Source organism: Paenibacillus sp. DMB5, from assembly GCF_001517085.1.
GTDB lineage: Bacteria > Bacillota > Bacilli > Paenibacillales > Paenibacillaceae > Paenibacillus_AQ.
In genome coordinates this window covers 1-57,671 of record NZ_LRAC01000085.1, presented here as the reverse complement: position 1 = coordinate 57,671, position 57,671 = coordinate 1, and the positions used below count along the sequence as shown (strand labels likewise).

The following is a 57,671-nucleotide window of genomic DNA, read 5'->3' as shown; positions in this document are numbered from 1 at the left end:
CCCGCTCATGCCCTGGGATTATTATAAGGGGATCGGGTCGCCCAAGCTGAATAATCTGACTGACCTTTTGGATGCGCTGCAGCTTATGCACGAGAAATATCCGGCTACGGCTGACGGAAAACCTATCTCTCCTATTACACTATGGAAGGATTGGGATAACGGGAGCATGGAAAACGTCCGCTGGCTGAGCAACTGGTACGGCTATGAGCAGCCGGACGGAACCTCAACCATACAGCTGAATGCCAAGGGCGACATCGTTCCGCTCATTGATGATAACAGCATGTATAAGAAAATCCTCCAGTTTTATTTTGATGCCAACCAGAGAGGGCTTGTCGATCCGGATTCACCAACCCAGGACTGGAACAAGGTGTCCGAAAAATTGACCAATAAACAGGTGCTCCTGTTATGGTATTCATGGCAGAGAGGGTTCTATAACACGCCGCAAAGAGGCGCGCAGGGTGACGGAAATGTGGCTATTCCGATCGGCGACACCCATATTATTCAGAACAGTGATGCTTATTTCGGCAACGGACGCGTCTTTGCCATCGGCTCCAAAGCCAAAGATCCGGACCGTATTATGGAATTCATGGACTGGATGTCTTCCCCGGAAGGGCTGCGCTACTACACCAATGGTATGGAAGGCTTCAATTATGAAAAAACCGCGGACGGTAAATTTAAGCTGACTGAAGTCGGCCAGACCGCCTTCCAGGATAATACCCCTGTTCCCGACGAGTATGGCGGCGGCGGCTATCAGGATGGACAAAGCAAAATCAACAGCATGATTATCGGTGATTTTGCAGTGGATCCCGATACCGGCGAATTCTACAACAAGGACTACTGGAACGCAACAATAGAGGCTAATAAAACTACACTTACAACCGAATGGCAGAGTATGTTCAATGCCGTCAACCCGACTGATTATTATCAGAAAAATAATATGATTGATATTGTCCCTAATATCAATACGAGCCTCGGTACCGACTCTTCCGACATCAAGAATAAACGGAGCCAGATTTCCGATTATGTAAAGGATACCTCCTGGAAAATGATTTTCGCCAAAAATCAGACGGAATTCGACCAGCTGTGGACCAAGCTGAAATCGGATGTGAACGGTCTCGGCTGGACGGATGTGTTTGCTGCAGATACAGTGAAGGCCGAAAAAATCGTGAAATTGCGCGCAGAGGCAATGGCCAATAAATAAGCAGTAAACAAAGCAGGGCAGTGACTCTCCCGTTAACGGGAAATCACTGCCCTGTCTTCTTGCTTCATTAAAAGAGACGTTTAGCCAGCTGGTACAATCCGCTTTTCCAGACAGGCCAATCGTGATCGCCCTGCTCCTCCACCCAGATATGCGGTACAGCATGCTGCGACAGGTATTCGTGTGTCCTGTTGCTGACATGCTTCAGCGAATCCAGGTTCCCGCACGATATCCATAGCAGGTGCAGCAGCTCCGCAGTCCGCTTAGGCTCCGGAACCAGTATTTCAGGCTGTCTGGTGTTCGGCGCAGGAGAGAATGCCCCGATCCAGGCGAACTTGTCCAGATTGCCAAGCCCGATATTCAGGGCCTGCCCGCCGCCCATGGATAATCCGGCAATGGCCCGGTGCTGACGGTCCGTCAGGACCGGATAATTTGCTTCTATAAAAGGGATAAGATCCCCGAACAATTCCGCCTCAAACGTTTCGAACGCCCGGATCTTCTCTTCATCAAAAATATCCCCCTCCGCCCGGTCATCCCACATTGCTCTTCCATTGGGAAAAACGACGATCATCGGCCTAAGCATCCCGTCAGCATACAGATTATCAAGAATGATCTGAGGCATGCCATACGTGTACCACTCATTCTGATCTCCGCCGATTCCGTGCAGCAGATAAAGCACACTGTATTCCTGATCAGCTGAGTATCCGGGCGGTGTATATATCCTGGCTTGCCGGTTACGGCCTACCGTTCCAGAAGGGTATTCAATCACCTGAATCATTCCCCGGGCAATAGCTTCCCGTTCAGTGTCAAATCCAGCCGGAGCCTCTGACACTTCAAAATCCTGGATATTTCTGTTCATTGCTGCTCTCTCCTTCATTCAGCATAAGTTAATCCAGGGCAATTGAGGCAAGGCTGGCGCTTCCATTACCGGAAAAGGTGAAATACAGGGCCTGCTGCCCGTCAGGAATGCTGATTTCCGAGGCATATTCTGTCCAGACGTTGGTGAAGCCTACGGCAATATGCCCAAGGGCCGGTCCATCCCACGCTGTTTTCACTTCAAACACGCCCTGGCAATAGCCCCGCACCTTGATCCGCACCTTTTGAACGCCCTGGCAATCAAAATATTTAAACCCGGCGGTAGCCGAATCCGTCATGTTGGCAATATAACCGGTTTCCTCATCGCCGTCCCGCCCATCCTGCGTGATTTTCGGGAAGCGGCTGTCCATCCATGCCCCGGAACGGCCAAAGCCGCCGGTATACATTTCTTCTGCATTACAGAACAAGTGGCATGCCAAATATGCCGGATATTCCCCTCTACCTTCAAGCGGCCCCCGGTTAGGACCACAGGATGTCATTTCAACCTGGGGAATTGTTCCGTCTTCGAGGAAATGGATGGGCTCAAGACAGCCCTGCCGGGAAAACGCAGTTCCATTGGTGTGCCGGTGGTAAAAAATATACCAGGCTCCATCGACCTCTACGATGCTGCCGTGGTTATTACCTCCGTAATACATCGGTTTGGCAGCCGGCTTGTATGTACCAATATGAAGATCGCAGTTGCTTACGATGACTCCCTGGTACTCGAAGTTCTTCGTAGGATGTTTGCTGGTCGCATAACACAGCTCATGCATGGCAACCGAGGAATAGATGAGGTAATAGGTGTCTCCTCTCTTACGGATGGAAGGCGCTTCAAAGAACGCATGTCCTTCAAAAGCGGTTCCGGCAGCGTAGGGCTCACTCGGCGCGACAAATACAGGCTCCTCCCGGATGGTAAGCATATCGGGGCCTAATACCGTAGCCATGGCGCCGCTTCTCGACTTATCTCCCGGTGCGCAAAACCCGGTATATAAATAGGTAAGTTCACCTTCTGTAAGGACACCGGGATCGAACTGGGGCTCATCGCCTTCCCGTTCTCCGAGCCGTGTCCCGTCGGCATATTTCACATGGCCGTAGAAGCTGAATGCGCCGCAGGGCGTATCGCATACAGCCACCGATACGATGGGAAGCTTATCAAGCACGTAGTACAGATAATACCGCCCGTCTGGCCCGACAGTAACATCAGGGGCATACAGGCACATGCTTCCTTCCGGATTGAGGGGATCATCCGTGGAATGGTAAATGACCCCCTCATACCTCCAGTCAGCCAGGTTCTCCGCCGGGGCAGACCAGCTGACATAATCATTCAAGCAAAACACGTGTCCGTTAAACCGGTCATGCGAGCCGTAAATATACACCCGGCCTTCAAATACATAAGGCTCACCGTCAGGGATGTATTCCCATGAAGGAAGGTATGGATTTATTCCTTGCTTTTTTGCCACGTCATCCCGCCCTTTTTAATAGAAGATATCAATAGTCAATTCGATTATAGGTACACGGGAGGATTGAAGTCCATGACCTAAACTAACCGATCGTTGACCTATCCTCATATTCTTATAGTCTAAAAAAACAAAGAAAAAGCTGCCGAAAATTCCGGCAGCTTGAACAGTAAAGATAACGTGGCTTCCCTATCGTCAGCCCTTTACACCGCCGACCATCATGCCTTTGACGAAATATTTCTGCAGGAACGGATAGACCATAATGATAGGCACCGAAGCGACGATCGTCATCGTCGCCCGGACCGATAACGGCGTAACTGCACCCTGCTGCGATCCGTTCGCTCCGTTGATCATGCCGTCCATGCTTGAGGTACCTGCGCTGGCTGTGGAATTTTGCAGGATCTTCTGCAGCTCGTATTGCAGGGTGCTAAGGTTAATCTTCGAAGAATTGTACAGGAATACGTCAAACCATGAGTTCCACTGATAAACCCCTGAGAATAAGGCTACGGTAGCCAATACAGGCAGGGTTAGCGGAAGCACGATACTGATAAAGGTTTTGAAATCGCCGGCTCCGTCGATTTTCCCGGATTCGAGAATGCTCTCCGGCAAATTTTCTATAAAGGACCGGATAATGATCAGATTAAATACACCGATAAGGCCCGGCAGGATGTAGACCCAGAAGCTGCCGACGAGATTCATATCGCGCATCAGAAGGTAGTTTGGAATCAATCCTCCGTTAAAGTACATTGTCAGAATAAAGGCAATTGTAATGAATTTGCGCAGCACATAATCCTCCCGGCTGATTGTGTACGCCACCATGGCTGAACCCAGTACCGTAACAACTGTACCAATCACCGTGCGCAGAATGGAAATGAGAGTCGCATGGAAAATGGTTGCTTCTTTAAATACATACTGATAATTATCCAGGGTTAAAGCACGCGGGAACAGGTATATCCCGCCCTTGATCGAATCCTGCGCATCATTTAAAGAAACAGCAAGTATATTAATGAACGGATAGAGTGTAACGATCATCAGCAGAATCATAAAGATAAAGTTGCAAATCTCGAATACTCTATCGCCCCTGGATGTCCGGATCCGGTTTCTTTTCTCCACTTCAAATCCCTCCTTCTTCGTCTAGAACAGCCTGGACTCGCCAGCGCGTTTGGCAACGGAATTCGCCACGAACAGCAGAATAAAGCTGACGATCGTCTTAAACATGCCGGCTGCGATGGAAAGAGAGAAATTGCTCTGGGCAATCCCGTATTTCAGCACGAAAATATCGATATTCTCCGAATAGTCTACATTCATGCCGTTCCCCAGCAAATATTGCGGTTCGAATCCCGATTCCAGCAGATAGCCGATGTTCATTATAAGCAGTACGACAACAACACTTTTAATGCCCGGCAGCGTGATGTAGAACATCCGCTTGAACCGTCCTGCACCATCCATTTCTGCGGCTTCATACTGCGACGGATCGATGGTTGTCATAGCCGCCAGATACACAATCGTATTCCAGCCGATATCCTTCCAGACCGAGCTTGCCCCGAAGATTCCCCAGAAAAAATGCGGAATTCCGAGAAACAGGAACTCCTGCCCCTTGTCAATGAACCCTGCCCAGATCAGCAGCTGATTAATAATACCGTCCGGGGACAAGGTGGTTTGAATAATGCTTGCCGCCACCACCCAGGAAATAAAGTGGGGTAAATAGCTGACCGTCTGTACGATGCGCTTAAAGGCAACCTGACGGATTTCATTGAGTAGCAAGGCCAGTACGATGGCGGTTAAAAAACCCAGTATAAGATTAATCGAACTCATAGCAAGCGTATTGCGAAGCACCCGGAGGAACCGTTCGTCACCGAACAAAAATTTGAAGTGCGAAAAGCCGATCCATTTCTGATCCCAGAAGCCAAGCGCCGGGCGGTAATCCTGGAAAGCGATTGTCCAGCCCCATAGCGGCAGGTATTTAAATATAAACAGCCAGATCAAAAACGGAACCGACATAAACACGAGCACCCGCTGCTTCACCAGCTTGCTCAGAAACAGCCGAAGGCCTGCAGGCTTCTGGTCAGTCTTTGTTTGAGGCGTTGCCAGTATTGTTTTTGTATTCATCTCATTATCTCCTCCAGCCCCTGTACGGATTACCGAGGAAAAAGGGCAGCCGGCAGCCATAGCCGCGCCAATGCTCCGGCCGCCCTTCATCTCCTTTACTTGCTTGCTTTGCCCATATCTACTTTCTTCTTCACTTGCTCAGTAGTCCATTTTTCATAGCCGGCTGTATCCAGCTTGCCCCATTCCTTCTGGAAATCGCTCCAGATGGAATCAAATTTGTCCGGGGAGGAGAGAACCAGCTTCGGATAATATTTTTTGGTCAGCTCATCTTTATTAGTCTCCCACATCAATTCCGGTGAATTCTGCTCCTTTACGAAGCCCCATGCCGGATACCACGGACGGTCGATCGGTTTGGCGAACATTTGGGTATAGGTCTGGGCGTCATATTTGGCCAGGATTTCTTTATCCTTTTCGGTGAGGCTCATCTGGAATACTTCCGGCTGATAACCTACGCCTTTGGCATTGCCGTCAGACAGCGTTGAGTTGCCGCCATAGCTTGGCCAGTTCCAGCTGTAATACTTAAAGCCGAATTTCTCGTTAAAGGCCTCGTCGATTTTGTTGATCTGTTCCTGGGTCCGGTAATAGCGGCCTTCTTCATTGACTTCATAGGTTTCGCCTTTGATGCCCCAGGAGATAAGAATCTGATTTTCTTCCTTCAGCATATTGTCAAAATACTGGATGATCCGCTCCGGATTCTTAGCGCTGACAGTAATTCCGACCCCGCGGTTGGTAACCAGGCCGCCAGGACCATCAACATAAGCATCGGATATACTTTCGTCAAAGGTAACCGGCAGAGGGAAGTAATTGTAGCCGTCGAGCGACGGGTCCTTCCGGGCTGCATCCTTCAGCACATTCAGCGCGGTCTGTACCTGCCAGCGGTAATCGAAGAACCCGAGCACCTTATGGGAAGTCAGCTTGGCAATGTATTGATCGTAGTTATCGACGAAGGAGGCTTTGTCAAACATCCCCTTCGAATTGAGCGTATTCAGAGCCTGCAGCCATTGTTTGGCTCCGTCTGATCCGGAATAGGTTGTGGCCTCGAGTGTAGCCGGGTCGACCATCACGTTACCGTCATTCGGATATCCCAGCAGATGCATCGGCGGGTTGGCGGTGGCAAAAAATCTCCAGTCATGGGTAAGCGACACCATGCCGGTCAGTCCTTCATCCTTATGCTTCGCCGCATAATTCTCAATCAGTTCCATATATTGATCCAGCGTCTTGATCTTTGGATATCCTGCTTCATCCAGCACCCGGCGCTGTACCCAGAAGGCTGCTGTCGGTTCGGGGTCCGGCACAAACTCGCCGACCTGGGCGGACAATGGCAGGAAATACAATTTGCCGTCTGCGGAACGCATCTGGTCAAGGTCGTCGCCGTAAACGCGCTTGATGTTCGGTCCGTACTTCTCGATCAGATCGTCGAGCGGAATAAACGCGCCGGCGTTCAATACCTCTTCTATAGCCGCGTCGGGAATCAGCACATCCGGATATTCGTTAGCGGCAATCATGGTTCCTATCTTGGTGTTCAGGTCGCCGACGAGAAACTCCAGCTTGAAGTTGGTGCCTGTCTGATCCTCCAGCATTTTGCCGATCGTCGTCTCATTGGTATTTCCATCCTTAGAGCCGGCAACACCGTTAAAGATCGTATACGTAACCTTGTCCTTTTTGACTTCCTCAGTGCCGGTATTGGCACTGTTCGTTGAATCGGGCTTGCTGGTTGTTTCTGCACCGGCGTTGTTCCCGTTATTCCCGGAACAGGCTGTTGCCAAAGATGACAATAGAAGCATTGCAAGACTTAGACGAAGCATTTTTGTTGTTTTCAAAGCCTTTCCCCCTCGTTATCAATTCCTTGCTTCTCCATTATAAAAGCGATTACATTTCCTGATTACCCTCAAGAATATAGGCCGTACTGTAGAAATTATTGTTCCTTTTCACCTGAATCGGGTAATCTTGGAATCCGCAGCTCGATCTCTGTTCCCTGCCCGGGAGCACTGTTCACCGAAAAATGGAATCCTGCACCGTATATCAATTTGGCGCGGTAGATTACATTTTGAATGCCGATCCGTTCGCCCATAATTTCATTGGTTTCAAGGTAGCTGTACAGCTTGCCGATTTGCCTCTCGTTCATCCCTGTCCCGTTATCCCTGATTGTAAAAATCAGATTCCGGTCCTTCATTGTAATGGTAATTTGAATTCGTCCGCCCTGTTTTAACGGCTCGATGCCGTGAATGCTGGCATTCTCCACAAAAGGCAGAAACAGCATCTTGGGCAGCTTGCAGGCATAGGCCTCCGGCTGCACATCAAGCGAATAGTCAATGCGGTCCTCGAAGCGGTATTTCTGGATATCGAGGAAGCAGATGATAAATTCCAGCTCTTCCCGGACTGTAATCATATCTTTATTCCAGGTGAGCGAGCTGCGGAAAATCTTCGCCATGCTGTGAATCATGACCGCTGTTTCGTTCTCGTCCTTCAGAAGACTGCGCATCCGGATCGTCTCCAGGGCATTGAACAGAAAATGGGGATTGATCTGGCTTTGCAGCGCATTAAGCTGCGCTTTGCTGCGCTCCAGCTCCAGGGATTTCTTTTGGATCTCGGCTATGTACACATCATCGATCAAGGATTTGATCTGCAGAATCATCCGGTTGAAGCCCAGACTGAGTTGGCCGATCTCATCCCGGAAGTCGGTAACCGGAATCACTTCGAAATTTTGGCTGCGCACCTTCTTCATATGTTTCAGGATTTTAACAATGCGGACATTGAAGGACCGGGTGATGATGACAATAACGAGGGTAGGGAGAATCATCATGAGACAGGCCGATATCAGAATGAAGTCTCGGGATTTCCTTACCTCCCGGATTACTTCGTTCTCGTCCACCGTTCCAATGATACTCCAGCCTTCCAGGTAACTGACCCCGCTGTACCGGCTTGAGAATTTGATCCGGTCGCTCGACCGGATCGTACTGAAGGCTGTCTCATCCGAGGTCTTCCAGTCGATGGAGGAATCGGTGGTATACTCGATGTCGCCCGAGGGATTCAGCAGATAGACCGCGCCCTGCATGTTCAGATTATTAAAGATTTCGCCGATGTCGATAGTCTTGAAATCGATCTTGACGACCTTCTCCTTGTTTAGCCTTCCAGAGTAATAATCCATTTTCCGGATGAGCGAAAATCCTTGGAACCGGCCGTTTTCGCTTACGGTCCTGGTAAAGATCGGATGGGAGGTGTCGTTGGCCAATGCCTGCCTGTACCATGCTTCCTCTCTTAATTCATCTGACAGGTAGCCGATATTTCCCGAGTGTAACAAGGTATCGTTATCGACATAAATCGTCACGTTCTGTAATGAGAAGGATAGCGGGGTATAGTTGTTGAGCATACGCCGTAAGTACGAGTCGTAAACCTCCAGATAATCAGCCGCATTCGCAAAATTCCGGTCCAGAATTTCATTCGTGCTTAAATCGGCATAAAAAAAGGAAGACAGCCCAACCGCATTATCAACCTGCTCGCGGAAATCGTTGCTGATCTGCTCGATGGTCCGGTCGATGTCACGGATCCGCTGATTTCGCACATTCTCTGTTATGGCATTGTAGAACAGAAGATTCGTAAGCACGATTGGAATAAACACGCACAGAAAATAGATCAACAGCATTTTGTTGCGCATCCTTATATGATTGAGCAGCCTGTCCACTTTCTTCCTCTCCTCCTTATGCAGCTTACCGGCTAATGATGCGGTTGCGGTACTCGGTCGGTGTCATTTGCTCCAGCTTTTCAAACTGGGTAACAAAATAATCAGCATTGCTGAATCCAACCTTCTGGGCTATTTCATAGATCCGCATATCGCTTTGCCGGAGCAGGCGTTTGGCTTCCGTAATACGGAGCTGCTGCAGATATTCATTGAAATAGCTTCCGTAGGTTTTCTTGAATAATTGGCCCAGATAGGCAGAATTCATATAAAACCGGGCAGCTATCTCCTTTAGCGTAATGGATTCATGATAATGCTCGTCGACGTAGCATTTGATCTTCTGGATACCGCCCTTGCACTGGTTCTGACTCAGCTGTCCCAGGAGTCCGGCCGCTTCACGGGCAAACAGCGTAAAAATCCGCGTGATTTCCCCCAGTGTGATATTCCGGTCGTACCAGCCGACCGCAGCCTCCAGATAAGCCAGTTCCTTTTCATCGCCTTCCAGAGTCTGGATCGATTTCAGTATGCCCAGCACACATTGGGTGACTGCCGCCTTCATCGCCTCCGGGGAGAAGCTTTTTTCCTGCATAAAATGAAACAGATGGTTTATTTGTTCAACCAGCATCTTCTCATCGTTCTCTTCTACCGCATCAATCAGCTTACGGTACAGTTCATCCTCCAAATGCCGGTAGTTCAGCACCCGGCCCGAAATATCCTCATATGCAATGACGGACTGCGCCGGTATGAGGTATTTGTGCTGCTGGACTTCCTTGGCTCCGAGATAGGAATGTTTGATATCCTTTAATGAAGGAACACCGGGCCCGGCATAGATACGGAACGGACAGGAAAAGGCGGTGCCGATCCGTCCGGCAAGCTCCGCCAGGAACGCGCCGGTATCCCCGCCGAAGGAGCGGGCATACAGATCAGGTACAACCAGTCCATATGTCTGGTGATGCTCATACAGTACAGGCTCGAACACCGTTCCCGAGGCTGCGTGGACAGCTTCACGGATCCCCTTGCGCAGCATATCCTTGGCCGGCAGTATATACCCGTTCCAGGGAAGGATATCATTCCACTCAAGCAGGGCGTAGGTAAACGTCTGCACGGCTTCACCTTCCCATGGAGCCTTCCAGGCAGCATCGCTCAAGACGTTCTCCTCTCCCCGGATCAACGCTTCTATCCAGCTCTGGTCCAGACCAACCTGGGTACGGGCCTTGTGCCGTTCCTTTTCCTCCAGCCGCTCCTTTAGCTTGCCTAGCGTTTTTTCGAAGTCCTCCTGATCAATCGGCTTGAGTACATAATCGAAGGCACCGTAGCGCACAGCCTGCCGGGCATACTCGAACTCATTGTATCCGCTGACAATGATAAATTCCGTATCCAGCTTTTCAAGCACAGCGGCACGAATCAGGCCAATCCCGTCGATAACCGGCATCCGGATATCCGTAACCACCAGATCAGGTTTGTGCTCGCGGATCATAGCCAGCGCATCCTCTCCGTTATCGGCCTCTCCGCTCACCACATATCCGCTGCGCTCCCAGTCAATCATTTTGATCAATCCTTTGCGCACAAACAATTCATCGTCAACAATAAGCGCAGTAAACATCGCCAGCACCTCTCTTTCGGGTATAGTGGGTTGCCTTTCTTTTATGCTAACCTCCAGAATGCTTCTATGACCAGAGTCATTATCAAAAAAAGGGCAACATCTATACTTTTCAGGGAAAGCACTATAATTTGTATGGGTTGACTAAATGCCCTGAACAATATGTCAAACGATTGACATGTCAAACCTTTAACATATACAATTAGGCTAATCTTTAATCTTGCTTCAGGGAGGAGCTATATGCTCAATTTAGATGAAAAAGTCAATTTCCAGCCGAAAAGCTATGACCTGTTAGCCGTCGGAGAAATCCTTGTTGATCTGATATCAACTACGTATGATGAGGATTCTTCAGGCGGCACTTATCAACGATTTTTTGGGGGGTCCCCCTCTAACATCGCAATGAATGCAACAAAACTCGGAATCCGTTCGGCAGTAGCATCAACGGTCGGAGAAGACAGCCTGGGAGCTTTTCTTAAGTCGCAGCTGCAAAAGGCAGGAATGAATACAGACTCCATTCAAACCGTACAAGAGGCTACAAGTGTGGTAATGCTGACAAAAAGCAAATCGACACCCGTACCCATTTTTTACAGGGGGGCGGATTATAAGCTGGCCTATACCACAGAACTCGAACAGCGGCTTGTAAATTCCAAGATCCTGCATTTTTCCTGCTGGCCAATCTCCAGAGCTCCTGCCCGCCAGACCCTTGAAAAAGCAATAAGCATTGCACAGGACAATGGGATGCTTATTTGCTTTGACCCTAATTATCATGAAAAGCTATGGGAAGCAGGAGAAGACGGGATCCGCCATGTAAAATCATTTATAGCAAAAAGCGATATTATTAAACCCTCTGAAGATGATGCTGAGCGCCTGTTCGGCAAAGGTTCACCCGAAAAGTATATTGAGCAATTTCTTGAGCTGGGAGCCAAACTGGTGATTTTGACCTTGGGCAAGGACGGTGCGGTGGTGTCCGACGGCAAAACCAGCGAAGCTTTCCCTTCCTTGGCAACAGAAGTGGTGGATACCACCGGAGCTGGGGATGCTTTTTGGTCAGGATTATATGCAGGCATTATAAAGGGATTAACCATTCGTGAATCTGTTCGCACAGGACTCGGTGTAAGTGCTTTTAAATTACAATTCGCAGGAGCTGTAGTAGATTTGCCCAAGCTTGAGGTCATCGGCTCTTTATACGGAATTTAGGAGGAGTAATCATGTCATTAAAAAACCAGGTTCAACTGATAACTTATCCCGACTCGCTGGGCGGAGATTTAAAGGCTCTGAAGGAGGTACTCTATTCCCGGTTCGCTGAACTTTTTAAAGGCGGCGTGCATATTCTCCCTCCGTTCCCTTCTTCAGGCGACAGAGGTTTTGCCCCGCTTACTTACCTTGAAATTGACCAGAGGTTCGGAACATGGGAGGATATCCGTGAAATCGGAGAGCAATTTGATGTCCTCGTTGATCTAATGGTCAATCATATTTCGCAGAAATCGGAATATTTCCAGGACTTCCTGAAGTCTGGCCGCAGCTCACAATATTCCGACCTGTTCCTCACCCTGGATAAGCTCTGGGAAGACGGGCAGCCCGTGCAGGAGGATATTGACAAGATGTTTTTGCGCAGACCCCTGCCCTACTCCACCTTCCAGATTGGGGATAACGATACACAGGAAAGCGTATGGACTACTTTTGGAAAAACAGACCCTTCAGAACAGATTGACCTGGACATCCGATCGGAAATGACAAAGCAGCTTTTGGCCTCATTCTTCCGGAATTTCAAAAAATATAATATCAAGATTGTCCGGCTGGATGCGGTCGGCTACGTTATCAAGAAGCTGGGAACAAGCTGCTTCTTTGTTGAACCGGATATTTATGATTTTCTTGATTGGATCATGGAGCTTGCCGAATCCTTAGATATTGAGCTGCTTCCAGAAGTGCACTCCCATCACTCTATCCAGTATAAATTGGCAGAGCACGGTTATTGGATTTATGATTTTATATTACCGTACCGCATTCTCGAAGCGATAACTAACCAGTCCAGCACAGCACTGTGCGATTATTTGCAGACCCGGCCTGCCAAACAGTTCACAATGCTCGATTGTCATGACGGTATACCTGTCAAACCGGATTTGGATGGTCTGCTTGATACGAAGGAGGCAAAAAAGCTCGTAGATACCTGTATAGAGAGAGGCTCTAATCTGAGCCTGATTCTGTCGGAGGAGCATAAGGGTGAAGATGGCTTCGATGTCCATCAGATCCGCTGTACCTATTATTCCGTTCTTGATCGCGATGATGATGCTTACCTTGCTGCAAGAGCCATTCAATTTTTCGCTCCAGGTATTCCGCAGGTATATTATGTCGGACTGCTTGCCGGTGAAAATGATTATGAACGGGCAAAAGCAACCGGAGACGGCCGTGAGATAAACCGTCACAACTATACCCTTGAAGAAATCGACCAATCCTTGCAAAAACCTGTCGTACAGCGGCTTCTAAAGCTTATCCGGTTCCGTAACAGCTATGCGGCATTTGACGGTAAGTTTGAAGTTAAGGTATCATCAACGGAAGAAGTCAGGCTGCGCTGGGATTATAATGACCAATACTGCGAACTGCTCGTTGACCTTAATACCAAGCGAACTACTATTCAATACATTGATGATACTAACAGCGTGATTGAATATACTGTCTGATTAACAATAGAAATGTAGAGGACAATATATGGCAACCATACACGATGTGGCGAAGAGAGCGGGAGTGTCCGTCACTACCGTCTCCCGGGTACTGAACAACCGGGGATACATCAGTCAGAAAACCCGGCAGATTGTTTATGATACGATGGAAGAGCTTAACTATCAGCCCAACGATCTTGCCCGCTCCCTGCTGAGCAAGCAATCAAACGTCATCGGCTTAATCATTCCCAATGTTTCTCATCCTTTTTTTGGAGAGTTTGCCTATGCGGTAGAGCAATATGCATACGAACAAGGCTGCAAGCTGCTATTGTGCAACTCACAGCTGGATCCGGTCAAGGAGCGGGAATACCTGAAAATGATGAAGGGCAACCAGGTAAACGGGATCATAATGGGAAGCCATACATTGGATACTGAAAGCTACCTTAATCTTAATTATCCGATTGTGACCGTTGACCGCCTGATCACAGGATTTCCGTATGTTGCATCGGATAATGAGCTGGGAGGCCGCCTGGCAGCTGAATTGCTGATCAGCAAAGGCTGCCGGAAGCTTGTCCATATTTGCGGGAACCAGTCTCTGGATATGCTATCCAATCTCAGAACGAAAGGATTCATGTCGGTTGTAAAAAAGGCAGGAATCGAAACAGTCATTCTTGAAACGAAAATGAATGTATTTGACCGTGAGGAGTACGAATATCTAATAACTAATATGTTTGCGGACCACCCTGATCTGGATGGTGTATTCGCCACCAGTGACATTATTGCCGGACATGTAATCAGAAAATGCAGACAGCTGGGCAAAACCGTTCCCGGCCAAATAAAAATTGTCGGCTACGACGACGTCAGCCTTGCGTCCTGGTCCTCCCCTGGCATCACTACGGTCAAACAGCCTATTGAGGATATGGGACGTATGGCAGTAAATCTAATTCAGCAGCAGATGAGTTCCGAGCCGATTGTTTACGAGAATATTCTTCCGGTCGAGCTGATTGAGCGGGAGACGACTTAGCTTTATCTGAAAAGTACGCTAGCAGCGTACTTTTTTTATGTACGGCGGCGATAGCTGTACGCTGGACTTACACTTCCTGTATTTAATTGAACCAAATCTATGAAATCAGTTCCACAAATATTGCATTTTCCTGTACCCGACATCCCATATTTTCAGGTTTCCCTCAATGGTTATCGTGAGCTCGCCTCCCGACTCAACAGGAATTTCAAACAGCGAAGGGAAAAGCTCCGGGTTACTGCGTTGAACTTCTCCAGAGCTGGTTAATATTTCACGTCCATCGACGGAAAGGCTGATGCTTCCGGAATAATCGGAAGGTTCTGGTATTCCGTAATAAAAGGAGAAGGTCATCTTCTCTTTATACTTATAAGTAAACGTTTCTGAGTGTCCGTCTTCGGCGCCATACATATTAAACTGCGGTTCTACGTTTTGCGCACCTATTTTAAAGCTGCTTATCCGGTTACCTGTCACTACATTTCCGGAGCTGTCTGACAATTCGTTTACCGCCACAAAGGGGCCTTCCACCTTGGTAAATGCTTTATCCATAATCCCGGATAATCCCCATACAATTAAAAATAAAACAACGGAGGAAATAACCGTCTTTACAATATTCAGCCCGCCATTGTTTGAACGTACACCAAGCTTGTACGCACCAAAACCGATTGCTGCGCCTAATGTGTTCAGAAGGGCATCGTTAATATCGAAGCTCCCGAGAAGCGTAAGCGCCTGTATGGTTTCGGCCACGATGATTAACAGAAAGAACAATGTAATGAAGCGGGCAAAGGTCAGCCGATATAGCCATGGAAATAATATACCGAAAGGGATAAAGGCTACGAGGTTTCCGAATCCCACCAGATCCATGAGGGTAGGATGCAGGAGATCAGACATGCCTGGCAGCCTGAAGGGATGGTCGGGTGTAAAAATAAAAACGTATTCTGTGATACGCTCAGAGGCACCCATTCTGCCGAAGGCGAAAAACATAAAATATAGAACTACAAGTGTATAGAGTATGGTTGCGGTTAAGATCATTTTACGTTGTTTTGTCATGATTGACTCCTTTGGGTGTTCGTCTTGATCCATTATCTACTCTCTTCTAATGTTAATGTAAAGATAGCAGTAAACCTAGAACCGATCCTCATTATTATACTTTTTTACAAATAGTATTCAAAACAAAAAACCTTGATTTCTCAAGGTTTTCTGAATTTATAATTTAATTAGTCCGCAACCGTTCAACCCGTGCAATAAGCTCCTGAATCACCTGATCCGGTGAGCGCTCGTTCATCCAGGTCTGGCCGAACATCTGGAAGACCTTTATCATCGGGAAGTCCTCCCAGAAGCCGACGAACTCCTCGTTAAGATATACCTTGTCTATGACGTGCTCGTTCATTTCATTCAGGCACTCTTCCAATACGGCTTTTGCGGCGGGGTCACTGATCCATTCGCTGAGAAGGCTGAATTTGTGGAACGTGATTTCTTCCTTACCGAAGTCACAGTGCAATCTGCCCGTGATCCGGATGTCCTTGGACGAGCTGCCCAGCAGAATCTGAAAATATCCTGTGTCTGCGAGCCAGCGGTTGTACTTGGTATTGAAGTATGAAAAATCTCTCTCCTCCAGCTCAAAGACAATCGTCTGTTGTTCGCCCGGATCAAGCTCCACCTTGGCAAAGGCCTTCAGCTCCTTCTCCGGCCGGGTCCACTTGCATTCTTCATCGTGTACGTACAGCTGAACGGCTTCTTTCCCTCTGCGCTTGCCTGTGTTGGTGAGCTGAAAAGATACTTTGACGCCTGTCACGTGCTGCACCACTTCCAGGTCCGTATAGGCAAAGGTAGTGTAGGACAGGCCGTGTCCGAACGGAAATTGCGGCGCCAGCTCCTTACGGTCGTAGTAGCGATACCCCACGAACAGCCCCTCGCGGTAATACAGCTTGCCGTTCTCTCCGCGGATCCGCATATGCGAAGGATTATCCGACAGCTTCACAGGGAAGGTCTCCGACAGTTTGCCTGAAGGATTGGTGTAACCGAACAATACCTCCGCTATGGATCTGCCCATGCCTTGTCCCGACAGCCAGGAATGAATGACGGCTGGAACATGCTGCACCCATGGACGCATGACCAGCGCCGAGCCGCTGCTGGTTATTACGATACATTTTGGCTGAACGGCGGCAACCGCCTGAATCAGCTTGACCTGGTGCTCCGGAAGCTCAATGCCCTTCAAATCATGCATTTCCGATTCGGCATATTCCGGCTGGCCTACGAACAGCACCGCCACCTCGGCGTTCTTGGCCAGCGTTACACTTTCCTTAATAAGCTCTTCATTCACAGAATCATCTTCGGGGTATCCGGCTGTATAGCTCACCGTAGCCAGACTACCTGCCAGCTCTTTGATCTCATCCAAAGGGATATCGACTCTTGTAGGGGTTACCTTGGCACTGCCGGCTCCCTGAATTCTCGGCTTCACCGCAAAACGTCCGATCACCGCAATTGACGAAGCCGTTTCCGGCCGCAGCGGGAGAATCGCGTTATCGTTCTTCAGCAGCACGATGCTTTCGGCCGCCGCTTTACGGGCCAGCGTATGATAATCTTCATCCTTTTTTTCCGCAGCTTGGTTTCCGGTAACCCGCTCAACCAGCTTCAGGATACGGCCCACGCTCTTGTCCAGCTGCTCTTCGGAAAGCTTCCCTTCCTGAACGGCCTCGACTATCGCTTTGGCATTGTAATGGGCGGGGCCCGGCATTTCAAGGTCAGTCCGGCCTTTAATCCGCGTATCCGGTCATTAACGGCTGTCCAGTCGGACAATACCACGCCGTCATAGCCCCACTCTTCTCTGAGAATATCATTTAACAAATGCTCATTCTCGCTGGTATAGGTTCCATTGAGCAGGTTATAGGAGCACATGACCGTCCAGGGATCGGATTTCTTAATGATCCGTTCAAAGGCGCTCAGGTAAATTTCACGCAGCGTCCGCTCATCGATTTCCGAGCTGGTCACCATTTTCTCGAACTCCTGGTTGTTGCCTGCAAAGTGCTTGACCGAGGCTCCGACACCTTCGCTTTGGATACCGTTAATGAAGGCTGCGCCAAGCTCGCCCGTCAGGCAGGGATCCTCTGAATAGTATTCGAAGTTTCTTCCGCCAAGCGGTGTTCTTTTCATATTGACGCCCGGACCAAGCAGCAGCTCTACCTCCATCGTCTTGGACTCCCGTCCAAGCGCCACGCCTACCTCATGCAGCAGCGCTGTATTCCAGGAAGAGCCGATCGCAGACCCTGTGGGGTAACAGGTCGCCGGTACATTTTCCGTAGTAATTCCCATCTCTTCATTACTGTTCGTCTTGCGGATACCGTTAGTGCCGTCATACATATGAACGGGCGGGATATTTAACCGCTCGATTCCTTTGGTCATCCACATATTCAATCCCGCAACAAGCGAGGCTTTTTCGGTAAGGGTCAATTCCTTCAACAATTCATCAGGTGATTTATTCATGCTGCTCCATCCTTTATTATCAGATTAATTTTCCTGTTCCTTTTTCAGCTCCTGGGCATCGTACAGCTTGAAGAACGGAAACCAGACAGCAAACACAATCACCAGAACCACCGCCAGCAGAATAACTCCGTTAAATCCGCTCATCAGGTAGGTAGACAGCCCGATCGGGGTATACCACAGCTGGAAGATCTGGCTCGGAATCCGCACCAGCCCCATATCGAGAACGATATACACGAGAATCGGCGTGATCAGTCCGTTAATCCACATCGGAACCATCAGCAGCGGATTGAACGCAATCGGCGCCCCGTACACCACCGGCTCATTGATATTGAACAAGGACGGAAGGATCGTCGCTTTGCCGACAGACTTCAGCTTTTTGGACCGGGCCAGCAGGAACCATACCACTAAAGGCAGCGTAGCACCCATCCCGCCGATACCCAGCCAGCCGGAGAAAAAGGTTTCGAACGTATTGATGTTGACCGGATCCTGACCGGCTGCGACGAGGGCTGCATTCTGCTCAATGGCAGGGATCCAGATGGCGTACCAGATCGGAGTCATCACCCATGGGCTTACACCGAAGGAATACAGCACCACGCCGATAAAGTTGAACAATACAAAGCCAATCAGACTTTGACCCATGGCATTGATGGGCTCGAACACATTTACAATCAGGGCAAAAATATCGAAATGAAGCTGATATACCAAAACCCAGCCTGTAGTTAAGATCAGGGCAATCGGCACGAGAAAATCGAACCAGTCCATAATGAACTCCGGAAGGGAAGAGCCCTTTTTGAAAAATGAGAATTTCTGGCAAATATTCATAACGAGAGCAACAAACACGCCAACCAGCAGTGCCGTAATCATACCCGAAGGTCCAAACCGTTCCAGAATGAACTGAATGGTTCCGTCATCATTTAGGGTCGGGTTAAGAAGCATCACGAACAGGGATACCCCGCTCATTCCCGCCAGCAGCTTGATTTTGTGACGTTCTCTTTTTTCCATGACGGTATACGGCGTTAAAAAAGCAATAAACAACCCCAATAGCCCGAAGCTAAAGGTCGTGATGGGTGTAAGATCCGGCATCCCCGGAATGAAATCCTTCAAGATTGAAATGAGTGTGATAATCGAGCCGATAAAAATCATCGGGATCGCCACCATAATGGCTTCCTGAATGGATGCCACCCAGAGATTATTTGTAAACGCCTCCAATCTAGGTGCAAACGATTCTGTCATCCACTTCATGAAACGCTTCATCTAAATTCCCCCTGTCTTTCTCTTAACTGCTACAACCTTAGTATAGAGATTAATGATACCGTTTTCTTGTTGTAACTTGCCGCATCCGGGTTCGTATTTTGCCTACTTTCCGTCTCTTGTACTAGCTTGTCTGCTTCTATTCAAAATAAACAACAAAAAACACCCCTTCAGCAAAAAGGGATGTTTGATTGATGTATTTTCTTGATTAAAACTGCCTTTCGAGCTGGAGCAGCAGCACCCCATGGGGCGGGAGTACAATTTCTTTGCGCCAGCTATCCTGCTCTACAAGCTCTGTCCGGATAACCGGACCGCCTCTGCTGTTTAAATACTGAATTTCCTCCTGCGTTAAAAAATCGGGCGCTCCCATAGTCATCCACTCATCGAATACCGACCCGTGCTCCCGGTCCAGCTGATAGCTGGTGCATTTATAGGGTCCTGCCAGCTGGTTTAGCGTGATTTCAAAGGCTTTGCTGCCCTTTTCCTCAAATACATCATAACGGGTGGAGCCGGACAGCTCTGACCAGTCTCCGCTCGCAAACAGCTGATCCACATGGACATAGTGATAGAACAGAAGCTGCAGGCTTCCGTCGCTTTTCCGGGTAAAGGCATAACCATCCCCCTGCATCAGCAGCTCGTCACCCAGCTTCTGCATCAGCTCAAACGCGTAATATCCGGGCTTCTTCAGCCCGTCGCGGTTGATCAGGCCAAAGCCTCCATAGAACGGGGATGCGGGAACAACGCTTTCTTCAAAAACATCGGTAAAGGACCAGTAGGCCATCGCATTCACGTCCCCGAGCGTGTTCATCGTCTGGTAGATGATAAACGGGGCCATAAACATCGTATCGTGCAGCAGATTCCGGTCATACAGCGAGAAATTCCATTCGGTAATATGAAGCTCAACGTCACCGTATGAGGCTGCCTTCATTTTTTGCCGCACACGGTCAATGCTTTCTTTGAAGAATGCCGGGGGCATGATCCGGGTCAAACGGCCTTCTTCCGTTTTTAGCTTGGGATACTCCGAATAAATGTGGAACGAAAAGAAATCGAGCGGCACCTCCCTCGAGCGGCAGTAAGCTAAAAAGTCCTCCGCCCAGGTATCGTTCCAGATGGAACCGTACCCCATAGCGGGCCCGCCTGTCCTCAGCTCCGGCAGCACCGATTTAATCGCATGAACGGTGGATTCGTAAAAAGCAAAGTATTCTTCTTTGCTGCCTGCCCAGCAAACCCCTGCCAGATCCGGCTCGTTCCACACTTCAAAATACCATTGCTTCACCTCATCCGCCCCGTAACGGTTCAGACAATGACGGATGAAGGCCTGGACCAGCGCTTCCCACTTGGCGGGATCTGCAGGCGGACTGATATTGCCTCTCCACCAGAACAGCGTTTCTCTGGACCTCGCCAGCTGTCCCGGCATAAAGCTCAATTCAACGAACGGCCGGACTCCCTGCTCCAGAAGAAAATCGTACAGCTTGTCCACATAAGACCAGTTATAGACCGGTGTGCCGTCATCATTTTCACTGTACACCATCATCTCATCGTTAAAAATCCCGTGAAACCGGATATATTGGAACGGGATAGCCCCCTTCAAGGCAGACAGCTGCTTCCGCCAATCCTCGCGCAGTCCTTCTACGGCTCTTCCGGCCGTCGTGGTGATGTTCCAGTGCTTTTTATAAAATGCCGGTGTCTGGTCTGCACGAACCTCAATCCGTTCGGGGGCAGCCGCAAGAGCCGCTGACAGGGGAACGCCGGACTGACCGGTATCCGTTTTGACGTCCAGATAGCGGTACAGTGACCCAATCGCGTTCATTGTGTCCATCTCATAATAATCCCCGCTCGAGGATTCCTCATACGTTTTGGGCTTGCGGTTCAGGTTCAGCCGGTGCGGCTCCGGTGCGAGCGAAGCTTCCCGGTAGGAACCCGGCGTGCAGCCGTATTTTTCCTTGAAATATTTGTTGAACAGCTTCACGTTGGCAAATCCGCAATCCAGGGCAATTTCGGAAATCGTCTTATCGCTTTCTGCCAGCTGAACCTGGGCCTTTTCCAGGCGGATAAGCGTCAAATACTTTTGAAAGGGGATGCCGATCTTGTCGGTGAAGAAGTGGGAAAAATAATGCAGGCTTAAATGCTCGGAGTCCGCCATATCCTGCAGCGTAATCTTTTCATTATAGTGTCGGTCGATATAGGTGAGGACACTGTTCAGTCTTTTATAATCGTTGTCCTTGCTTCCTTCTGCCACCGCCGGATTTGTCCCGTCCGAGAAATATCGCAGCAGGCATCCGCATAACATCTGTAATCTGCCTATTGTGTAGCTTTGATAACCCGGCGATTTCTTGTTAATCTCCCAGACCATTTGCGCAAGATTATGCTTGATGCTGTGCAGCCGCGAGGGGGCCTGCCCGGAATGACCGGCAGAGTTGCAGGAGATGAACGCATTATTATGCAGCAGCTCGGGTCCGAACTGCAGGGTTAACAGCACATTATCCTGATGGGTCCGCTCGATCTTATGGACCGACATGCTGTTGATTACGAGAATATCATCTTCCTGGAGCGTATATTGCTTCTGGTCCAGGTACATGTTAATCGAGCCATGGAGAACATACAGGATCTCAACTTCCTTATGCCAATGAAAATCAATATGCTGCACGGAATTCACGAAGAGCTTCATCGGCAGATCGTCCTGATGCTGAATAAATTCGTATAGATAGCGAATCGTCTGCTCCCCCCTCATACCGCTTATTATAGACATATCGTTTTTAAGTAATCAATATGAAGACCACCACTTTAGCACCCGCAAGGCGCGAAGCGTATTCCAGCGGCTATCCCCGCCTGACGGGTCCTCCATATGAAAGGGAATGTGGTCCGGCCGCGGACTGTCTAGCGGCCAGCGGCCATTTGCAGCCTGCTTCGCAAGGATTAATCCGACGGCCTCCGACATCCGCTTATCGGGCCGTGTACCGGACAAACGAAAATATTCCAGACCGCGCAGGATATCATAGTGATAGGACGGCGGATAAAACATGCACGTAAAGCGGGAATCGATCACACCGCCAGATGAAAGCGACCGGAATAGTCCCCGTTCCAATATATATTCTTCTCCCCGCTTGCGGGCAGCGGTCACTGCCGGATCGGCGCCAGCCGCCTTTTCATATTCCAGCAGTCCCTCCAGTACACAGATCGTACTGTGAAAAGAGGACCGCGTGCTGGGAGGGGCTTCACAATTCCACCCTCCATCTGCAAGCTGCCCATCCAGCAAATATTGAACCAGCCGTTCACTTACTTCTCCGTAATATGCACCTGCCGCCAGGATTCTCCCGTTGATGCAAGCCTCGACCTCTCCTTCAAAAAAAGATCTGCCCTCATGATACTCCCAGATTAATCGGTCCCGAACCAGCGCAACGGCCCTGCCGGCTTCCGCACTTTTGGGCTCCAATCCCATATCCTTTAATAATACCAACGCAAATAGTGTATTCTGCAGCGGCCAGGCATCCTCATCTGCCCACCAATGGCCCTCTTCCGACTGCCTCGAGAGGACCTGCTGCCCCCATCCCTCCACTGCAACCTGCGAGCGTACCGCAGCAACCTTATCCTCCGGTTCATGCAGCAAATCGCGCATCACCTGCCAGCGGACCGCAGGATCTGAATCCAGTAGCCATTCTAGTACCGGGCCTGTAAGCAGATTCTGCTTCCATTCGTGTTTCTTGAAGTCGGACATGAGAATTCCTCCAATCGGATGTGGGATTCTATTGGAAAAAGTATTATATATTTTAGTATAAATTATTTGGAACAATATGTAATGCTGCCTGTCCTCCAGTGGCCGTAGACAAACGGAAAAGCCGGGGTTATGAACAAGACTGACATTGTCTCGCCTTCCCGGCTTTCCTCTAAACGGTTATTGATTTAATACATCCAGCAGCAGCGAGATGATTTGCGCACTCTCTGCACGGTTCACCGTTTCATGCGGTGCGAATAAATGGTTGCCGCGTCCGTTAATTAATCCGAGCTCCTGTGCAGCAGCGACTGCATCTGCAGCCCAGCTGCTGATGTGATCCGCATCCTTAAAGCTGCTCAACCGGTTGGCGGCAGCATTCTGTCCTGTATGAAACAGATATGCTTTATAAATCATGGACGCCATTTCTTCACGACTTATGGTGTCCTCCGGTGCAAAGGTATCTTTGCTTCTACCGGTTATAATTCCCTTCTCGTAGGCGGCGGCAATGGAAGATGCGTACCATTTTGCTGGGTCTACATCCTTAAAAATTGCTGAGCCGGATGCTTTAATGCCCAAGGCCCGGGTAATCAGGGCAGCAAATTCTGCACGGCTTACGTTTTGCTTTGGTGCGAACGCTGTTTCACTGACACCCGAGACCATTTGTCTGGCCGCCATCTTTTTAATTACATCATGAGCCCAATAAGATACATTCACATCTTCGAACGTTTTGTCGTAGGTAAGAACAGCAAATGTACTGAAATGACTCACCTTTGCTGTCCATTTACCGTCCGAACGGTTTCCTCCCATGTATTCCAGGCTGCCGTCATCAGCGATGTAGTAGATTCCAGTCAGGTCCTTGGGGGAATTTTCATTGGCACTCAGTCTGATTGTGACAGGCTGGGAGAACTTCTCCAGCTCAAGCACTGTTCCATCAGCCTTCACGATAGATAATTTGAAGTCATAAACTCCTCCGGCTGCGGAGATGTCCGCATGATTCTTGCTTCCGGCTTGTGTGAGCAGCTTTGTGCTTTGTTCGGCGGATAATGCCCCGATTTCGAAAGAGATCTGCGACTGTTCTAACCCGCTACCTGTAACCAGCGCCTGCAATTCCTTTAAAACTTCTGCAGGAACTTCAATTTCCACATCTGCATTCTTAACCTTCAAGGCATTCTTCCCGTCATTTGCCGCCAGCTTCACCGGAAACAATACCTGCTGCTCACCTTTGGCCAGTTCGAAAGTCAAGCTATTTTGACTTCTCTGACTGCTCTGGCTATCCGGCGTGCTTCCCGGGATTACAGGATTACCTGGCGGACTGGTTGGAACGGGAGGAGTTGGTTCGGTCGGATCTGTTGGGTCAACCCCGTTCTGCACCTTAACCGGTACATTGAAATCATCGACGTTAATATGTCCGAAACCGCCGGTAGATTGGTCAACTACCTTAATGTACAGTTCCTCGCCGATATACGCTGATGCATCCCAGATCTTCCGCTGGTATTCCTCATAATTCGTTGCTGTCTCCTTGAACAGCTCCTTGCCGTCCGATGCCCGGACCAGTGCAACGTAAAGCTTGTCGATATCACGTCCGCCGCTGACCAGGAAGTTGAGCTTGCCGTTGTCGCCAAGGACGAAATTCTGTGATCGCAGCGTCCCCGTCAAGCTGTCACCGCCGGCTGCCTCGTTGAAGCCCCATAAATGATAGCCGCCCGGAATTTTATGCGAAGGATTAAAGTAGATCGTGTCCCAGAAGAACTTGGCATCGGTCACATGGACATCCTGGAAGGCATCTCCTTCAGTAATCCAGCCTGTTAAATCTCCTGTAGCAAAATCATGGTTAGGCAGATCCGTAATATCGGTATATACTGAATTATCCCAGTTATCTGGCACATCGACCGGAGCAGCCGGTTCACCGGTCAAGGCATTCATATTCCATACTTCCATGGACTTGACTGTAATATCGTTGTCGGCCCAGACCTTGAGGCCCAAGGAGTCGTATCGGCCTACATAGACGCGGGTTGTCAGCTTTTTCTTGTAATTGGCAAAGGCTTCAACAACTGAGCGATCGAGGAAGATATGCAGCTTTAGATTCTCTCCGTCAAGATCTACGTATCCGCCCTGAATACCATCCACGCGGACATCGGGGTCAATACTGCTCTTGGTCCGGTCCACATTGAATGTCTGATCGGTCTTATCGTAGTAAATCAGCGTTTCCTCCTGGCCGTTATCGGAGCGCCTTACTTTAAGGCCGAATTTCTGGGCTTCGCCCGGATCGATCTCCATCACGATCTCAAGCATGTCGCCTTTGACACTCTGGATCAATTGATTGGCAGCAGCCAAATTTTTGTCCGAGAAATCAACAACCTTATCTCCTCGCAGACTCTGCAATTCCTCAATGGGCTCAATGCGCAATTCATCATGCTCATCCAGGCTCAGGGAAACCGGCAGTGCCAGATTATGAGCCCATCCAGCCTGATATTCAGCCTGCGGCGTTCTCACATTTTGCACCATGGAGTATACAACCGTTCTTCCGTCAGGAGTAACCATCCCGCTCTCTGCGGTCAAATAACCATCCCCCACATCCATTTTGGAGGGAGCGTCCTGATCAGGTATAAACTTGAAGTTATCTCTATCCCAAGTCCCAATCCAGTAAAAGACTTCAACATCCCGTTGCACATCATTCGCCGGCGGAACCTGCTCCGGTTTCTCATGCGGATTGATCATGAAAATATACTTCTGTTTGCCCGTGCTATCCTTACCTACCGGGAGCAGCACCGGCAGTTCCCATACTGTGCCAAGCTCCGGATACTGGCTTCTGTCACTGACGTAAAGCGGCCCTTTATACTCCCAGTTGTACATATCATCGGACACGTACACCAAAGCTGTACCGCTGCTGAAGTCTTGAAGACCGGAGGTCACCAGCTGATACCACTTATCCGTCTCTTGGTCATACCATACAAAAGGATCACGGAACTCATTATGGATACCATTACCGTTCTGCTCCGTTACTGGCTCAGGATATTTCACCCACTCTTCCAAATTAGGGTCCGACAGATCAGCTGGAGTCGCCAGGCCCGTTCTTTGATTTGGTGACAAAGAATCATTTCCGGCCGTATAGAACAGGACGGGATTGCCGTCACGGTCATACGCTGCGCTGCCTGACCAAGCACCGTCCGGATCAAGAGTTCCCGCATCAGGGGCAAGCGCAGGCCTCACATTTTCCCAGTGCACCATATCGTCACTCACCCAATGTCCCCAGTGGATTTGATGCCAGAACGGACCTTGCGGGTTATGCTGATAGAATAAATGATATTTTCCGTTATAATAGATTGGTGCATGCGCTTCATTCATCCAGTTTTGCGGAGGCATCGCATGGTACTGCGGACGGTGCTGATCACCGTCAAACACGCTTGGATCCTCGTCAATATCACCATTTGGAATTTCCGGAACCGCGCCGCCGTGAAGCGCCTTCACATTCTCATACTCAGCAAGAATTTCTTGACCCGTGAGAGCTTTGTTCTGCAGCTTCAATTCATCAATAAGTCCGCTGAACATGTTGTAAGAGAACAGGCCCGCGAACTCTGTTGGCTTATTATTTTTGCCGATCATCAGGCTTGCTGTGGATGATGTAATCGGAACATTGATGGGGGTTGCCTGGGAGGCAACCTGCTCTCCATTGAGGTACAGCTTAATTTCTCCGGTTCCCTTATCGAAAGTGGCGGCAATATAGTTCCACTTGTATTTCTCAAGCGGATGATTGTTAACCCAAACCTGAATCCATTGTCCGCCGATTCCGGCCTGAAACGACCATGTGCCATGCCGGTACATGCCAAGCGCGAAGCCTTCCGCCTTGTCCTGATTGGACTGATTCACAATGGCCGACAGCTTGTTCCCGTCTCCCCATTCGTAGCTGCGCGGAGCCACCCAGGCTTCAATCGTCAGCGCGTCGCTTACGGGGATGGTTGCCTCCGAGTTAACCTCAATATCATTCGAATAACCGTCAAACAGGAGGGCACCGCCCTTTACTCCGCGCGGAGTCCATCTCGGATCTTTGGAATCCATATATCTGGCGCTATTAAACACGTAGTTTACATCATGCTCAAGATTACTCACTTGCTCAAGCGCCTTTTTGCCCGTGCCTTCATCGAAATTCATATAAAAGATGTTGCCCTTATTGTTAGCCTGAAAAGCATCGACGGAGATTCGGGACTGCTCCGACTGATCGACTACCTTGATATAAAGCCTCTTATTGTAATATTCGTATACATTCCAGACAATCTTCTCATTTGTGCTGACATTGCCGGTTTGCTTAAGCAATTCATTTGTGCTTGCATCATATAGTGCGACATAGGCATCTGCAGGCTGAACAATATCCACAATGGAAAAGCTAATCGTCCCGTTCCCCTGAAGGGTAAAGGCACTGGAAGTAATGGAGCCTTCTCCTTCCACGGCAGATGTGGCATAAAAGTTCCCCTCCATACCAGAAGCTGCTTGACCGGTCACCTGAAAGGCATCTCCAGCGGCCGTCCAGCCCTCAAGGGTGCCCGTCTCAAAACCGCGGTTTGCGATTTCGGTTGGAATGATGTTCTCAGCCATAATCCCCTCGTCGGGAACCTGTTCATTGAAGGTGTGGAAGGCATCCGCAAACATCACCCCCCAATCCGAGAAAGCATGATCGACGATCTCGATATACAGTCTTTTGCCGATATATTTGGACAGGTCGGCTTTGTATTCTTGCATATTGGCCAGCCTCATGCCCTGCCCCGGGTCCGGGAAGCCCGAATCGTTAAACGCACTGTTGCCGTATCGGGCAATCAGGTTTCCCGTATCCGCATCACTGAGGCTAATGTAGGCCTGGTCCGTATGCTTGCCACCGCCTAATCTGAAAGTGATCCAGCCTGTTCCGCCTAGCTCAAAAGTGCTGGAGCGAAGCACTCCCGTTGCAGCTTCATTGTATTTCCAGCCGTTTAGATGATAAGTGCCCTCCTGGTTATACGGAATTTGTTCTGCCCACCAGACAGTTTCGTCAGATACGCTGTCAGGCCCAAATGCCTCACCTTCAACAACGGTCCACCCGGTCAAATCACCCGTTTCAAAGCCCGGATTCATGATTTGGTAGCGCTGGAAATCCGGCTTAATATCCACGGCAACGGTGCCTTCGCTCGGCTCTGATTGATGATACATAAAGAAGGCATCTGCAAAAATCAAACCCCAGTCCGAGGTTGCATGATCTACAATCTCAACATACAGCTTCTTGCCCAAATATCCGGAAAGATCGGCCTTATACTGCTCCATATTCGCAAGCCGCATGCCCTGAGCGGGATTCGGGAAGCCGACGTCTGCAAATTTGCTGTTGCCGTATCTGGCGATCACTTGACCTGTATCTGCTTCTACGATGTTCACATATACCTTGTCAGCATTTTTGGCACCGCCGAGCTTAAAGCTAATCCAGCCGCTGCCGCCCAGCTCGAAGCTGCTGGAACGCAGCACGCCTGTAGCAGCCTCGTCATATTTCCAGCCGTTTAAATGATAAGTACCCTCCTGGTTATACGGGATTTGTTCCGCCCACCAGGTGGACTCCCCGGATACACTGTCCGGGCCAAACGCGTTACCTTTGGTAACAGTCCATCCCGTCAAGTCTCCGGTTTCAAAGCCCGGATTCACAATTTCATAGACCGCAGCCGCAACGGACGGGCTCCCGTCCGGCGGGGGTACCTGATAGACTGCATTAGTAACGGACATTTCCTGACCCGGGCTTGATGCAGCAGCCTCCCCGCCTTCCTTCTCAACCCCTGCTGCGGCAGTGTCCTGAATTCCCGGGACAGCCAGCTGAAGAAGCATGACCCCTGCTACCATTTTGGAGATCCATGATGTGTTTCTGCTATTTTTCCTCATGAACAAGCCTCCTTCATTATTATTCCGTTCCGATTTAATGAAGCGCTTACAATGAGCCATTTACTTGCATGCGGCATTCTGGAACCCGGCAGGAAAGGAGCGCCTGGGCGCTCCGCGTTACCATATTGACTTCATCTCCCAAATGTCCATAGACTTCACCAACGCTTCCCCATCTCCCCAGAGTTCAAGGCCCAAGGCATCCTTACGGCCCGGGTATACCCGGGTTGTCAGGCTCTTAAGTCCGTTGGCATAGGCTTCGACCATGGAGCGGTCCAGATAGAGATGCAGCTTCAGATTCTCGCCGCACAGCTCCAGCTTGCCGCCCTGAATCCCGCTGCATTTTTCTTCCGAATGCTGCGATGTTTTCGTCCGGTCGGCCAAAAGCATGGATTCCTTCCAGTCATAATACAGCAGCGTTTCTTCCTCTCCATCCGGTGTACACGGACCTTGATTCCAAGCTGTGCAGCACTGCCCCGCTCCATTTCCAGCTGAATCTCCAGCATATCGCCTTGAATAGCCTTAAGCTGTTCATTTGCTTCTATTAATGACTTGTCATGAAGCGATAATCGCTTCTCGCCCCGCAGTGACCGCAGCTCCTGAATCGGCTCGATTCCAAGCCGGCCATCTTCCCTTAAATACACGCTTACAGGCAAACCGCCGTTATGAGCCCAGCCTGACTGATATTCCAGCACGGATGTACGGTCACCCTGCGCGATCGTAAAGACGATATTTCTGCCTGTCACAGGATCGACCATTCCGCTTGGGCCGGTAAAATGGAAATCACCGACATCCATCAATTGCGGCTCCTCCTGATCCGGGAGGAATGACAGGCTGTGCTTATCCAGCTGCCCGATCCAATAGAACACTTCGACATCGGCGCCGGCTCCCACAGGGCTGACCAGCAAGAGATGCTTACTTACACCTTGCTTGTCACTACCCAGAGGAAGAAATACAGGGAGCTCCCAGATCGGTCCAAGATAAGGGAACTTCTGAATGTCCGCTTCAAAGAACGAACCTTTGTAAGTCCAATTCAGCATGTCCTTTGACGTAAATGCGAGCGCTGCTCCGGCTCCGCCTTCCGTCCCCGATCCGACCAGGGCATACCAGCCATCCTCATCCTTCCACACGAACGGGTCCCGGAAATCGCCGAAGGCCCCCATTCCCTGCTGCTGTACAATAAGCGGCTCCGGATGTTTGATCCACCTCACCAGATCAGGGTCCTTATCTTCGGAATAAGTGCTTCTGGCCAGCGCCACGCTCTGATTCGGTGAAGCACTGTCATTGCCGGCTGTAAAGAACAGGACAGGCAAGCCGTCGGCATCATAAGTGGCGCTTCCTGACCAGATACCGTCGGGTGCGAGCTGATCCTTCTCAGGTGCCAGGGCTATAGGAAGATCGCGCCAATGCACCAGATCTTCACTTACCCAATGCCCCCAATGAATATGGTGGAAGTAAGGCCCTTGCGGATTATGCTGATAGAACAGATGATATTGCCCGTCAAAATAGATTGGTGCATGAGGCTCGTTCATCCAGTGGGCCGGCGGGCTGACATGATATTGCGGTCTGTGCCGGTCCGCAAGCAGGGGTGTACGATCCAGCCTGATGTCGTCATATTCCACTTGCGGCCGGACGCCTCCATGTAAAGCGAGCACCGCCTGATAAGAAGCAGCCACTTCCTCGCTGCTCAGGGCACGGCTATAAATTTTCAGCTCATCCATAAGTCCGCTGAACATGTGCAGGCTGAATACCTCTGCTAGCTTGCTGCTGTGATTGTTCCTGCCGATGAGCAGATCTGTATCCGCCGCTTGCGCCAGCCGGGAACCGGCAGGCGCGGCTGCAGAAGCAATTTCGCTGCCGTTCAAATACAGTTTAAGCTTACCTTTATCCCCATTGAATACGGCATTTACGTAAGACCACTCATTCTTGGGCAGCTCATAGCCGTCCGGCGACCAGATTTCGATCCATTCCCCTCCCTCCAGCCCGATTTGGAAGGACCAGGAGCCGTGACGGAACATGCCAAGCAGATAACCCTGCTTAGCATCCTTATTGTGCCGGTTCACAATGGCGGCCAGCTTGCCCTCGTGCCCCCACTCATAGGTTCGCGGGGCAACCCATGCCCCGATACTGAGAGCCGGCAGAAATTCCGGCTCCCCATTACGCTCTTCCTCATGTGCAGAATGGGCAATATAGGTCGAGTAACCATCAAAGAGGAGACTGCTTCCTGCCACCCCCTGCCTCCATGGCGGAGTACAAGGGGTCGTAAACTCCGCATTATTAAACACGTAATGGACATCATTCACCGTCTTAGTGACGCTCTCCATAGTACTAGCTCCAGTTCCTTCATCAAAAGCCCAATGCATCGTTAATCCGCGGTCTCCCGCTGAGCTGCTCATGCCTCATTCCTCCCGTCCGGTATCCCGATAGACTCCAGTGTATGGAGCTTAAGCGAATTCAGAACAATCTGGCCTGACTGCGTCCTTACCTCGATATGCTCAATCGGAGATTCAGGGAAAATCTGATCGGTCAGCACTACCAAACCATGATCCGCGTACACCTCAACCGCATTGCGGTCCAGCCAGATCTGCAGTCTGAGCTGTCCATTCACCGCAGCCAGACTGGCACCATGCCGGCTGGCAAAAGCCGGATGAAATTCAGTCACTCCCGAATGGGAACGGTCGGTGAACAGCTGCTTGTCAGCCGGGTTATAGCCGATAATGATCTCGTCCTGTCCGGAGGATTTCAGATGGATATATACCTCGTCCCCGGAACGTACATCCAGTTCTGCCTCTATCTCCAGCAGATTATGATCCGTCCGCTGTACAAACGGAGTCTCAGGTGTAACGGCGACAGCCTTCCAGCTCACAGTTTCTTTGCGCAGCCGCTCTATTTCCCGCACAGGCATTTGCGTTAACACGACATTTCCGTTCTGGCTTGTCAGTGACAGGACGCGGGGCAGAGTCATGGCACCTCTCCAGGAACCCGTAGGCGTCTCGTTGGCATATTTCCAGTTGCTCATCCATCCGATGAGGACACGGCGGCCGTCTTGCTCCGGAAGATCCGACCAGGTAACCCCTGCATAGTTGTCTCTGCCATGATCTAGCCACAGGATATGATCAGCGGGATTGTCATTGATGAATGTTTTTCCGTCAAACTCGCCAATGAAATACTGCGTGCGCGAACCTTCGGGACAATCGGGATTGTCGCCGATGCTGATAATAAGCACCCATTTGGAAACACCGGTGTCATCCACAGGCAGCTGGAACAGATCGGGGCATTCCCATACGCCGTCGTGTGAGCCTTCTCCTTGGCCGAACACACCAGACAGCGACCATTCACGCAGATTATCAGAGGCATAGAACCGGGCGTGGTCTCCCGCGACAATCGCCATAACCCACCGCCCGCTTTGCGGATGCCAGAACACCTTCGGGTCACGGAAATCGATTAATTCATCCTCGGCAAGCACCGGATTTCCGGCATACTTGTGCCAAGTCCGGCCTTTATCGCTGCTGTAAGCCAGACTCTGCCGCTGGCGCGGCTGCCCCGACTCCGGATGGGTATCGGCATGCGTAAAGATTGCCACAAGCCCATGGGAATCTTCGAATAAACCGCTGCTATTATTCCAGTCCACAACACAGCAGCCCGAAAAAATCGCCCCATGCTCATCCGGGAATAGAGCAACAGGCGCGTGCTCCCAGTGAACCAGGTCTTCACTTACTGCATGACCCCAGTGCATCGGCCCCCATTTATTACTGTAAGGATGATATTGATAGAATAGATGATAGCTTCCCTCATAATAGACTAATCCGTTCGGATCATTCGCCCAGTTGGAAGGAGGTGAGAAATGAAAGCCCGGTCTAAACTTCTCATCATTGTATGTTTTATTCGACTCTATCATTTCATTAATCTCCTCTGTCGTAGGCATGGACCCAAGAGCCCCCTTTCGTGTTGTCACCAGCGCTCCGCCGGCATTGGCAAAAGTCAGCATGCCGGTCATTTGCCGGCTGCTCAGATCCTGCAAGGAACTTCCGCTTTCAAGAATCTTATATAACAGGCAGCCCAGAAAAGCATCCCCGGCGCCAGTCGTATCAATGGCCTTAACTTTAAACCCCGGCACATATCCGTCCTGCCCAGCCAGACGGTAATAGCAGCCTTTTTCCGCTAAAGTGACGACAATGAGTGTAATATCGTATTGCTGCTGAAGCTCCAGTGAACCTTTTTCAATATCATGTGTACCTGTTATAAAAGAAAGCTCATCCTCCGAGATCTTCAGGATATCGGCATAATTCAGGCCCCACAATATATGCTGTCTTGCTTCCTCCTTGCTCTCCCATAACGCAAACCGGATATTCGGATCAAACGACAGCAGTACACCTGCTTCCTTAGCCTTAAGAACTGCCGTCCTAGTTGCCGTCCGTGCAGGTTCATGGGTCATAGACAATGAGCCGTAATGCAGCGCCTTGCAGCTGTCAATCCGGTCCAGCGGGAGGTCCTTTGCATGTAAAAAGGTATCCGCTCCCGGCTTCCGGAAGAAGCTGAAGGATCTGTCTCCCTGCTCATCCAGATGAACAAAGGCCAATGTTGTACTGGCTTCGTTCGTAACCGAAACGCCTGCTACATCTACACCGCTGCGCAGCAGAGTATTGTGCAGTAAAGATCCAAATTGATCCTCGCCAACCTTGCTGACGAGTGCCGATCTTGCGCCCAGACGGGACAATGCAGCGGCCACATTGGCCGGCGCCCCACCCGGATTGCATTCAAACTGCCCGTTCCCCGCGGCTGAATGGCCTGCCGGAGTAAAATCTATCAATACTTCACCGATTGCGATAATATCTAGCACAGCTTCTCCCCACCTAATCCTCTATTTATTTATTGTTTTAGATTTGCATTGTAACGGTCCAGTCCGGTCTGATAGATTTCCATCAGTTCATTCAGACCCATCTTTTCCAGCGTCTTGATATAGCTGTCCCATGCCTCATCTGCGCCGCCGTCTACAATGAATCTTCCTCTTTGTGTATTTACATATTTGATCAGTTCCGGCTCAATTCTGTTGATAGTGTCCAGTTCCTCAGGCTCAAAGAAGATGCTTGGGTAGTTTTCTTTTTCCATATACGGATTGTAGTATTTCTCAAGGTCAGCAGCGCGCTGCTGGGCCCGGGGCTCCATATCTACCACTTTGCCGAAGTCGTCGAAAGTAATGATGCCGGGCGCACCTGATCCCGGAGCAACCTTTTGACGGAATTCACCTGCAGAGGCTCCTTCAGGAAGCGGCAGATTTACCAGCTTGCCGTTCTCGTCCTTCTTGTACACGACATCGAGCGGGCCCCAGTGAATTTGAGCGGCCATATAAGGCTCATACTGCTGGTCGATCCAGCGCATAGTGATTTCCGGATTGCTGTTCGCTTTGGTAATGACAAAAGAACCGCGTCCCGGCCCGCCGCCATTGGCGCGTCCAATAGTCTGCTCTCCATCCGCGCCTTTAAGCGGAGACAGCAGCACATAATCCTTGGCACGTTCGGTACCGACAACCTCTTCTACTTCCCACCATACGTAGGAGCCCAGCGTCTCATCTGTCGTTTTGCCTTTGGCCAGATACTGCGCCGCATCTTGGGTGAAGGATTCCGGATCGATCAGACCCTGCTTATACCATTTTTCATGAAAATAATTCAGGGCTTCCTTATATTCAGGCTGAGTCGCCGTAAAAATAACCTTGCCGTCACGGACGACACGGTGCTCCAGATTATCCGGAAGCCCAAAGGCGCCGAATAGTCCGGCTATATCCATACACCACTGCATGTGCATGAAGCTAAGCGGGATTTCATCCTGCTTGCCGTTGCCGTTCGGGTCCTGTGTTTTGAAGGCCAGCAGCGCTTCCGTATATTCATCCAGCGTTTCCGGTACCTTCAGGCCCAGCTTATCCAGCCAGCTTTTATTGATAACGTGAAAGAAAGGGTTCGTTCCCAGGTTATTCTCTTCCCAGGACGGCAGTCCGTAGATGTGTCCATCCGGTGCTGTAATCGAGGATTTGATATCGGGACGGCGTTCAAGAAGCGCTTTCAAGTTAGGCGCATACTGGTCAATCAGATCCTCCAGCGGAATGAGGGTTCCGTCCTCACCGTAATTGATCAGCTCATAATCGGTAAATCCGGCCGCATAAAAGGCATCCGGCAAATCGCCGCTCGCCAGCAGCAGGTTTTTCTTCTCTGTATAGTCGGTATCGGGAATGTTCTCCCAGTTAATCTTTACATTAGTATCCTTCTCCAGCCGTTTGAAGATTTCCATCTCCGTGAACTCCGGCGCCAGGGCCGCCTTCGGGGCTACCATTCTTAAGGACACCGCTTCGTTTACAATCGGAAGACCGGTTGCATTAAAGTTCGCTTCCTGATCCGGATTCTCCGCCTGATTCTTGGACCCGTTCCCGTTACCCGAGCATCCGCTCAGCGCAAACGCTCCGGCAAGCATCACAATCCCCGCATTTTTGAATAAAGACTTCATTATCCATAACCTCCCTTTAGTTCATGCCACCCGTTAAGCGCTTGTATTGCTCTGCTATTTTTCGCCTGAATACGGCGGTGCATCCCCCCTCTCAAGTAGCGGATATGGATATCAGCCCTTGATCGAGCCGATCATTACACCTTTGACAAAATACTTCTGCAGGAACGGATACAAAATCAGCAGCGGCAGGCTGGACACCATGATGACCCCGTATTTGATCAGCTCGGTCACGCGCATCTTGGCTGCATAGGATTCCACATCAATCATCATCCCGGAATTGACCTGATTCTGGACCAGAATATTGCGGAGCACCAGCTGCAGCGGATACTTGCTCTCATCATTCAGATAGATCAAAGCGTCGAAGAATCCGTTCCAGAAGCCGACCACGTGGTACAGCACCATGACTGCCAGAATGGACTTGGACAAGGGAAGGACAATGCTCCAGAAAAATCTGGTGTTCGAGCATCCGTCGATCGAAGCCGCCTCCCACATTTCATCCGGTATGGACGACTGGAAAAAGGTTCTGACAATGATGACGTTGAACACACCGCCTGCCCCGGGAATGACCAGTGCCCACATCGTGTTCAGCATGTGCAAATCTTTTATCAGCAGATAGGTTGGAATCAGCCCGCCGCTGAAGAACATGGTAACCAGTAAAAACCACATAATCACCGACTTTCCGGCCAGATCCTTACGGGCCAGCGGATAAGCTGCAAATACCGTAACGGCAACTCCTATGAGGGTCCCCAGTGTCGCATATAGAATAGAATTCCCATATCCGATCCAGATGGAGGAGTCACTGAATATCCGCTCATAGCCGTCCAGCGTGAAGCCTTTCGGAAACAGCCAGACCTCGCCGGAGTAGATATAATTGGGATCGCTAAATGAGGCAGTCAGCACAAAGTACAGCGGGTATAACACAAGCAGCATGATGATGGTCAGCAAAATATAGTTGATGATGTCAAACCATACATCCCCTCTGCTCTTTCGCTTCAATAATTGGTTCATGATTGTTTCCTCCTACCACAGGCTGGTTTCTGTCATCTTTTTGGCGATCCGGTTGACGGTGAATATCAGAATAATATTGATCAGGGAATTGAACAGGCCGACTGCCGTTGAAAAGCTGTATTGGGCCTTCTGAATCCCCATTTCATAGACATAGGTCGGGATGATATTGGAGGTGGCGTAGTTCAGATCACTTTGCATCAGAAATGCTTTTTCAAAACCGATGCTCATAATATTGCCCAGTGCAAGAATCAGCAGAATCACAATCGTCGGCAGAATACTTGGAATATCCACGTACCATACACGCTTCCATTTGCTCGCCCCGTCCATGATAGCCGCTTCATGCAGCTCGGGATTGACTCCCGCCAGTGCAGCAAGGTAGATAATCGTAGCGAAGCCTGTCTCCTGCCAAATTCCTGAGAGGATATAGAGTGGACGGAACCAGCCCTCATCAGCCATAAAGAGGATGGGCTGCCCGCCAAACGCGGTAATCAGGTGGTTAACAAGACCGCTGTTAGGCGATAAAAACACATTAAGCATCCCGACAAGCACGACGGTCGAAATAAAGTGCGGCGCATAAATCACGGTCTGGACAAATTTCTTATAGGACTTGCCCAGCATCTGATTGAGCATAATGGCGATGATGATCGGTGCCGGGAAGCCGAACAGCAGTGAAAGAAAACTGAGAGAAAGCGTATTTGAGATGATAGTCCAGAAATTATAAGCATTGAAAAAATCTTTAAAGTGCTGGAAGCCTACCCACTCGCTCCCCCAGATTCCCTGGCTAGGCGAGAAATCCTTAAAGGCAATTTGCACCCCGTACATCGGATAGTATTTGAATACGAGATACAGAATAATAATCGGCAGCAAAAACAGATACAACTCATAGTCTCGCTTGAACCGGCTCCATCTTTTGCGGCTTGGTTTGATCATGGAGGGATCTGCCGTACTGGTTCTTGAATTCACGCTTATACTCCCTTTCAATTTAAAATTAACAGACGTTTTGAAACGTTTCCAATTTAGGCTAAAAAATATATTTTCTAACTTGAAACGTTTCCAATTTATAAAAGAAAAACGCCAGTCGGTGCATCCATACGGATAAGCTGATGTTTCTCTGATCTGCAGGAGATCATGTAGTCTCGCCTTGCCTGAACACAACAGGTATACGGTACACCTGCTTCTCCAGCGGAGTGCCTTCGATCTTGTCATACAGCAGTTTGATCGTCATGCGCGCCATTTCTTCCACTGGCTGCCTGATGGTAGACAGAATAGGATGAAAATACGGACTGTCCTGGATGCCGTCATAACCGATGACCTTCACATCCTCCGGAACCCGGATCCCCTGCTTGCTGGCCTGATCAATATAACAGGCGGCAAGCATATCGGTAATGGCAAAAATGCCGTCTGCATCGCCGTGGTTATGCAGGAATTCGTTAATAAAAGCCTGGTTGTCTACAATAGGATCGGGCTTCTCGTAGATTACATAATCGACGCCCAAAGCTTGCGCCTCATGGATGAAGCCCTCTCTGCGGTTCATCGTCTCACTGAACACCGAGGTGACACTTCCCATAAAAGCCGGCTTCCTGGCTCCCGCTTTCACAAGCTCTCTTAAGGCAAGACGCCCTCCCTCATAATTATCCGAAGTTACGCAGGTAATCTTCTTATTAAAGTGCCGGTCAATACTTACGATTGGAATATCATTACTCACATTATTCTCGATATCGTTGTAAGTAATGCCCACAATCCCGGCCACCTTGTTCTGGCGCAGCATATCGAGATAATACAGCTCCTTTTCGGGCTTGCCGCCGCTGTTGCACAGCATCAGCTTATAGCCTTCCCGGTCCAGCTCATCCTCAATGTAATAGGCCAGCTCCGAAAAGAAAGGATTCCAGATACTCGGCAGCAATAAGGCGACCATCCTGGACCTCTGCATTTTAAAATTCCGGGCCACTTCATTCGGAAAATAGTTCAGCTCCTGTATGGCTGCTTCTACCTTTTGGCGTGTCTTGGGTTTGACGGCGCCAGAGTTGTTAATGACTCTGGACACGGTACCTACAGCAACGCCGGCTAAGTTGGCTACATCTTTAATGCTTGTCATTTAACACCTCCGACCTCTCTTCTGAAAATTATAATAGCACCAAAGTGGAAACGTTTCAATAGTTAATTTGGAAACGTTTCAAATTTGATGCTGATAATCTTGCAATGCGCTGTTTTTGGAGCAAATCCACGGGAAAGTAAACATAATCTTAAAAATCCGCACAACAAAAAAACCTTGATTTCTCAAGGTTTTCACTGTAGTGCCGAGGACGGGGGTCGAACCCGTACGGTACTCACGTACCGCAGGATTTTAAGTCCTGTGCGTCTGCCTATTCCGCCACCCCGGCATATTATGTGCGCTCTTGCGCGACAAGAAATATCATATCACGTATCCGGTGATCACGCAATCCATATTACCATTATTTTTTATTTCACACTAGATTGGGGATACTTAGGCTCAACTGACGGGTCTCGTCCTATAAAACCATTAATTATCACACAGTGAAGTTGTTACTTACCGTAAGAGTAAAGTTACCTATAATTCCTCGCCAATAGCATCAATCGAGATAAATCAAAGGCATTTTTGACTTTGATTTCCGCTTCCAAGCGCTCAATTGACCAATTCAAAGGCATTTTTGCCTTTAATTCCTGCCTTTAGCGCAAAATTGCCTAATTCAAAGGCATTTTTGCCTTTGATTCTCGCCCACAGCGCATAGTCGCCCAATTTCAAAGGCATTTTTGCCTCTGATTCCCGCCCACAGCGCCCAAAGCCGCCTTAAACGCCTAAGCAAGCTAAAATCAGGGGCATCCCTGCCCCTGATCCCTGCTCATTACCGCCCAACAAAGGGCGGAACATTCAGCGGGCCATCCGCCAGCAACCTGCAGCCTCTACAGCAGCAGGTTACCTGCTAGTGACGTTCCCGCTCTCCGCTCCGGTTACGCATGCCGGCCAGACCCAGCAGGCCGATCAGACCGAGCCAGCCCCAGTTGGAGCCTCTGTCGTTGTCTGTATTAGCGGTTGTGCTGGTGGCGCGGTATCTGCCGGTCTGGGTGTTGTTGGCCAGCGGGGAAACGGTGCTGTTGTCATTGCCCCGTACCGCGTTGTTCACCATGTTCCCGCCTCTGCGCATTGTGCCGGTGGCGTTGTTCATCAGCTTGTCGCCGCTATGCTCGACTCTGTTCATCAGAGTATCGCCGTTGCGGTTCATCGTATTGCCAGTCTGATTCATCATCCGGTGGTCCGTTCCGTTCAGCATATGAGTACCCGTTCCATTCGTTTCACGGATGCGCTCGGTTCTCATACCGTTTGCCCCGGTATCCGGAATGGCTGTACCCATCCCCCCACCGGTGCCAGCAGCATTAGCTGCATAACCAGATCCCATCAGACTCATGGATAACAGTGTAGTGCAGGCAAGGCTTGTGACCAGCTTGTTCAAGAGAAGTGCCCCCTTTGAGGAAATTGTATTTCGCTGATAATTTCCCCATGTGGCTCATCATCTATACAGGTGGTCCTTATTCCCTGACGAGGTTCACAGTCCGGCTGGCAGCATCGTAGGTGACCTGTGCGCCCAGTGCTTCAGCAACCGCCCGTACGGGTGCGTAGGTTATGCCGTTATCCAGAATACCGCTGGTAATTTTAACTCCATTCAGTGTAACTGTAATGGCGTGATCCGTTTCGCCGGTTGTCCCGTTAATCAGGGCCAGTGCATCCTTGACCTGCTGCACCGTCGGCTGCCTGCCGGCCCGCAGCTGCTCTGTAGTCAGCCCAAAGGTCATCTCGAGATGGGAATAATCCTTGAAGGAGGTCCAGTCCCCGCCCCAGGCAAAACCCAGCTTCTTGGCTTCCTGAGCCACCTGCTGCCAGTCAGCCATCTTGTCATTGTTGCCGTCACGGGATGTATCCCATGAGACCGTTTTACCGTCCGGCAGGAGCAGGGCAAAATCAATGGCCAGACCATAGTTGTGATAACTGGAGCCGCCTCTGGCATTCGTTACAATGTTTCCCGGCTTGGTGCGGCCTTGCGCATACAGGGCATTTTGTTCGGCTATAGTCCGCATGCCCTGGGTGATGACGATCGGGATGCCTTTGGCGTAGCTGCGCTGGATCAGAGCACTGGCACCTGCCAGCAGAACCGGATGAAGCTTGCCCAGCCAGCCTGCCGATTTACTTTTCACCTGATCTAAAGTCAGCATTTTCCTCACCCCCTAGTATAGTAGATGCCCTCTCTGCCTGCTTTGCTTGTACGGTTTGCCTAAAGTGTGTGCACCTATTCCGTAAGAAACTGCTCAACAAATGACAAAAAGACCCCGGCCAGCAGGGTCATCTCATCCAATAGTTATAAGCTACATCAGAACCGCACAGCGGCATTCCCGGACCAAAAGCTTTTGGATGTTTTCCCGCCTAAACGGCCACACTATCCGAAATGAACTCCATTCCCGAAAGGCGGATTAGCCCATGGACATTCACAGTGACAGCTATAAGATTGCCGCGCTTAGTGACCGGAAGGACGCTGTTGAAGTAATCCGGCAGGCCGAGGAGGCTATTGCCCGGATAACAGGCAACAAAGAGGTTACACTGATCGCCTATGAGAAAACAGACAGCCCAGCCATAAATTAGGTATCAGGCGATGTAAGCCTCAGCGATGTCATCTACACGAATCCATTTCCATTCCTCTGCCCACTGCAGCTTGATCTCACGCGAGTGGGTATGAATGGAGGTGACAAAACCGCTCAGCTGCCTGCCCTCACCCTCACCATGCAATACCAGTGTTATACGGATATGACTCCGGAGTGATTGTGCAAGAGTACTCTCAATCCCTTCCAGTCTCCGCAGATTTGCAGCGGGTTCATCCGGGTGCAGTGCATCCTCTTCGTTCCTGTGAACAAGACCTCCCTGCAGGCCTTCCTCCAGCTGTTTACCCATCGCCGTTCCTCCTTATGTTGTTGGTAATCACTCGCGTTTCATCAATACGAACATACGTTTGTATTATTATAGCTGCAGATCCGGTTTTTAATCAAGCATCAAAAAATAACAACAGACGAGTTTCCATTTCATAGGTGCATGCTGCAGGCCGCAAGCAAAAGGCGCGCACAGCCAGGCTGTACAGCGCCTCTAATGAAATTCGTAACCCGCAAAAATTTGCTTATTCTGTGCTTGTATTCGTTGGTGCTCCGGTATCCACTGTATCTGCTTCTGTACCCACCACGGTTCCGGGAACAGTCCCCAGCTCCGTCTCAGCCGCGCTGTCCTCATCCAGCAATCCTACGGCTACTCTGGCTTGATTCACTTTGGAGATCCCGTACAGCATTGCTACATCCGCCTGCTGGTTCATGGCGTTGAACTCGTCTGCTGTAACCTCAGGGGAAGCCGCACTCTGCGAAGCCTGTTCTTTGATGGAATAGGCGCTCTGGAACGCAATGGCTGCATCTCTCAGCAGAGTCTCAATATTTTCCGGCAGACTCTTGGAAATTTCCACATCATTGACCTGATCAGCAATATCAGAGGCTGTGTCCTGGAAAGAATCAAGCGCCTCTTCAAGCTCCTTGTCCGTGGCAGCTCCAGTCGAATATGAGGTCAGTGTTGTATTGAAATGTTCCAGCGACGTTTTGCCCATTTCGTCAAACTTCGTCATTTCATTGTAAAAGTTCTGTACAGTCTCCTGAACCTCCTCCTCTGAAGCTGGCGCAGAGCTGTTATTGCTGCAGGCACTAAGGATCATTACCATTAAAAGTACGGTTATCAATAAGGCTTTTTTCATCGTCTCAAATCCCTCCACTTAACAGAATAATGGCGGGTTTTGTAAAGCGCAAATGAAATAAATGTAAAAAAAGCTCAAAAGCTCCAAATTTCAAATTTAAAGCGCCTTCATCGCAAAAAGATCTCCAAAAATCTGGAGATCTTCTGCAAACATACCTGATTAAGCAAGCACATAAGCAGTGGCGGGAATAACGGCCCGGGGCTGGCTGTGGCTCTCCCACATCAGAATAGCCTTGGCATCCCCCTGGTTCTCATAATACTCTACCTTCAGCTCATGCAGCTTGCCTTGAATCAGCTGTACAGTTCCTGTACGCTCTGTGCCGCTCTGCTTAATCCAGCTGTCGATGATAAGAACCCCGTCAACCCACACCCGTATGCCGTCATCCGAGTAGGTGTAGAGATTATAAGTCTCGCTGAAATCGGGCTTCAGTTTACCGGTCCAGCGTACCGCGAAGAAGTCGGCATTGATCAACGGATCAGGGCTCGTTTGTCTCCAAGTAAAGTTAATGGTCGAATCTGTCCGGACCAGTGCAGGAGCTCCGCTCAGCGTGATGTTATTGAAATACTCGCCTCTGATTCCAGGAGGATAGGTTTGCTCCCCTTCAGCGGCCAAGGCTTTATACTCGTCCCTGGTAATCACAAAGCTGTCATTCATAAAGGATTTGATCACAGCCTCCGTATTCTGCTCATACAGCAGCTTGGCCCAGGTCAGCTGGTAGGACCATTTGTTCTGCGATTTCGCCATTTCTGCCGGTAAAGGCAGTTTCCCGTTCTCACCAATGGCAATCAGCTTGCCGCGTCCAAGGTCCCACAAGCCGTCATGATGACTGGCTTTGAAATCCCCGTCATAAATGTCCAGGGCCAGCACATCTACCCTGCCGGCGCCGGGATAGTATTTGGCCGGCTCCTCGCTCCACTGGTTTTTGGCATTGGGGCTCCACACCCACAGCAGATTGTGCAGGCCGTGATAGACCGTATAACGCTCGAACATCAGATTCCACAGCTCCACGAAGCGGGTCTTCTGTCCCCACCAGAACCAGCCGCCATTCATCTCATGGTAAGGTCTCCAGAGAACGGGAACCCCTGCATCGTTCAGTTTTTTCAGGTAGACGGCTGTCTTGTCAAGGTCTGCCAGGAGCGCTTTATATTGAGGGGTACCAGGTGTAATATATTTTGCAAAATTCGCCTCGCTAAGATTCATCGAGACATTTGACCAGGCCGGGGCTGTTCCCGGCAGACTGGCATGGTAGGTCATAGTGACAATGCCGCCTGCCTTATGCCAGCGGATGGCACTATCTGTCACCCACTGACGCTGATTGGCAATCAGCGCTTCGGTCTGGTTGCCGATCGCTCCCAGCTCGTAGCCGTGAAGCCCGGCATATTGGCCGCTCGTAACCTTAAGCTTGTTGCTGAACTCATCCGCACTTTCCAGATAATCGTGTATTCCGCTGATGATTCCTTTGCCTTGAAGGGTATACAGCCTGTTCAGCAGATTCAGCGCCGGTGCTGTCAGCTTCTCATCGGCAGGAGCCCGCAGCAGGGCTCGGAAGGCTGACTGCCACGCTGCATCGTTAACCAGCCGGGATGCCGAATCGAGCAGATCCCGGAGTATGCGCTGTTCCATTTGTCCCACCATCCTTTTTTGTACCATTGTATGGGGACAACCGGTGCATGGAAGCGGCGGATGGCGGGGAAGCCGATAATCATTTTAATTTTTAAATATAGTGTCTTCAATTTTCATGCTACTACTGTATGTATACTAATAACTAGCTTGCTGCTTACTTGCGGGAATAACGAAGGGGCAGCAGATCAAGAATATCCTGATCATTCCGGACATCATCCGGCTTACCGATCTATTTTTCTTAATTTAGTATACTAAAATCTGCTAATTATAAGCTATACTGAGTAGACCCCAGCAACAAGATTTCAGCATAATCAGGAGGAGCACGTGAACAAACAGAAATTTATTCCAAGTCTTATTATCGTTGTGCTGCTGGCTCTGGCAGCTTACTGGTTCGAGGAGAACGGCCAGTCCGTCACGACGCCTTCCACCGGAGGTTCCGAGGTTGTACAGCTTGTTTTCCCCTCAGACCGTTACCCTGAAACCGCGGAGCATATCCAGGAGGCGATCAGAAACGGTGAGTCAGCGATATGTACGATCAACCGCGGGGATGCCGAGGAGAACCGCAAGGAATCCCTCAAGGGGGTACCGACCAAAAAAGGCTATGACCGCGATGAGTGGCCGATGGCAATGTGCGCAGAGGGCGGTGCCGGAGCAGACATCGAATACATAACTCCCGCCGACAACCGCGGTGCAGGCAGCTGGGTAGGCAATCAGCTGGAAGGCTATGCCGACGGAACCCGGGTAGAGTTTATGTTCAAATAAGCAGCAACAGCAGCAGCTCCGCACGCGCTTTCGCCTGGCGCGGAGCTGCATACGCCGGAACTATTTTCAGAATATACAGGCTTTTGTAATAATAACCAGCAAAATGAACAGAACCAGAATCGCATTGGTCGAGGTCATCCAAGGATTTACTACCGGTACTACCGGAGGCCCCTGATTTACTCCGCCAACATTGTTGTCACAGCCGCAACCGTATTCTGCACCCATTTTTTATTCCTCCCCTGAAATGTTTAATGCCTACAGCACAGAGTATGTAACAGGCATACCTGCAGTCTGGGCCAATCGGCAAACAGTTCTTCGCCTAATCAAAGCTAATGAATCCTAGCTATGCAGTCGATATACATTAGGAGTGTCGGCCATACCCCAATTCTAATGAAACAGGAGGTGCGAAATGGACATTGCCGCCTTATCCACTGCCATGAGCCAGGTGTCCCTGCAGCAGGCTGCCGGACTTCAGGTCCTGAGCATGGCCAAGAATTCAGCTGAAATCATGGCGCAGAATATGACCCAGATGCTACAGCAGAGCCCGCATCCGAATCTTGGAAAAACACTTGATATTCAGGTTTAATTGATTTATTCTTAAATACATAAGAACGTCAGTTCCGGTCTGATGCCGTTAAACCTTAGCCCTCCGGGCTTTTCTTTTACCCATAAATACGAACATACGATCCTATTTAGAGGTGATATTATGAAATCCTACTACCAAATGACCGCCCTTGAGAGCTGGACTGAAGATTTGTATCAGCGTCTGCAGGTGCGTAAGCCGGCCGATATTTCCATCCCGTACATAGCTGAACGGCTGAACATCTGGGTCCATTACCTGGATGTGCGCAGCAAGAGTGTTGAGGCCTCAGCGGGCATGTACACGATGTTCCTGGACAACCGGCTTCCGCCGGAGCTGCAGCGCCTCGAATTTCTTCATGAGCTCTGTCATCTGCTCCGCCATGCCGGCAACCGTATTCTGATGCCAGGGCATTTCACACAGGCGCAGCAGGATGAATCCGAGCGTTTTATTCTCTATGCGGCCATGCCCTATTCCATGATCTCTGCCGGACCGTTGCCCGAGCAGCGCGAGGATGCCGTCTATTACTTAGCTTCTACGTTCCAGGTGCCTGAGGAGATGGCTCTGCAGCGGATCGACCAGATTCAGCGGCGGATATTTCAGGGGCAGCTGATGGCGGTGATGGAACGGAGCGAGGAGAGAAAATTTATCCAGCGTAATATTCGTTAACAAAAAAAATGACCCCGCCGGCGTCCGGCAGGGTCCAAATCTATGAATAAGGGGGGTATGTCATTACTATACAACCCTTAACTTAATTCCATATGAAATTCTGCTGAAGCCAGGCTGAAATTTTATTTTTTCTGTGCAAGAGAGGGTACATTAACAAAACGGTTATGCTGCAGTACCGGCACGGCATAGCTGATATCCACCTGGCAGCAGTAAGTCACATCTGCCTCGTATCCCCGTTCCCGCAGTTCACGGCTGCTGGCAGACTCCCAGATCAGCTCCCTGATCCGTTGTCCGGAAGATCTCAGAGCACCGATGCAAACCTCCGCTTCCGGAGACTTGCTTCCGGATAACTTGGAGAGAATCAGACCAGCCCCCAGATAATCTTCGATGCCGGGACGCAAATTGTTTTCAGAACCGATCACATCCAGCCATTTCTCACCGCAGGGCACTACGGTAACCGGTATCCCCAGCTCAAGCCTCAGCCTGTTTGCAGTCTCAGCAACTGCTGAAGCATTCAAGAGGCAGCCGACCAGCAATGCAGGCACCTGAGCCGCAAGCCATATGCAGGCCGCACCGTTCGTGGAGCACAGAACAAAGTCACGCTCGTAATCAGCCGAGCTGAACGACAGCGGCGACAAGGAATGCCCTCCTGCTCTGAGCGCTTCGGCTCTGCCGCGGATAATTTCTGCTCCGAGCCCCTTGGCATAAGCTTTGGCCTGCTCATTGACCGGCGATGGATACGGATAAATGGTAGCCTTGTGCTGAACTGCCGTTACTACGGTAGAGGAGAAGCTTAATACATCGACCATAACGACGATGTCCCCACGTTCTGCTGCAGCCCTCGCCCCTCTTTGACCCCATTCCAGTTTAATGTCATAGGGCGATTGATCATAAAACACAGGTTTCCCTCCTCTCTGCAGGATTCATCTCATATGAACCTTCAAAGAGGGAGTTACCCATAGAAGGCAGTCTGCGAACCGCCAAATTACCGTTTCACTTCATTTTTTTTTGGAAATATCCTGCAGATCCTGTTTCAGCTTCCAAAGAAATAGCCCTGCCGGAAGTCCGGCAGAGCATATTTATCAAGTCAAATTATACCCAAAAAGCCTTAGTGATGATAACCAGCAGGATGAACAATACCAGAATTGCAGCAGTAGAAGTAAAAGGACTGCCGTATCCGCAGTTTGCTCCGCCAACCGGACTTACATTTTCACCATAACAACCCATTTCCAATTCCTCCTTCATGATTGAGAGTACACCATAGCATATGTGATTTGCCCGCTGCTGACTGGGTGAAACGGCAATGACTTTTCGCCCGGCTGCATTTATTTGGAGATATCAATAAACCCTTCACCGAACACATCGCGCACATCATGGATCGTAACAAAGGCATTTTTGTCCTCGGCCCGCACGATTTTTTTGAGCATGGAGACTTCCTGCTTGCTGATGGCGATGTAGAGCACGTTTTTATCCTCGCCGGTGTAGTAGCCGTAGCCCCTCAGCACCGTCACTCCGCGGTCCATAAGCTCGGTAACCTTTGCAGCAATTCGGTCGTGCTCAGCCGATATGATCGTTACAGCCTTTTTGGGGTTTACCCCCTCAATGATGAACTCCATGGCCTTGGTTCCAATAAAGAGAATAACGAACGTGAACATAACCTTCTCAAGCCCGATGACAAAAACAGACAGTCCGGCAACGATCAGATCAAAGAACAGCAGCGCGTAGCTGATATTCCAGTCCCAGTATTTATTGGCCAGCCGGGCCAGAATCGTCGTCCCTGCCGTTGTACCGCCAACCCGGATAATGAGTCCGATCCCGCCCCCGGCAAGCAGACCGGCAAAGACCGCATTAATCACCGGCTCACTGGAATCAATCCGCCAGTTCTCGGTCAGATACAGGAACAGGGAGTTGAAGGCCACAGCAATAATGGTATAGATGATTGTTTTATTATCCAGCAGCTTATAGCCGATAATCAGCAATATTCCGTTGAGCGTAAAGCCAACCAGCGCCGGCGACCATTTCAGCAGATAAAAGAGAATGATCGATACCCCGGTTACTCCCCCTTCACCAAAATCATTGGGGATAATAAATACATTAACTGCCAACGCAAACAAAAACGCTCCAACCAGCAGCATGAACAGCTCGTAACCTCTTTTTTTCATACAAAACGCCTCCAATACAATACAAAGTCTAATAACCCGGCAAATAACCCACAAAAAAAGCGACTAAAGGAGGTCATTCATCCTTTAATCGCTTCGGGTAAGCTCTTTTGATACTTCTGATCATAACAAGCAATCTATGGAATGTAAATACATCCTTCTGCTATGCAAAGGACAACCTGGCCCCGATAAAGTAGCCGATAGAAACAAACAAAATGGACCAGATCAAGGCACCGGCCGTGGTGATCAGCAGATACTTACGGAATGACATGGCGCTGATGCCGGAAATGTAGCTGCAGACATGTCTTAACCCGGGAATGAAGTAGGCAATAAACACAGTCCAGTGGCCGAACTTATGAAACCATCTTTTAACGCTGGCAAAACGTCTGGGAGTAAGGCCCACCCATTTGCCGAATTTCTCGACAACCGGCTGACCCACTCTACGCCCGATGGTATAGCTGATCAGCGTGCCTGTTATGGCTCCCATGAAACAAACCACTACGGCAACAGAAAAATTGAGCACCATCACCGAGCACAGATAGCCTACGAACAGCATCAGCAGCTCGTCCGGCACAGGAATGCCGAGAATCCCCAGTGCCATGAGCAGGAAGACTGCCAAATATCCGTATTGGGTAATCATCTCTATGATCCAGGGCATGGACTCACTTCCTGTTAACGTATTTTTTAAGCGACGGAAACGGAATATGACTGATCATCATTACGGATAACAGACCCATCATCATGATGACCCATCCCGGTTTCATATATTCAACAACTAATGAGAGCATGGACAAAATCACGCCGGCGGCTGTAATCGGCATACCGGTGAAGCCCGTGGACGGGGCTGATATATTGAATCTGGCCAGACGCAGCGCACCGCAGATCAAAAAGCCAACCGCGGCCGCCGGCCCCAGCCAGTGTACATTTTCCAGCTTGTATAACAGGATCAAAAAAGTCGGTGCCAGTCCGAATGAGATAATATCCGCCAGCGAATCCAACTGTTTACCGAACTCGCTGGTACAGCCCAGCATTCTGGCCAGCATCCCGTCCATCACATCGCAAAATGCCGCAAGCAAAATCATTACTAACGCCAGCTCATAGCGCTCCTGTATCGTATACAGCAGGGACAAGGATCCCAGTCCCAGGTTACCCAGCGTGCACATTGAAGGCAGCCAATTCCATTTCAAAACGGTTCACTCCTTTTCCGGCCTCAATGCCGCATGTCTGCTCAGCCTTCAAAGTACACACTGAAACAGACGCCATTTCCGATGTTTTTCACTGCATACCGGCAGCCGTGCATATCCAGAATCCGTTTGGCAATGGACAGCCCCAGCCCGGTTCCGCCTGTCAGCCGGCTGCGGGAGGGCTCAGCCCGGTAGAACCGTTCCCAGATCTGCTGCAGCTGATCCTGCGGTACAGGCTCACCCTGATTATGAATGCTGAACACACAGGCCTGCCCCTGGCCATCTATCCTGACGGTCACCGTGCTTCCTTCGTCTGCATGCCGGATGGCATTGGTCATGAAATTAAGCACCACCTGTTCGATCCAGCTGCTGTCGGCATACACCGGCGGCTCGTTCACCGGAATAACAACCACCTTCAGCCCCTTGCCCTCCAGCAGATGGATCAGCTTGTCAGCTACCTTTTCTGTCAGCTCACTCAGCATAAAAGAGCTCTTCTGCAGCTTAATGGTGCCAGACTCCAGCCTGGCCAGATCCAGCATATCCTTTACCAGAAACTCCATTTTGTCGGCTTCCTCAATAATGACCTTAATGTAGTGATCCTGCTTGCCAGCACTCACACCATCCTCCAGTCCCTCAGCGAAGCCCTTAATAATACTTAGCGGAGTCTTCAGCTCATGCGAGGCATTGGCAAAAAAGTCCTGCTGCATAATCTCCATCCGCTGTTTATGCTCCATCTCTTCCACCAGCTGGCGGTTAGCCTCACGCAGCTCGCGCAGCGCCGAATCCAGGCTTACCGACAAGGTAAACATGCTGTTTGACAGGCTGCCCAGCTCGTCCTTTTGCCGGATCGAGTTATCGCCTGTAAAGTCCAGTGAGACCATCCGTTTGGCGATATTGTTCAGCTTGATCAGCGGCCTGGTGACCATCTTGGAGAAGAACAGCGAGAGTACCAGAATCAGCGCTAGCCCGCCCAGCCCCAGATATAAAAAGAACCAGCGCAGCGCTTCATTCGAATCCTTGACATCCTGCAGAGAGGTAACCGTGAACAGCAGCTCTATCTCTCCGCCGGGCCGCTGAACAGGCAGAATAATGACAGAATTGCGGATCCCGCTCCAAGGGGCGGTCCACTCCTGCTTTTGCATTTCCAGCTGCTCCAGATCCGCCTTTTGCTCAGACGTCAGAGGGAACCACTCTTCCAGCGCCTCCAGCAGAATCCCCTGACGCGGATTCCATAGCTTGAGATCCGGCAATACAATTTCTGTGACGGTTCCGGACAGCCGTGTCATACCCTCTTCATGCATTCCTATCGTTCTGCTGCCGGCGGTTATGCTTACAGGATAGATCAGGTCCTGAGTGCTGCTGCTGTCCTCTTCAAAAAGCTCGCCCTCAAGCGTCAGCGTATCCTCTTCCTTGATATCCGCTGCCCTCAGCTCGTCCCCGTATTCGCTCATGAACATCGACAGGGAAACAACCAGCTCCCTGCCATCCTTCATCCGCAGCTTCATATGATACGGGTCGTCCGAATTCATTTTGCCGTCCAGCTTCACAATCGCCAGCTGTGTCTTGTTGCGCAGCATAAAACGGACCAGCTCCTGAGACAGCCGGCTGCCGGTCCATTGCTCACTGGTGTAGCTGGCACCAAAGGTTTTGAGATGCTTTTCGACCTTGCCCTCCTTCTGATGCTGGTAGAAGCCGTCAAAGAATAGCAGCTGGCCCAGAATGACCATTCCGTAAAAGCAGAGAAAAAAGATCACGGTCATCACAAACAGCTTAAAGGTAATTCCCTGCCTTCTCATGCTTCTTCCTCGAACATATAGCCGGTGCCGACCACCGTACGGATACAGCGTGACTCTGCGCCCAGCTTGCTGCGCAGCTTCTTGATATGGCTGTCAACGACCCGGGAATCCCCGTCAAATTCAATGCCCCAGACCCGGCTGAGAATGGTATCGCGGGAGACAGCAATGCCTTTATTGCGGATCAGCAGCCATAACAGCTCATATTCCTTGGGGGCAAGCTCCACCTCTGCACCTCCGATTTCCAGCCGGTGGGCAGAGGTATTAAAGACAGCAGCGCCAAATTTGAGGCTGCCGGAATCCGGCAGGTGACCGCCCTCCACCCGCTTCATCAGCGCATTGGCCCGCGCTACCAGCACCTTTGGGCTGAACGGCTTTGTCACATAATCGTCTGCTCCCGCTTCAAAGCCGTATATTTTATCGTCATCTGCAGACTTTGCCGTCAGCAGAATAATCGGAACCGCTGATTGCCGGCGGATCTCCCGGCACACCTCGAACCCGTTCAGCCTGGGCATCATAATATCCAGGATGATCAGATCCGGCAGCTGGGAGCTGAACCAGAGCAGGGCATCCTGCCCGTTGTCCGCTTCGTATACTTCCCAGCCATTTTGTATGAAATAATCTGACACCAGCTCGCGGATCCGGATTTCATCCTCGACGAGCAGAAGCTTCTTCTTCAATCCAGTCCCCGCCTTCAAACATGTTATTGGTACTAGCATAACTGGATGTTATGTCCTTTATGTGCCCTTATATCTCCCGCAGGAACAGCTCAATCTGTTCCATGTAGCCTTCCACAGTGATTTTTCTTGGTGCAAACAGGCTGATTAGAGTCGCCCGCAGGCTGGAATCCGCTGTTGCCGTCCTGAGCATGGAGTGCTCAGTATCCGGAAACACCTTGACTGTGAGCAGGGAGGAAGGCAGGATGCGCTCCCGGTACACCCGCTCCGTTTCTTGTACATCTACATTAATATCGTCATCCCCCAGCAGCAAAAGTAGAGGAGACTTGAAGTTCCGCAGATCCTTTTCCGCGTCCGCGGTGAAATTCCGGCTGACAAAGGTCCAGCGTGCCCTGGACATTATTTTCCCGGGATGATCAAGCTGTACATATTCCTCATAAGCCGCCCCCTGCTGCAAAAGCTCATTAACCCGCTGCTCATAGGCCATCTGACTGCTGATTTCATCTGTGCTATAGCCTTCTTTGAGCATCTGCTGCTCCGTGTTGTACGCTCCCTGCCTGAGCCAGCTGATGGCCGGTGAGACGAGAATGCTGAACGCAAGCGGCTCAGCCTCGGCAAGCTTTGGTATGACCCAGCCTGCCTGGCTGGCTCCCCATACCCCGATCCTGCTGCTGTCTATGGAAGGCTGTTCTCTGGCCCAGACCAGCGCCTGGCGTGCCTCCTCCACCCGGTCACTGATGCTCTGGTCCAGCCAGTTCCCTTCCGACCCGCCGATCCCTCTTTTGTTAAAGGAAAGAGAAGCAAAGCCCAGCGAAGCAAGCCGCTCCCACAGCGGTTTATATCCATCATTATGGGAGGCGTTGACCGGCCCGTCGCCGTGAATAAACAGCACCAGCCCATGCTTGCCGGAAGCATGCTTGGGCAGCGTCAGCAGACCGGTCAATTTACCCTGCGGTGTAGAGATTTCTACCGGCTGCTCTACCATATCGAAAGTATTTTGCCGCAAAATATATAAAGCCGCACCCAGCATAATAAGCACGATTACAATTGCTAAAGTGATAGCTTTCTTTTTCATAGAGATGAACCCCCTTGTTAACCGGCTAAGCAGGCCGTGCTCCTCCGAAGATGTGCTGAACGAGAGCCGCTCGTACAGGCGTCTGGCCTGCCCGTTACTGCCTGGGACATGCAGACTCAGATAATGCAGCTCCGGCTGATTCCGCATAAACTCCTGTGCCTGCCGGATTAGCAAGTGAGCGGATATCCAGCTTTGTCAGCGCAGCGAATTTTTCCTGAAAAACGTGAGCCAGCAGAAAACTGACCTCGCGGTTGTATTTGGGCTGCATGTTCTCAATAGTAATCGGCCGGTTTGTCATCCTTCCTCTGTGCCTTTAGCTGAAGTATCATCAGGATTTATGCAGAGCAGAAGTTCGTAATGAAGCTTGTCTTGGCTGAACAGGGAGAGGTACGATTTTTCAATAATGATTAGCGGTCCTGACATTGGGCGGTATTCCTTTTCAGCATGGTGACTGAACTTCTCTATATGCTGTTCAAGCTCCCCCTCACCGGCAGCCTGCACCGAATAAGAGAGGTATTCTCCTGCCGGCAGGATCCGGTCGCCCTCCTCACCCGGCTCCTCAGCGATATACAAGATAACCGTTCCCGAGCCATCGTAAAGGTAATGAATATCCGCCTCGAATAGTCCCTCAAGCACACTCTTATGTTCAGCCAGCTTTCCCGCATCAAGTGTCATTTGGGCCTCCAGCCTGAACCACTCCCGCAAAGCCTGCGCTTCACGCCGTTTTACATGATAATTCTGCTCCTCCTTCTGAAACTCATGATGCTCCTGCAGCACCTTGCCGATGAAATGCTGCAGCTGCTGCAGCCGTGCAATTTCTCTGCTGATCTCTGTCTGCGAATACTTAAGCCTCTGCTCTGCCAGTTCAGGGTTATCCTCCGTCATACATTCTTTTATTGATTGAACCGGCATCCCCAGCTTGCGGAGCAGCAGAATTTGTGACAGCCGGTAAGATCTGGTCGATGCTGTATTTACGGTACTGGTTCGAATCGGTGTAGGCGGGCAGCAGAAGCTCTTTTTCCTCAAAATAACGGATCTGGTGAACCGAAACCTGCATGAGCCTGGCCAGCTCGCTAATGGTAATCTCTTTCTGCATCAGCCATCCCCCGCTTCCAAGTATGTATCCCTATGATAAACCTTAGGTCAGACCTAAGGTCAAGATTATGTAACGGGAATGCCCGGTCGCTGCCTCTCTCCTCGAATCAGTCTTCTACAAAAAGACCATCCTTATAAGGATGGCCCGCCCTGCTGATATGTTCATTTTGCCAATAGATTCTTCAGCATAATCAGCCTCTTGAAGCCTTCTGTCCCGGCCCAGCCGCCTGCACTCGCCAAAATCACGTTATGGAACAACTTCATCGCAATAGAGTAGGTCATCGTTCCAAGCACAATCTCTATCGCCACAAACCGGAGAATGTCCCCTTTGGTAATGATATAAACTCTGAACTCCTGGTTACGCAGCACTGGTCCACCACCCCAATTGTGTTTTATGTACCCATATGCTTACGTCTGGTTGTCTAATGCCTACAATCAGGGTTTCAGCGGAGACAGCTGCACATCTTTTTTGTCGGCGATCAGGGTATAAAACTCGGGAAAGCTCGGATCGGCCGCGTTACGAATCTCTTCAAAGGTACGGATATACAGCCCGCTCGCTGCGACTGCTGTAAGAATATCGCCCACTGTCCACGCCCTCGTCAGAACGCTGGATAATCCTGAACGCTCTGATTCCGGGAGCAGCCTGGCAAAGGCCACCTCACCTTCCCGGACCGTATCGTCAAAATAGTTGCCTGTCGGCTGCCGGAGCGTCTCTGTGGTCTTCCAGGCCCTGGCAAACGGATGAAAATCCGTCAGCAGCAGCCGGCCATCCACACCCAGCCTGCGATTCACAAGTGTGAACAACGGCTTCAGATCAGTAAAATAATGCAAAACCCCAAACTCCATCAGCACATAATCGAATTGCCCGAGCGTTTCTTCATCCGGGATATGCAGGACATCCGAGCAGATATAATTCAGCTGCACACCCGCTGCCGCCGCAACCTCAATGGCATACCGGCGGTTCTCCGCCGAAATATCGACTACTGTCACCTCTGCGCCTAGCAGGGCCAGGGGAATCGCTTTTCTGCCGTGGGAGCCAAGCAGGTTAAGGACTTTTTTGCCGGATGGATCACCTGTGTATTTCAGCCAGTAACGCAGCGGATGCCGGGGGTCCTTCTTCAATTCTCCGGCAAGCGCCTCGGGTGTTCCGTGATGCTGCACCCAAGCCTGATAAGCCTTCGTTTCCCAAGCCGCCTTGTTGGCACGTGCCAGTTGTTCCTGCATACAGTAAGCCCCCTTGATAAAAATGGAATTTATTCCAAGGTTATCAGTTTACTACAAAGGCCGAAGGTTAGATAGCGGTAAATGGAAGATTGATCCTTCTGGAGTTTGTGCACATTGTCGCGCTCCCGCAAAAAACCAGCCTGTAAAGGCTGGTTTTTTGTTTTTTGTATCAATACTCAAAGCTCTGACCAGGTAATATTAAGCTCAACCATACCGGGTTCAGCCGACAGCTCGCCTCCAATGACAGACCAGACTTGCGTATTGTCCGGCGAGTTGCCCTGGATAATCAGATTCTTCTCATCTATTGTTTGTACAGCCTCACTTCCCAGCTTATCAGCGAAATAATCCTTGTACGTTTTGGTTACAGATTCCATGCTCTCATTGGTCTTGAAAATGAGCAGAGCCGCCTTCTTGCCCTCATTCTCCTCCGAATGCGACACGCTGATCACAGCATCTTCCGGGAGCGGGAAGTCATCAGGTAAATTCTCCGGCAGTCCTTCTGATGCAGCTCCCGCAGCCGGCTGTGCAGCAGCCTGATCAGTAGCCGCCGGCGCGGCCGATGCAGACGGCTGGACCGAAGCGGCCGCTTCTGGCGTAGCAGCTGGTGCAGATGGCTGAACCATCGAAGCTGCGTTATCCGCCTTATTATTGCTGCTGCAGGCGCTCATGGTAATAGCGGCCAGCACCAGACCGATTCCTGCAAAATATTTTCTGCTATACATATCCTCACCCCTTCATCTGTTAAAGGTCACATACCATTTTCCAAAATAAGGTATGCAGACTTACCGGATTTTACCCCGTTTCCCCTTGGCATAATCAGATTTAGCTGACATGACAGCGTGATATTTAAATTCCCGGAAACAAAATGTGACCAAATGCCGTTCGTAATGGTGTTACAGGTATAAAGGAGGTCATTGCATTATGCAGCGATCCATGATCCGGCCGGGAAATCATGTGATAAAGAGTTACGAGGCTTATTCAGATATGCTATTCAGGATTGCTATGATCCATTTGGGCAGACGCCAGGATGCCGAGGAGGCCGTTCAGGATACATTCATCAAGCTGATGGAAAAAGCGCCGGATTTCAATGATGCCGAGCACCAGAAAGCCTGGCTGATCCGAGTGCTTACCAACACCTGCAAAACGATGCTGGGCAGAGGCTGGCGCAAACGTGAAGTTAAGCTGGACGGCGCCGACGCGCTGGCGGCAGACAGTCCGATGGATCTGGCGCTGCTGCAGCTGGTGCTGGCCTTGCCCGTGAAGCTCAAAACAGTGATTCATTTGTATTACTACGAGGATTATCCTGTCCAGGAAATCAGCAGTATTCTGCAGATCAGCGAGTCCGCTGTGAAGATGAGGCTTCAACGGGGACGGCAGCTGTTAAAACTGGAACTGGAAGGAGCGGAAACCGAGTGAACGACAAACAATTTCGACAACAATACAAGAAAGCGGTGGATTCTATGAAACCAGGTGAAGAGATGAAAAACGGATTGATCAGCAGGCTGGAACAGCAGCAGCAGGAGCGTAAACGCCCGCGCAAAACAATGTACATCGCAGCAAGCCTGGTAATCGCCGCCGGAATTGGCCTTGCAGGGCCGACTATCTGGCAGCAGATTAACAGCCCGGCAGCACCGGCACAGGTAGCCCAGGTTGACCTGGGAACGGGCATCACCATCCCTAAGGTGGAGCTGCCTGATCCGGATTCCCAGGTCAAGGCAAGCATGCTCGCCTTGGTTGTATATGAGGGCAATGTGTATACACAGTCCGCTACCCGCATTGATGCTGCAGACGCTGCCGCCCTGCTCGGCGACAAGCTGGGGACCACTACAGGCGGCATTGACGAATGGACCGGCAAGGATGGCTACACCGAGCTCGCCTCCAACATTGGCGTGACAGATATCTATACGGTAAAAGGTTACGATTCCGGGTTCCTGATCATGTCCTACTCGGAAATCGACGGTCAGGTATTTGCCGATCTGTATGAGCATACAAACGGCATCACCGTAAACAGCGGCGCCGACCTGATCGGCAAGCTGAACCTAGAAGGCCGGATCGCCTCGGCCCAGTGGGAAAGCTTCCACAGCTGGAACAACGGCCTTCAGCAGTATGCACCGCTTGCTGGCGGTGAAGCGCTGGATAACTTCGTGACAGCACTCCAGGCCGCTAAACCGCTTGCTGCCGAGCCGCTGATGGAGCAAGGCATCTACGATGGCGAAGACCGCAAGATTGTCTATCTGGAGCTGGAAGATAAAGCACAGGTTCAGCTGGTGCTCTTCGGCCAGGGGCTCGTACGCTATGGCAATGCACCGGTGTTCTTTGAAGTCGAATCCGGCGCATTCCAGGCGCTGTGGGACAGCATGACTCCATAAGGATGGCGGTAGCCCGCGGCAACGGGCCTGATGATACTAATAAAAGCAGCCCGGCCTTGGTAGGCGGGCTGCTTTGCTGTGTAATATTTTATTTTCACCTACTACATATTAATAACTCAACTTTCGCAGCTAGAAAATCGGCTTAAACCCTTGAGGCTGTAAGAAGAATTCGCTATATTTAGCCAAGTTGACAAAAAACACCTCGCTTGTTTGGTATCATGGAAGTGTCGAGCTCACATGCCAACAAGAAAGGTGCGCAACCCT

At 50.3% G+C, this 57,671-nt stretch carries 51 protein-coding genes and 1 tRNA gene (1 of these 52 running past the window's edge); 10 read left to right on the top strand and 42 right to left on the bottom strand.

The window, feature by feature from the left end:
• Positions 1-1,201: the 3' portion of a hypothetical protein gene (locus tag AWJ19_RS08085; protein WP_068722717.1), read on the top strand. It extends 590 nt beyond the left edge of the window; only the last 1,201 of its 1,791 coding nucleotides appear in the window; the start codon falls outside the window, past its left edge; its stop codon occupies positions 1,199-1,201.
• Between the two features lie 67 nt (positions 1,202-1,268).
• On the opposite strand, the gene AWJ19_RS08080 is transcribed toward AWJ19_RS08085, so the two are convergent.
• The 7 genes from AWJ19_RS08080 to AWJ19_RS08050 form a co-directional block, all read right to left on the bottom strand.
• Positions 1,269-2,057 (bottom strand): alpha/beta hydrolase-fold protein, encoded by a 789-nt coding sequence (locus tag AWJ19_RS08080; RefSeq protein ID WP_068722715.1) that lies wholly within the window; start codon positions 2,055-2,057, stop codon positions 1,269-1,271.
• A 28-nt stretch (positions 2,058-2,085) separates the two neighbouring features.
• Positions 2,086-3,513, bottom strand: a complete 1,428-nt coding sequence (locus AWJ19_RS08075; RefSeq protein WP_068722713.1) for a family 43 glycosylhydrolase — start codon at positions 3,511-3,513, stop codon at positions 2,086-2,088.
• 192 nt (positions 3,514-3,705) lie between these two features.
• Entirely contained in the window at positions 3,706-4,623 is a 918-nt protein-coding gene (locus AWJ19_RS08070) for a carbohydrate ABC transporter permease (protein ID WP_068722711.1), read from the bottom strand.
• 21 nt (positions 4,624-4,644) lie between these two features.
• Positions 4,645-5,619, bottom strand: a complete 975-nt coding sequence (locus AWJ19_RS08065; protein WP_068722745.1) for an ABC transporter permease subunit — start codon at positions 5,617-5,619, stop codon at positions 4,645-4,647.
• A gap of 95 nt (positions 5,620-5,714) precedes the next feature.
• Positions 5,715-7,424: an ABC transporter substrate-binding protein gene (locus tag AWJ19_RS08060; protein WP_068722743.1), complete on the bottom strand. Its 1,710-nt coding sequence runs from the start codon at positions 7,422-7,424 to the stop codon at positions 5,715-5,717.
• Positions 7,425-7,534: 110 nt separating this feature from the next.
• Positions 7,535-9,301, bottom strand: coding sequence for a sensor histidine kinase (locus AWJ19_RS08055; RefSeq protein ID WP_128083537.1), 1,767 nt, complete (start codon positions 9,299-9,301; stop codon positions 7,535-7,537).
• A gap of 25 nt (positions 9,302-9,326) precedes the next feature.
• Positions 9,327-10,898 carry a response regulator transcription factor gene (locus AWJ19_RS08050; protein WP_082707762.1) on the bottom strand — a complete coding sequence of 524 codons (1,572 nt, stop codon included), beginning with the start codon at positions 10,896-10,898 and terminating at the stop codon, positions 9,327-9,329.
• Positions 10,899-11,135: 237 nt separating this feature from the next.
• On the opposite strand from AWJ19_RS08050, the gene AWJ19_RS08045 reads away from it, so the two are divergent.
• From AWJ19_RS08045 to AWJ19_RS08035, 3 genes are read left to right on the top strand one after another with little or no spacing between them, the layout of a single operon-like run.
• A complete protein-coding gene (locus AWJ19_RS08045; RefSeq protein ID WP_068722709.1) occupies positions 11,136-12,092 on the top strand; it encodes a carbohydrate kinase in 957 nt (318 codons plus the stop codon).
• Between the two features lie 11 nt (positions 12,093-12,103).
• On the top strand, positions 12,104-13,573 hold the full coding sequence (gene gtfA / locus AWJ19_RS08040; protein WP_068722707.1) for a sucrose phosphorylase: 1,470 nt from the start codon (positions 12,104-12,106) through the stop codon (positions 13,571-13,573).
• A 28-nt stretch (positions 13,574-13,601) separates the two neighbouring features.
• A complete protein-coding gene (locus AWJ19_RS08035; RefSeq protein WP_068722705.1) occupies positions 13,602-14,576 on the top strand; it encodes a LacI family DNA-binding transcriptional regulator in 975 nt (324 codons plus the stop codon).
• 105 nt (positions 14,577-14,681) lie between these two features.
• On the opposite strand, the gene AWJ19_RS08030 is transcribed toward AWJ19_RS08035, so the two are convergent.
• The 18 genes from AWJ19_RS08030 to AWJ19_RS07960 form a co-directional block, all read right to left on the bottom strand.
• Positions 14,682-15,620, bottom strand: coding sequence for a VanZ family protein (locus AWJ19_RS08030; RefSeq protein WP_082707761.1), 939 nt, complete (start codon positions 15,618-15,620; stop codon positions 14,682-14,684).
• A gap of 163 nt (positions 15,621-15,783) precedes the next feature.
• Positions 15,784-17,307 (bottom strand): glycoside hydrolase family 3 C-terminal domain-containing protein, encoded by a 1,524-nt coding sequence (locus tag AWJ19_RS08025; protein WP_241781653.1) that lies wholly within the window; start codon positions 17,305-17,307, stop codon positions 15,784-15,786.
• Complete coding sequence (locus AWJ19_RS36400; RefSeq protein ID WP_241781652.1) at positions 17,271-18,053, bottom strand: glycoside hydrolase family 3 N-terminal domain-containing protein; 783 nt, start codon at positions 18,051-18,053, stop codon at positions 17,271-17,273. Before AWJ19_RS36400 ends, AWJ19_RS08025 begins: the two co-directional genes overlap by 37 nt.
• 24 nt (positions 18,054-18,077) lie before the next feature.
• Complete coding sequence (locus AWJ19_RS08020) at positions 18,078-19,307, bottom strand: PTS transporter subunit EIIC (protein WP_068722703.1); 1,230 nt, start codon at positions 19,305-19,307, stop codon at positions 18,078-18,080.
• A 205-nt stretch (positions 19,308-19,512) separates the two neighbouring features.
• Positions 19,513-21,972 carry a helix-turn-helix domain-containing protein gene (locus AWJ19_RS08015; RefSeq protein WP_241781651.1) on the bottom strand — a complete coding sequence of 820 codons (2,460 nt, stop codon included), beginning with the start codon at positions 21,970-21,972 and terminating at the stop codon, positions 19,513-19,515.
• A gap of 96 nt (positions 21,973-22,068) precedes the next feature.
• Positions 22,069-23,019, bottom strand: a complete 951-nt coding sequence (locus tag AWJ19_RS08010; RefSeq protein WP_068722701.1) for a hypothetical protein — start codon at positions 23,017-23,019, stop codon at positions 22,069-22,071.
• A gap of 177 nt (positions 23,020-23,196) precedes the next feature.
• Positions 23,197-28,905, bottom strand: coding sequence for a GH32 C-terminal domain-containing protein (locus tag AWJ19_RS36395; RefSeq protein ID WP_082707760.1), 5,709 nt, complete (start codon positions 28,903-28,905; stop codon positions 23,197-23,199).
• Positions 28,906-29,022: 117 nt separating this feature from the next.
• Positions 29,023-29,286 carry a GH32 C-terminal domain-containing protein gene (locus tag AWJ19_RS36390; RefSeq protein ID WP_241781650.1) on the bottom strand — a complete coding sequence of 88 codons (264 nt, stop codon included), beginning with the start codon at positions 29,284-29,286 and terminating at the stop codon, positions 29,023-29,025.
• Positions 29,196-31,298 (bottom strand): LamG-like jellyroll fold domain-containing protein, encoded by a 2,103-nt coding sequence (locus AWJ19_RS08000; RefSeq protein WP_241781649.1) that lies wholly within the window; start codon positions 31,296-31,298, stop codon positions 29,196-29,198. The genes AWJ19_RS36390 and AWJ19_RS08000 overlap by 91 nt, the downstream gene beginning before the upstream one ends.
• On the bottom strand, positions 31,295-33,742 hold the full coding sequence (locus AWJ19_RS07995) for a PfkB family carbohydrate kinase (protein ID WP_068722699.1): 2,448 nt from the start codon (positions 33,740-33,742) through the stop codon (positions 31,295-31,297). Before AWJ19_RS07995 ends, AWJ19_RS08000 begins: the two co-directional genes overlap by 4 nt.
• Before the next feature lie 29 nt (positions 33,743-33,771).
• Positions 33,772-35,397, bottom strand: a complete 1,626-nt coding sequence (locus AWJ19_RS07990) for an ABC transporter substrate-binding protein (RefSeq protein WP_068722697.1) — start codon at positions 35,395-35,397, stop codon at positions 33,772-33,774.
• 111 nt (positions 35,398-35,508) lie between these two features.
• A complete protein-coding gene (locus tag AWJ19_RS07985) occupies positions 35,509-36,405 on the bottom strand; it encodes a carbohydrate ABC transporter permease (RefSeq protein ID WP_068722695.1) in 897 nt (298 codons plus the stop codon).
• A 12-nt stretch (positions 36,406-36,417) separates the two neighbouring features.
• The gene (locus AWJ19_RS07980) at positions 36,418-37,335 is read right to left on the bottom strand and encodes an ABC transporter permease subunit (RefSeq protein ID WP_241781655.1); all 918 of its coding nucleotides are present in this window, start codon (positions 37,333-37,335) and stop codon (positions 36,418-36,420) included.
• A gap of 196 nt (positions 37,336-37,531) precedes the next feature.
• Entirely contained in the window at positions 37,532-38,500 is a 969-nt protein-coding gene (locus AWJ19_RS07975; protein ID WP_068722693.1) for a LacI family DNA-binding transcriptional regulator, read from the bottom strand.
• Positions 38,501-38,700: 200 nt separating this feature from the next.
• Positions 38,701-38,786, bottom strand: a tRNA-Leu gene (locus AWJ19_RS07970).
• 263 nt (positions 38,787-39,049) lie between these two features.
• Entirely contained in the window at positions 39,050-39,175 is a 126-nt protein-coding gene (locus AWJ19_RS37245) for a hypothetical protein (RefSeq protein WP_277815796.1), read from the bottom strand.
• A 172-nt stretch (positions 39,176-39,347) separates the two neighbouring features.
• Positions 39,348-39,875: a WGxxGxxG family protein gene (locus AWJ19_RS36385; RefSeq protein ID WP_068722690.1), complete on the bottom strand. Its 528-nt coding sequence runs from the start codon at positions 39,873-39,875 to the stop codon at positions 39,348-39,350.
• Positions 39,876-39,951: 76 nt separating this feature from the next.
• Positions 39,952-40,632, bottom strand: coding sequence for a M15 family metallopeptidase (locus AWJ19_RS07960; RefSeq protein WP_068722688.1), 681 nt, complete (start codon positions 40,630-40,632; stop codon positions 39,952-39,954).
• A gap of 262 nt (positions 40,633-40,894) precedes the next feature.
• Here AWJ19_RS07960 and AWJ19_RS35700 point away from each other — a divergent pair, with 262 nt between their 5' ends.
• Positions 40,895-41,056 carry a hypothetical protein gene (locus AWJ19_RS35700; protein WP_198536518.1) on the top strand — a complete coding sequence of 54 codons (162 nt, stop codon included), beginning with the start codon at positions 40,895-40,897 and terminating at the stop codon, positions 41,054-41,056.
• Between the two features lie 3 nt (positions 41,057-41,059).
• Here the strand turns inward: AWJ19_RS35700 and AWJ19_RS07955 are convergent, their stop codons facing one another.
• From AWJ19_RS07955 to AWJ19_RS07945, 3 genes are all read right to left on the bottom strand, one after another.
• The gene (locus AWJ19_RS07955) at positions 41,060-41,362 is read right to left on the bottom strand and encodes a YolD-like family protein (RefSeq protein ID WP_068722686.1); all 303 of its coding nucleotides are present in this window, start codon (positions 41,360-41,362) and stop codon (positions 41,060-41,062) included.
• Between the two features lie 220 nt (positions 41,363-41,582).
• Positions 41,583-42,197, bottom strand: coding sequence for a hypothetical protein (locus AWJ19_RS07950; protein ID WP_068722684.1), 615 nt, complete (start codon positions 42,195-42,197; stop codon positions 41,583-41,585).
• 159 nt (positions 42,198-42,356) lie between these two features.
• Positions 42,357-43,820 carry a glycosyl hydrolase gene (locus AWJ19_RS07945; protein WP_068722683.1) on the bottom strand — a complete coding sequence of 488 codons (1,464 nt, stop codon included), beginning with the start codon at positions 43,818-43,820 and terminating at the stop codon, positions 42,357-42,359.
• A gap of 324 nt (positions 43,821-44,144) precedes the next feature.
• Between AWJ19_RS07945 and AWJ19_RS07940 the strand changes: the two genes are divergently transcribed.
• On the top strand, positions 44,145-44,582 hold the full coding sequence (locus AWJ19_RS07940; protein WP_068722681.1) for a NucA/NucB deoxyribonuclease domain-containing protein: 438 nt from the start codon (positions 44,145-44,147) through the stop codon (positions 44,580-44,582).
• Positions 44,583-44,648: 66 nt separating this feature from the next.
• Here the strand turns inward: AWJ19_RS07940 and AWJ19_RS35135 are convergent, their stop codons facing one another.
• Positions 44,649-44,807, bottom strand: coding sequence for a hypothetical protein (locus tag AWJ19_RS35135; protein ID WP_157889962.1), 159 nt, complete (start codon positions 44,805-44,807; stop codon positions 44,649-44,651).
• 184 nt (positions 44,808-44,991) lie between these two features.
• On the opposite strand from AWJ19_RS35135, the gene AWJ19_RS33915 reads away from it, so the two are divergent.
• Together AWJ19_RS33915 and AWJ19_RS07935 are read left to right on the top strand one after the other, a co-directional pair.
• Complete coding sequence (locus AWJ19_RS33915) at positions 44,992-45,168, top strand: YjfB family protein (RefSeq protein WP_082707758.1); 177 nt, start codon at positions 44,992-44,994, stop codon at positions 45,166-45,168.
• Positions 45,169-45,288: 120 nt separating this feature from the next.
• Positions 45,289-45,831, top strand: coding sequence for an ImmA/IrrE family metallo-endopeptidase (locus AWJ19_RS07935; protein ID WP_068722679.1), 543 nt, complete (start codon positions 45,289-45,291; stop codon positions 45,829-45,831).
• Between the two features lie 122 nt (positions 45,832-45,953).
• Here the strand turns inward: AWJ19_RS07935 and AWJ19_RS07930 are convergent, their stop codons facing one another.
• The 13 genes from AWJ19_RS07930 to AWJ19_RS35695 all read right to left on the bottom strand — a co-directional run bounded on the left by AWJ19_RS07930 (position 45,954) and on the right by AWJ19_RS35695 (position 55,760).
• Positions 45,954-46,730 (bottom strand): 2-phosphosulfolactate phosphatase, encoded by a 777-nt coding sequence (locus AWJ19_RS07930; RefSeq protein ID WP_068722677.1) that lies wholly within the window; start codon positions 46,728-46,730, stop codon positions 45,954-45,956.
• A gap of 193 nt (positions 46,731-46,923) precedes the next feature.
• The gene (locus AWJ19_RS37240) at positions 46,924-47,058 is read right to left on the bottom strand and encodes a hypothetical protein (protein WP_128083536.1); all 135 of its coding nucleotides are present in this window, start codon (positions 47,056-47,058) and stop codon (positions 46,924-46,926) included.
• A 98-nt stretch (positions 47,059-47,156) separates the two neighbouring features.
• Complete coding sequence (locus AWJ19_RS07925) at positions 47,157-47,993, bottom strand: YitT family protein (RefSeq protein ID WP_068722675.1); 837 nt, start codon at positions 47,991-47,993, stop codon at positions 47,157-47,159.
• A gap of 160 nt (positions 47,994-48,153) precedes the next feature.
• Positions 48,154-48,648, bottom strand: coding sequence for a DedA family protein (locus tag AWJ19_RS07920; RefSeq protein ID WP_068722673.1), 495 nt, complete (start codon positions 48,646-48,648; stop codon positions 48,154-48,156).
• A gap of 4 nt (positions 48,649-48,652) precedes the next feature.
• Positions 48,653-49,177, bottom strand: a complete 525-nt coding sequence (gene pssA, locus AWJ19_RS07915) for a CDP-diacylglycerol--serine O-phosphatidyltransferase (RefSeq protein WP_068722671.1) — start codon at positions 49,175-49,177, stop codon at positions 48,653-48,655.
• A gap of 41 nt (positions 49,178-49,218) precedes the next feature.
• Positions 49,219-50,970 (bottom strand): HAMP domain-containing sensor histidine kinase, encoded by a 1,752-nt coding sequence (locus tag AWJ19_RS07910; RefSeq protein ID WP_068722669.1) that lies wholly within the window; start codon positions 50,968-50,970, stop codon positions 49,219-49,221.
• Positions 50,967-51,647, bottom strand: a complete 681-nt coding sequence (locus AWJ19_RS07905) for a response regulator transcription factor (RefSeq protein ID WP_068722667.1) — start codon at positions 51,645-51,647, stop codon at positions 50,967-50,969. Before AWJ19_RS07905 ends, AWJ19_RS07910 begins: the two co-directional genes overlap by 4 nt.
• 67 nt (positions 51,648-51,714) lie before the next feature.
• Positions 51,715-52,719: an alpha/beta hydrolase gene (locus tag AWJ19_RS07900; protein WP_068722665.1), complete on the bottom strand. Its 1,005-nt coding sequence runs from the start codon at positions 52,717-52,719 to the stop codon at positions 51,715-51,717.
• 294 nt (positions 52,720-53,013) lie between these two features.
• Entirely contained in the window at positions 53,014-53,604 is a 591-nt protein-coding gene (locus AWJ19_RS07890) for a transcriptional regulator (protein WP_241781648.1), read from the bottom strand.
• Positions 53,591-53,815, bottom strand: a complete 225-nt coding sequence (locus AWJ19_RS36380) for a MerR family transcriptional regulator (protein WP_241781647.1) — start codon at positions 53,813-53,815, stop codon at positions 53,591-53,593. Before AWJ19_RS36380 ends, AWJ19_RS07890 begins: the two co-directional genes overlap by 14 nt.
• A 161-nt stretch (positions 53,816-53,976) precedes the next feature.
• A complete protein-coding gene (locus tag AWJ19_RS07885; protein ID WP_128083535.1) occupies positions 53,977-54,183 on the bottom strand; it encodes a hypothetical protein in 207 nt (68 codons plus the stop codon).
• 66 nt (positions 54,184-54,249) lie between these two features.
• The gene (locus AWJ19_RS07880) at positions 54,250-55,038 is read right to left on the bottom strand and encodes a class I SAM-dependent methyltransferase (RefSeq protein ID WP_068722659.1); all 789 of its coding nucleotides are present in this window, start codon (positions 55,036-55,038) and stop codon (positions 54,250-54,252) included.
• A gap of 176 nt (positions 55,039-55,214) precedes the next feature.
• Positions 55,215-55,760 (bottom strand): hypothetical protein, encoded by a 546-nt coding sequence (locus AWJ19_RS35695; RefSeq protein WP_068722657.1) that lies wholly within the window; start codon positions 55,758-55,760, stop codon positions 55,215-55,217.
• A 199-nt stretch (positions 55,761-55,959) separates the two neighbouring features.
• On the opposite strand from AWJ19_RS35695, the gene AWJ19_RS07870 reads away from it, so the two are divergent.
• Positions 55,960-56,454, top strand: coding sequence for an RNA polymerase sigma factor (locus tag AWJ19_RS07870; protein WP_068722655.1), 495 nt, complete (start codon positions 55,960-55,962; stop codon positions 56,452-56,454).
• On the top strand, positions 56,451-57,407 hold the full coding sequence (locus AWJ19_RS07865; protein WP_068722653.1) for a hypothetical protein: 957 nt from the start codon (positions 56,451-56,453) through the stop codon (positions 57,405-57,407). Before AWJ19_RS07870 ends, AWJ19_RS07865 begins: the two co-directional genes overlap by 4 nt.
• Positions 57,408-57,671 lie beyond the last annotated feature (264 nt).

What these genes read in the sequence shown, in the direction of transcription:
- AWJ19_RS08045 (WP_068722709.1), top strand. Translation starts at nt 11,136, where the DNA reads ATGCTCAATTTAGATGAAAAAGTCAATTTCCAGCCGAAAAGCTATGAC.
- AWJ19_RS07950 (WP_068722684.1), bottom strand. Translation starts at nt 42,197, where the DNA reads ATGAAAAAAGCCTTATTGATAACCGTACTTTTAATGGTAATGATCCTT.
- gtfA (WP_068722707.1), top strand. Translation starts at nt 12,104, where the DNA reads ATGTCATTAAAAAACCAGGTTCAACTGATAACTTATCCCGACTCGCTG.
- AWJ19_RS07990 (WP_068722697.1), bottom strand. Translation starts at nt 35,397, where the DNA reads ATGAAGTCTTTATTCAAAAATGCGGGGATTGTGATGCTTGCCGGAGCG.
- AWJ19_RS07975 (WP_068722693.1), bottom strand. Translation starts at nt 38,500, where the DNA reads ATGACAAGCATTAAAGATGTAGCCAACTTAGCCGGCGTTGCTGTAGGT.
- AWJ19_RS07945 (WP_068722683.1), bottom strand. Translation starts at nt 43,820, where the DNA reads ATGGAACAGCGCATACTCCGGGATCTGCTCGATTCGGCATCCCGGCTG.
- AWJ19_RS07890 (WP_241781648.1), bottom strand. Translation starts at nt 53,604, where the DNA reads ATGACGGAGGATAACCCTGAACTGGCAGAGCAGAGGCTTAAGTATTCG.
- AWJ19_RS08050 (WP_082707762.1), bottom strand. Translation starts at nt 10,898, where the DNA reads ATGTTTACTGCGCTTATTGTTGACGATGAATTGTTTGTGCGCAAAGGA.
- AWJ19_RS36380 (WP_241781647.1), bottom strand. Translation starts at nt 53,815, where the DNA reads ATGCAGAAAGAGATTACCATTAGCGAGCTGGCCAGGCTCATGCAGGTT.
- AWJ19_RS07920 (WP_068722673.1), bottom strand. Translation starts at nt 48,648, where the DNA reads ATGCCCTGGATCATAGAGATGATTACCCAATACGGATATTTGGCAGTC.
- AWJ19_RS07925 (WP_068722675.1), bottom strand. Translation starts at nt 47,993, where the DNA reads ATGAAAAAAAGAGGTTACGAGCTGTTCATGCTGCTGGTTGGAGCGTTT.
- AWJ19_RS08025 (WP_241781653.1), bottom strand. Translation starts at nt 17,307, where the DNA reads ATGCCGGGCCCCGCCCATTACAATGCCAAAGCGATAGTCGAGGCCGTT.
- AWJ19_RS08080 (WP_068722715.1), bottom strand. Translation starts at nt 2,057, where the DNA reads ATGAACAGAAATATCCAGGATTTTGAAGTGTCAGAGGCTCCGGCTGGA.
- AWJ19_RS35700 (WP_198536518.1), top strand. Translation starts at nt 40,895, where the DNA reads ATGGACATTCACAGTGACAGCTATAAGATTGCCGCGCTTAGTGACCGG.
- AWJ19_RS08010 (WP_068722701.1), bottom strand. Translation starts at nt 23,019, where the DNA reads ATGTCCGACTTCAAGAAACACGAATGGAAGCAGAATCTGCTTACAGGC.
- AWJ19_RS07935 (WP_068722679.1), top strand. Translation starts at nt 45,289, where the DNA reads ATGAAATCCTACTACCAAATGACCGCCCTTGAGAGCTGGACTGAAGAT.
- AWJ19_RS36400 (WP_241781652.1), bottom strand. Translation starts at nt 18,053, where the DNA reads ATGAATAAATCACCTGATGAATTGTTGAAGGAATTGACCCTTACCGAA.
- AWJ19_RS08015 (WP_241781651.1), bottom strand. Translation starts at nt 21,972, where the DNA reads ATGAAGCTCTTCGTGAATTCCGTGCAGCATATTGATTTTCATTGGCAT.
- AWJ19_RS37245 (WP_277815796.1), bottom strand. Translation starts at nt 39,175, where the DNA reads ATGCCTTTGAAATTGGGCGACTATGCGCTGTGGGCGAGAATCAAAGGC.
- AWJ19_RS07870 (WP_068722655.1), top strand. Translation starts at nt 55,960, where the DNA reads ATGCAGCGATCCATGATCCGGCCGGGAAATCATGTGATAAAGAGTTAC.
- AWJ19_RS35135 (WP_157889962.1), bottom strand. Translation starts at nt 44,807, where the DNA reads ATGGGTGCAGAATACGGTTGCGGCTGTGACAACAATGTTGGCGGAGTA.
- AWJ19_RS08065 (WP_068722745.1), bottom strand. Translation starts at nt 5,619, where the DNA reads ATGAATACAAAAACAATACTGGCAACGCCTCAAACAAAGACTGACCAG.
- AWJ19_RS07955 (WP_068722686.1), bottom strand. Translation starts at nt 41,362, where the DNA reads ATGGGTAAACAGCTGGAGGAAGGCCTGCAGGGAGGTCTTGTTCACAGG.
- AWJ19_RS08030 (WP_082707761.1), bottom strand. Translation starts at nt 15,620, where the DNA reads ATGACAAAACAACGTAAAATGATCTTAACCGCAACCATACTCTATACA.
- AWJ19_RS07910 (WP_068722669.1), bottom strand. Translation starts at nt 50,970, where the DNA reads ATGAGAAGGCAGGGAATTACCTTTAAGCTGTTTGTGATGACCGTGATC.
- AWJ19_RS07880 (WP_068722659.1), bottom strand. Translation starts at nt 55,038, where the DNA reads ATGCAGGAACAACTGGCACGTGCCAACAAGGCGGCTTGGGAAACGAAG.
- AWJ19_RS07900 (WP_068722665.1), bottom strand. Translation starts at nt 52,719, where the DNA reads ATGAAAAAGAAAGCTATCACTTTAGCAATTGTAATCGTGCTTATTATG.
- AWJ19_RS36395 (WP_082707760.1), bottom strand. Translation starts at nt 28,905, where the DNA reads ATGAGGAAAAATAGCAGAAACACATCATGGATCTCCAAAATGGTAGCA.
- AWJ19_RS07960 (WP_068722688.1), bottom strand. Translation starts at nt 40,632, where the DNA reads ATGCTGACTTTAGATCAGGTGAAAAGTAAATCGGCAGGCTGGCTGGGC.
- AWJ19_RS08020 (WP_068722703.1), bottom strand. Translation starts at nt 19,307, where the DNA reads ATGAAGCGTTTCATGAAGTGGATGACAGAATCGTTTGCACCTAGATTG.
- AWJ19_RS37240 (WP_128083536.1), bottom strand. Translation starts at nt 47,058, where the DNA reads ATGGGTTGTTATGGTGAAAATGTAAGTCCGGTTGGCGGAGCAAACTGC.
- AWJ19_RS08035 (WP_068722705.1), top strand. Translation starts at nt 13,602, where the DNA reads ATGGCAACCATACACGATGTGGCGAAGAGAGCGGGAGTGTCCGTCACT.
- AWJ19_RS35695 (WP_068722657.1), bottom strand. Translation starts at nt 55,760, where the DNA reads ATGTATAGCAGAAAATATTTTGCAGGAATCGGTCTGGTGCTGGCCGCT.
- AWJ19_RS33915 (WP_082707758.1), top strand. Translation starts at nt 44,992, where the DNA reads ATGGACATTGCCGCCTTATCCACTGCCATGAGCCAGGTGTCCCTGCAG.
- AWJ19_RS08000 (WP_241781649.1), bottom strand. Translation starts at nt 31,298, where the DNA reads ATGAGCAGCTCAGCGGGAGACCGCGGATTAACGATGCATTGGGCTTTT.
- AWJ19_RS07980 (WP_241781655.1), bottom strand. Translation starts at nt 37,335, where the DNA reads ATGATCAAACCAAGCCGCAAAAGATGGAGCCGGTTCAAGCGAGACTAT.
- AWJ19_RS08060 (WP_068722743.1), bottom strand. Translation starts at nt 7,424, where the DNA reads ATGCTTCGTCTAAGTCTTGCAATGCTTCTATTGTCATCTTTGGCAACA.
- AWJ19_RS07985 (WP_068722695.1), bottom strand. Translation starts at nt 36,405, where the DNA reads ATGAACCAATTATTGAAGCGAAAGAGCAGAGGGGATGTATGGTTTGAC.